The organism is Actinomycetospora callitridis (assembly GCF_028737265.1).
In the GTDB taxonomy this organism is placed as follows: domain Bacteria; phylum Actinomycetota; class Actinomycetes; order Mycobacteriales; family Pseudonocardiaceae; genus Actinomycetospora; species Actinomycetospora callitridis.
In genome coordinates, this window is record NZ_JAQZAK010000002.1 from 393,166 (window position 1) to 450,836 (window position 57,671).

The 57,671-nt window shown below is 71.6% G+C and carries 46 protein-coding genes and 1 pseudogene (1 of these 47 running past the window's edge); 23 read left to right on the forward strand and 24 right to left on the reverse strand.

The features are described from left to right. A protein-coding gene (locus tag PH191_RS07870; protein ID WP_274194065.1) for a substrate-binding domain-containing protein crosses the window boundary here: on the reverse strand, positions 1-436 show its 5' end (the start). The gene continues 632 nt to the left of window position 1, outside the view; only the first 436 of its 1,068 coding nucleotides appear in the window; it begins with the start codon at positions 434-436; its stop codon lies off the left edge, out of view. A gap of 105 nt (positions 437-541) precedes the next feature. On the opposite strand from PH191_RS07870, the gene PH191_RS07875 reads away from it, so the two are divergent. The 5 genes from PH191_RS07875 to PH191_RS07895 all read left to right on the forward strand — a co-directional run bounded on the left by PH191_RS07875 (position 542) and on the right by PH191_RS07895 (position 6,202). Continuing rightward, positions 542-961, forward strand: a complete 420-nt coding sequence (locus PH191_RS07875; protein WP_274194066.1) for a MarR family winged helix-turn-helix transcriptional regulator — start codon at positions 542-544, stop codon at positions 959-961. 252 nt (positions 962-1,213) lie between these two features. Further along, positions 1,214-2,932 carry a sensor histidine kinase gene (locus PH191_RS07880; RefSeq protein WP_274194067.1) on the forward strand — a complete coding sequence of 573 codons (1,719 nt, stop codon included), beginning with the start codon at positions 1,214-1,216 and terminating at the stop codon, positions 2,930-2,932. Beyond that, entirely contained in the window at positions 2,932-3,651 is a 720-nt protein-coding gene (locus PH191_RS07885; protein WP_274194068.1) for a LuxR C-terminal-related transcriptional regulator, read from the forward strand. Before PH191_RS07880 ends, PH191_RS07885 begins: the two co-directional genes overlap by 1 nt. Before the next feature lie 267 nt (positions 3,652-3,918). Continuing rightward, the gene (locus PH191_RS07890; protein WP_274194689.1) at positions 3,919-4,797 is read left to right on the forward strand and encodes a glycosyltransferase family 2 protein; all 879 of its coding nucleotides are present in this window, start codon (positions 3,919-3,921) and stop codon (positions 4,795-4,797) included. 10 nt (positions 4,798-4,807) lie between these two features. Then, the gene (locus PH191_RS07895) at positions 4,808-6,202 is read left to right on the forward strand and encodes a polysaccharide pyruvyl transferase family protein (RefSeq protein ID WP_274194069.1); all 1,395 of its coding nucleotides are present in this window, start codon (positions 4,808-4,810) and stop codon (positions 6,200-6,202) included. 51 nt (positions 6,203-6,253) lie between these two features. Here PH191_RS07895 and PH191_RS07900 read toward each other — a convergent pair whose 3' ends face one another. The 8 genes from PH191_RS07900 to PH191_RS07935 form a co-directional block, all read right to left on the reverse strand. Beyond that, complete coding sequence (locus PH191_RS07900; protein WP_274194070.1) at positions 6,254-7,612, reverse strand: glycosyl hydrolase family 28-related protein; 1,359 nt, start codon at positions 7,610-7,612, stop codon at positions 6,254-6,256. Then, positions 7,612-10,539, reverse strand: a complete 2,928-nt coding sequence (locus PH191_RS07905) for a Wzz/FepE/Etk N-terminal domain-containing protein (protein WP_274194071.1) — start codon at positions 10,537-10,539, stop codon at positions 7,612-7,614. The genes PH191_RS07900 and PH191_RS07905 overlap by 1 nt, the downstream gene beginning before the upstream one ends. Positions 10,540-10,579: 40 nt before the next feature. Next, positions 10,580-11,476 (reverse strand): CgeB family protein, encoded by an 897-nt coding sequence (locus PH191_RS07910; protein WP_274194072.1) that lies wholly within the window; start codon positions 11,474-11,476, stop codon positions 10,580-10,582. A gap of 104 nt (positions 11,477-11,580) precedes the next feature. Then, positions 11,581-12,843, reverse strand: a complete 1,263-nt coding sequence (locus PH191_RS07915) for a lipopolysaccharide biosynthesis protein (RefSeq protein ID WP_274194073.1) — start codon at positions 12,841-12,843, stop codon at positions 11,581-11,583. 7 nt (positions 12,844-12,850) lie between these two features. After that, positions 12,851-14,011 carry a glycosyltransferase family 4 protein gene (locus PH191_RS07920; RefSeq protein WP_274194074.1) on the reverse strand — a complete coding sequence of 387 codons (1,161 nt, stop codon included), beginning with the start codon at positions 14,009-14,011 and terminating at the stop codon, positions 12,851-12,853. Further along, positions 14,008-15,165 (reverse strand): glycosyltransferase family 4 protein, encoded by a 1,158-nt coding sequence (locus PH191_RS07925; protein WP_337994046.1) that lies wholly within the window; start codon positions 15,163-15,165, stop codon positions 14,008-14,010. The genes PH191_RS07920 and PH191_RS07925 overlap by 4 nt, the downstream gene beginning before the upstream one ends. Next, positions 15,162-16,319: a glycosyltransferase gene (locus PH191_RS07930; RefSeq protein WP_274194075.1), complete on the reverse strand. Its 1,158-nt coding sequence runs from the start codon at positions 16,317-16,319 to the stop codon at positions 15,162-15,164. Before PH191_RS07930 ends, PH191_RS07925 begins: the two co-directional genes overlap by 4 nt. Positions 16,320-16,555: 236 nt before the next feature. Beyond that, complete coding sequence (locus PH191_RS07935; RefSeq protein ID WP_274194076.1) at positions 16,556-18,181, reverse strand: exopolysaccharide biosynthesis polyprenyl glycosylphosphotransferase; 1,626 nt, start codon at positions 18,179-18,181, stop codon at positions 16,556-16,558. 393 nt (positions 18,182-18,574) lie between these two features. Between PH191_RS07935 and PH191_RS07940 the strand changes: the two genes are divergently transcribed. After that, positions 18,575-19,324, forward strand: a complete 750-nt coding sequence (locus PH191_RS07940) for a sulfite exporter TauE/SafE family protein (protein ID WP_274194077.1) — start codon at positions 18,575-18,577, stop codon at positions 19,322-19,324. 3 nt (positions 19,325-19,327) lie between these two features. Here PH191_RS07940 and PH191_RS07945 read toward each other — a convergent pair whose 3' ends face one another. Next, entirely contained in the window at positions 19,328-19,618 is a 291-nt protein-coding gene (locus tag PH191_RS07945; protein ID WP_274194078.1) for a hypothetical protein, read from the reverse strand. A 697-nt stretch (positions 19,619-20,315) separates the two neighbouring features. Between PH191_RS07945 and glmS the strand changes: the two genes are divergently transcribed. From glmS to PH191_RS07985, 8 genes are all read left to right on the forward strand, one after another. Continuing rightward, positions 20,316-22,136, forward strand: a complete 1,821-nt coding sequence (gene glmS / locus PH191_RS07950; protein WP_274194079.1) for a glutamine--fructose-6-phosphate transaminase (isomerizing) — start codon at positions 20,316-20,318, stop codon at positions 22,134-22,136. Then, on the forward strand, positions 22,133-23,137 hold the full coding sequence (locus tag PH191_RS07955; RefSeq protein WP_274194080.1) for a glycoside hydrolase family 18 protein: 1,005 nt from the start codon (positions 22,133-22,135) through the stop codon (positions 23,135-23,137). The genes glmS and PH191_RS07955 overlap by 4 nt, the downstream gene beginning before the upstream one ends. A gap of 30 nt (positions 23,138-23,167) precedes the next feature. Next, positions 23,168-24,382 carry a hypothetical protein gene (locus tag PH191_RS07960; RefSeq protein ID WP_274194081.1) on the forward strand — a complete coding sequence of 405 codons (1,215 nt, stop codon included), beginning with the start codon at positions 23,168-23,170 and terminating at the stop codon, positions 24,380-24,382. Further along, positions 24,379-26,640 carry a bifunctional polysaccharide deacetylase/glycosyltransferase family 2 protein gene (locus PH191_RS07965; protein WP_274194082.1) on the forward strand — a complete coding sequence of 754 codons (2,262 nt, stop codon included), beginning with the start codon at positions 24,379-24,381 and terminating at the stop codon, positions 26,638-26,640. Before PH191_RS07960 ends, PH191_RS07965 begins: the two co-directional genes overlap by 4 nt. Positions 26,641-26,644: 4 nt before the next feature. Further along, entirely contained in the window at positions 26,645-27,520 is an 876-nt protein-coding gene (locus PH191_RS07970; protein ID WP_274194083.1) for a chitosanase, read from the forward strand. Between the two features lie 79 nt (positions 27,521-27,599). Beyond that, positions 27,600-30,362 (forward strand): AAA family ATPase, encoded by a 2,763-nt coding sequence (locus tag PH191_RS07975; protein WP_274194084.1) that lies wholly within the window; start codon positions 27,600-27,602, stop codon positions 30,360-30,362. Positions 30,363-30,431: 69 nt separating this feature from the next. Further along, positions 30,432-30,836, forward strand: coding sequence for a VOC family protein (locus tag PH191_RS07980; RefSeq protein ID WP_274194085.1), 405 nt, complete (start codon positions 30,432-30,434; stop codon positions 30,834-30,836). A gap of 168 nt (positions 30,837-31,004) precedes the next feature. Then, on the forward strand, positions 31,005-31,613 hold the full coding sequence (locus PH191_RS07985; protein ID WP_274194086.1) for a hypothetical protein: 609 nt from the start codon (positions 31,005-31,007) through the stop codon (positions 31,611-31,613). Here PH191_RS07985 and PH191_RS07990 read toward each other — a convergent pair. Continuing rightward, positions 31,597-31,779: a hypothetical protein gene (locus tag PH191_RS07990; protein WP_274194087.1), complete on the reverse strand. Its 183-nt coding sequence runs from the start codon at positions 31,777-31,779 to the stop codon at positions 31,597-31,599. The two genes, PH191_RS07985 and PH191_RS07990, sit on opposite strands and share 17 nt — an antisense overlap. Positions 31,780-31,913: 134 nt before the next feature. Between PH191_RS07990 and PH191_RS07995 the strand changes: the two genes are divergently transcribed. Next, positions 31,914-32,741: a chitosanase gene (locus tag PH191_RS07995; protein WP_274194088.1), complete on the forward strand. Its 828-nt coding sequence runs from the start codon at positions 31,914-31,916 to the stop codon at positions 32,739-32,741. 130 nt (positions 32,742-32,871) lie between these two features. Beyond that, positions 32,872-34,098: an alpha/beta hydrolase family protein gene (locus tag PH191_RS08000; RefSeq protein WP_274194089.1), complete on the forward strand. Its 1,227-nt coding sequence runs from the start codon at positions 32,872-32,874 to the stop codon at positions 34,096-34,098. Here the strand turns inward: PH191_RS08000 and PH191_RS08005 are convergent. From PH191_RS08005 to PH191_RS08015, 3 genes are all read right to left on the reverse strand, one after another. Next, positions 34,040-34,999 carry an alpha/beta fold hydrolase gene (locus PH191_RS08005; protein WP_274194090.1) on the reverse strand — a complete coding sequence of 320 codons (960 nt, stop codon included), beginning with the start codon at positions 34,997-34,999 and terminating at the stop codon, positions 34,040-34,042. The genes PH191_RS08000 and PH191_RS08005 overlap by 59 nt on opposite strands. Before the next feature lie 231 nt (positions 35,000-35,230). Beyond that, the gene (locus tag PH191_RS08010; RefSeq protein WP_420791767.1) at positions 35,231-37,495 is read right to left on the reverse strand and encodes a bifunctional polysaccharide deacetylase/glycosyltransferase family 2 protein; all 2,265 of its coding nucleotides are present in this window, start codon (positions 37,493-37,495) and stop codon (positions 35,231-35,233) included. Positions 37,496-37,497: 2 nt separating this feature from the next. Beyond that, the gene (locus PH191_RS08015; RefSeq protein WP_274194091.1) at positions 37,498-38,259 is read right to left on the reverse strand and encodes a hypothetical protein; all 762 of its coding nucleotides are present in this window, start codon (positions 38,257-38,259) and stop codon (positions 37,498-37,500) included. Positions 38,260-38,538: 279 nt separating this feature from the next. Here PH191_RS08015 and PH191_RS08020 point away from each other — a divergent pair, with 279 nt between their 5' ends. Beyond that, positions 38,539-38,964: a hypothetical protein gene (locus PH191_RS08020; RefSeq protein ID WP_274194092.1), complete on the forward strand. Its 426-nt coding sequence runs from the start codon at positions 38,539-38,541 to the stop codon at positions 38,962-38,964. Here PH191_RS08020 and PH191_RS08025 read toward each other — a convergent pair. From PH191_RS08025 to PH191_RS08035, 3 genes are all read right to left on the reverse strand, one after another. Further along, the gene (locus PH191_RS08025) at positions 38,935-40,314 is read right to left on the reverse strand and encodes an HNH endonuclease signature motif containing protein (protein ID WP_274194093.1); all 1,380 of its coding nucleotides are present in this window, start codon (positions 40,312-40,314) and stop codon (positions 38,935-38,937) included. The two genes, PH191_RS08020 and PH191_RS08025, sit on opposite strands and share 30 nt — an antisense overlap. Before the next feature lie 97 nt (positions 40,315-40,411). Then, a complete protein-coding gene (hepT, locus tag PH191_RS08030; RefSeq protein WP_274194094.1) occupies positions 40,412-40,831 on the reverse strand; it encodes a type VII toxin-antitoxin system HepT family RNase toxin in 420 nt (139 codons plus the stop codon). After that, positions 40,821-41,207, reverse strand: coding sequence for a nucleotidyltransferase domain-containing protein (locus PH191_RS08035; protein WP_274194095.1), 387 nt, complete (start codon positions 41,205-41,207; stop codon positions 40,821-40,823). The genes hepT (PH191_RS08030) and PH191_RS08035 overlap by 11 nt, the downstream gene beginning before the upstream one ends. A 152-nt stretch (positions 41,208-41,359) precedes the next feature. Between PH191_RS08035 and PH191_RS08040 the strand changes: the two genes are divergently transcribed. From PH191_RS08040 to hepT (PH191_RS08050), 3 genes are read left to right on the forward strand one after another with little or no spacing between them, the layout of a single operon-like run. Next, complete coding sequence (locus tag PH191_RS08040) at positions 41,360-42,256, forward strand: SGNH/GDSL hydrolase family protein (RefSeq protein ID WP_274194096.1); 897 nt, start codon at positions 41,360-41,362, stop codon at positions 42,254-42,256. A 54-nt stretch (positions 42,257-42,310) separates the two neighbouring features. Next, the gene (gene mntA / locus PH191_RS08045) at positions 42,311-42,712 is read left to right on the forward strand and encodes a type VII toxin-antitoxin system MntA family adenylyltransferase antitoxin (protein ID WP_274194097.1); all 402 of its coding nucleotides are present in this window, start codon (positions 42,311-42,313) and stop codon (positions 42,710-42,712) included. Next, the gene (gene hepT, locus PH191_RS08050; RefSeq protein WP_274194098.1) at positions 42,709-43,131 is read left to right on the forward strand and encodes a type VII toxin-antitoxin system HepT family RNase toxin; all 423 of its coding nucleotides are present in this window, start codon (positions 42,709-42,711) and stop codon (positions 43,129-43,131) included. Before mntA ends, hepT (PH191_RS08050) begins: the two co-directional genes overlap by 4 nt. A gap of 260 nt (positions 43,132-43,391) precedes the next feature. On the opposite strand, the gene PH191_RS08055 is transcribed toward hepT (PH191_RS08050), so the two are convergent. From PH191_RS08055 to PH191_RS08085, 7 genes are all read right to left on the reverse strand, one after another. Then, the gene (locus PH191_RS08055) at positions 43,392-44,261 is read right to left on the reverse strand and encodes a hypothetical protein (RefSeq protein WP_274194099.1); all 870 of its coding nucleotides are present in this window, start codon (positions 44,259-44,261) and stop codon (positions 43,392-43,394) included. Beyond that, complete coding sequence (locus tag PH191_RS08060; protein ID WP_274194100.1) at positions 44,258-45,052, reverse strand: hypothetical protein; 795 nt, start codon at positions 45,050-45,052, stop codon at positions 44,258-44,260. Before PH191_RS08060 ends, PH191_RS08055 begins: the two co-directional genes overlap by 4 nt. Positions 45,053-45,220: 168 nt before the next feature. Further along, the gene (locus PH191_RS08065) at positions 45,221-46,552 is read right to left on the reverse strand and encodes an RNA polymerase sigma factor (protein WP_274194101.1); all 1,332 of its coding nucleotides are present in this window, start codon (positions 46,550-46,552) and stop codon (positions 45,221-45,223) included. 577 nt (positions 46,553-47,129) lie between these two features. Then, entirely contained in the window at positions 47,130-47,921 is a 792-nt protein-coding gene (locus PH191_RS08070) for a hypothetical protein (protein WP_274194102.1), read from the reverse strand. After that, positions 47,918-48,490: a hypothetical protein gene (locus PH191_RS08075; RefSeq protein WP_274194103.1), complete on the reverse strand. Its 573-nt coding sequence runs from the start codon at positions 48,488-48,490 to the stop codon at positions 47,918-47,920. The genes PH191_RS08070 and PH191_RS08075 overlap by 4 nt, the downstream gene beginning before the upstream one ends. Positions 48,491-48,521: 31 nt before the next feature. After that, entirely contained in the window at positions 48,522-50,072 is a 1,551-nt protein-coding gene (locus PH191_RS08080) for a hypothetical protein (protein WP_274194104.1), read from the reverse strand. A 391-nt stretch (positions 50,073-50,463) separates the two neighbouring features. After that, positions 50,464-51,384 (reverse strand): alpha/beta hydrolase family protein, encoded by a 921-nt coding sequence (locus PH191_RS08085; protein ID WP_274194105.1) that lies wholly within the window; start codon positions 51,382-51,384, stop codon positions 50,464-50,466. Positions 51,385-54,593: 3,209 nt separating this feature from the next. On the opposite strand from PH191_RS08085, the pseudogene PH191_RS30055 reads away from it, so the two are divergent. The 3 genes and pseudogenes from PH191_RS30055 to PH191_RS08095 form a co-directional block, all read left to right on the forward strand. Beyond that, a pseudogene (locus tag PH191_RS30055) lies at positions 54,594-54,848 on the forward strand (Wzz/FepE/Etk N-terminal domain-containing protein); the annotation flags it as partial. 87 nt (positions 54,849-54,935) lie between these two features. Then, positions 54,936-56,075 carry a tyrosine-protein kinase domain-containing protein gene (locus PH191_RS08090; RefSeq protein ID WP_274194106.1) on the forward strand — a complete coding sequence of 380 codons (1,140 nt, stop codon included), beginning with the start codon at positions 54,936-54,938 and terminating at the stop codon, positions 56,073-56,075. Positions 56,076-56,163: 88 nt separating this feature from the next. After that, positions 56,164-57,504 (forward strand): oligosaccharide flippase family protein, encoded by a 1,341-nt coding sequence (locus tag PH191_RS08095; protein WP_274194107.1) that lies wholly within the window; start codon positions 56,164-56,166, stop codon positions 57,502-57,504. Positions 57,505-57,671 lie beyond the last annotated feature (167 nt).

A 57,671-nucleotide genomic window follows, 5' to 3' on the forward strand; every position in this document is an offset into this window, starting at 1 on the left:
CGCCGACGACGAACCACCGCCGGGCGCCGAGCTCGTCGCGCATCCAGCGCAGCGCGGGTGCGATCTGCACGTCCGGGGTCTCGCCGCTGCAGAAGACCCCGCGCCGCGACTCCCCGCCCTCGTAGAGCGAGGGGTAGGCGTACGGCACCCGCCCCGCCAGCACGGGCACGAGGGCCTCGCGCACCGACGAGATGTGCCAGCCGCTGACCGCCGCGACGGCGCCGGCGTCGACGCGTCGCCGGACGTCGGCGGCCACCTGGTCCGGCCGGTCGCCGCCGTCCACGATCTCCGCGACCACCTCGCGGCCGAGGATGCCGCCGTGCGCGTTCACCTCGTCGACCGCGAGCTCGATGACCGCCTCGCAGGAGGGGGCGAACAGGCCCGCCGGACCCCGCAACGGGACGACCATCGCGACGCGCCACTCGTCGTGCGGCATCAGGCCCCCGGAGGTGGAGGGACGGCAGGACCGGCCAGAGCCCTTATGGTCACACCATCCGGGAATTTCTCAACAGCCCGCGATGACGCGGCGGAGGTGGGCCGGATGGCGCAGGAGGACGACTCGCTGACCGTGGCGCTCGTCCACGCCCTCGACGAGGTCACGCGCCGCGTCGAGGAGATCACCACCGGCGAGGGGCTCTCCCTCGACCAGTGGCTCGTGCTGCACCGCGTCGTCGTGGCGGGCGACCAGGCCATGCGCGACCTCGTGGCCGGGACGCGCCTCAACGACTCGACGCTCACCCGCGTCGTCGACCGGCTGGCGGCCCTGGGCCTGGTCTTCCGCGCGGCCGACCCGACCGACCGCCGGCGCGTGCGCGTCGCGATCAGCGCCCGCGGGCGGACGGTGCACGAGCGCCTCGCCCCGGCCGTCGAGGTCGCCGAACGCCGCCTGCTCGATGACCCGCAGGCGACCGCCCTGCTCGGCGTCGTGGCGCGCCTGTCGGGCGACCGGACGGGCGCCTGATCACCCGTCTCCAGGCGTCGAGTTCACGTCAGGTCGATGCCCGGCGCGAGCAGGAGCGACAAGGGCGAGGAGAAGTCGGTGATTACGCAGCCGTTCGACAGGATCACAACGAGTCCGCTGGTCAGACAATGGGCCGTTCCAGCGACACCCTTTCGAGGTCGCGCATTTTTTCGCTCATGACCCCGAATGGGTGTCCCGTTAGGCCATGCGGACGCTAACAACGGGTGACTTTCGGTTCATTCGATACTGCCGATGCGCATATCGAGTGCATCTGATCTCGTTTTTGATCACGCAGCGCTGCTAGCGTTCGGGCCCTTGGAGCCACGCTCGGAGTACTGGCTCGGCGATCGGGCCGTGTCTTCCAGAGCGTCGGGGGGGTTTGTGGTCACTGGCCCGGGCGGGAGTCACTCGGCCCGTCATCGCCGTTCGGGGGGAGAAGCGATGCAGAGACGCGTTGAGAGGTGGTGGGGCACCGCCGAGGACGCCACGGGCGGACCGACCCCGGCGGTCCTTCTCGGAGGCCCCCGGCTCCGGTCGCCTCGAGGTCTGGTCCTCGGCGCGGGCGCCGTGACCCTCCTGCTGGCGGGCTGGGTCCTGGAACGCGGGCTGCCTTCGGCCGGGGCGACCCTGGTGTTCGCCGTGCTCGCGGCGTGCTCCGGCGGCGCCGCCACGATGCTCGCGGTGTTCGCCGCGCGCCTCACCGCGGATCCCCACGTCGGATGGGTCAGCCTGGCCCTGGGGGCCTACGGGCTGCTCGCCGTCCCGACGTTCATCGTCGCGGCCCTGAATCCCACTCCGGCCGCCGCCGCGGCACGGGTGCTCGCCGACGGCGTCGTGGCGGGGCTGCTCGTGACCGCGGCCGTCACCGCCCCTCCTCCACTGACCCGCCCGCGGGTCCGCTTCGTGCTGGTCGGTAGCGCTCTGATGGTCCTCGGGGGCACCGCGGTGGCCGCGGCCCTTCCCTCCTTCGTCGCCTCGGTGGCCGGGTTCGTACCGGTGCCGTTGGGGTTCGGGCTGGTGTGGACCGGAGCCGGCGCCGCGATCGCGAACCGAGGAGCGCATCGGCAGGACCGGGGGCTCGCGGTTACCGGTATCGGCCTGGCCCTGCTCGGGGCGGCGCGCGTCGTGAACGCGGCGGCGTTCGACTGGCCGGTGGTCGACGTCGCCGCGGCCTCGACCGGTCTCCGGCTGGCGGCGATCGCACTCGTGCTGTACGGGGCCTTCCGTCTGGCGCGGCAGGCGCTCGGCTCGCTGGAGGACCAGCACGACTCGCTGGAGGAGGAACTCCGACTGGCGGAGACTCGGCTGGCCCGGGCCGCCGAGCGCGATCACGAGCTGCGCAACGGCTTGGCCGGCCTCGCCGGAGCGACGACCTTGCTCGGCGGCGGCTGCCCGGACCCCGTTCAGCTGAGCACGGTCGTGGCCTCGGAACTCGATCGGCTCGACGAGTTGCTGCAGACACCGGTCGGCCGCGAGGCCGAGGCCCTGACGAGCTCCTTCGCCGTGGCGCCGGTCCTCCACGGATTGATCACGCTTCGTTGCTCGGCCGGGATGGTCGTCGACCACGAGCTACAACTCGGACTACAGGCCCTCGGCTCGTCCGCGAGGCTCGCGCAGGTCCTCATCAACCTCTTCGAGAACGCGAACCGGCACGCGCCGGGGAGCCCGGTGCGGGTCACGGCGGAACGGCGGGAGGACCGCATCGTCATCCAGGTCCGCGATCGGGGACCTGGTCTCTGCCACGGGGCCGAGGACGCCGTGTTCGAGCCCGGTGTGCGCGACGGGGCGCGCGGAGGACTCGGGCTCGGTCTCTACGTCTGTCGTCAGCTGCTCGCTGCCGAGAACGGCACCATCACCGTGCTCCCGGCAGACCCGGACGCGCCGGGGTGCGTCGTCGTCGTCGAACTCCCGGCGGCACCGGATGCGTCGCCGCCTGCCCTCGACCCACCCCTTCTCCAGAACGTGTCGTGATGCATCAACTCGTCGAGGACGACCCCGCATCGAACCAGCCGTACCCCGTGCGGATCATCGACGATCACGAGCTGTTCAGCACCACCCTCACCATGGCGCTGCGCAACGAAGGCTTCGACGCGCGGACGCTCCCGGTCGACGACGTCGCCGACTTCGTGAGCCGGCCCGCCACCGCCCGGGCCGGGCTCGTCGTGTTGGACCTCGACCTCAATCGGGACGCCGACGGGCGTTACGTCCACGGTGCCGACCTGGTGGGAGGTCTGAGGGCGGCGCGATGGAAGGTCCTGGTGGTCAGCGGCAGTGCGGACGAGCCCGGGACCGCCTCCGCGATCGCCGCCGGCGCGATCGGCGCGCTCCCCAAGTCGCGCTCGTTCGCCGAGCTCCTCGGCACGGTGATCACGGCCGCGGGTGGGACGCCGGTGATGTCCGCGGCTGACCACCATCAGTGGCTCGAACGCCACCGTCACTATCAGGAGCAGGAGCGTGAGCTCTCCCGACGCCTGGCGCGGCTCAGTCACCGAGAGCGGGACGTGCTCGAGCTGCTCGCCGCAGGAATGCGTGCCGCGGCGATCGCCGAGCACTTCGTGGTGAGCATGCCGACGGTCCGCACCCAGATCCGGTCGCTCCTGACGAAGCTGGAGGTGAGCTCGCAGCTGGAAGCTGTTGCTCTGGTGCGCCAGCTGCCCGAACCTCCGGAGCGCTCGAAACGAGGCTCTTGAGCTGCCGGGCTCGTCGGCGACGAGGCCCGGCCGCTCTCATCAGCCTTGACGATGCGCGCGCACTTTCGACCGCGCGAATCTACGTGGCAAACGAGCACGTTGTTCGGTGCTCGTGTGGTGCTGCCAGATGACGAAAGCGGGGCGTCGCGTGTCGTTGCTCAAACTGCCGGCCGCGATCCGCCCGCCGGCCGGGCGCTCTACGACGGCGAGTTGCCGGCCCGCCCACTCCGCGCTGGCCTCCGATGGCCCTCGACGCCGGCGGTGCTGATGCCGACAGCACCCACGGTCTCCATCTGCGTGCCCGCGTACAACGGCGCCCGCACCCTCGACGCGACGCTTCGCTCCATCCTCGACAATGATCTGGATTTCGAACTGGTCGTTCTCGACAACGCCAGCGACGATGGCACCGGCGCCATCGCACGCGCGTTCGGCGACGACAGGATACGAGTCTTTCGCAACGACGCAGTGCTGCCGATCGGGCCGAACTGGAACAGGGTCGTGGAGCTGTCGACCGGGCAACTGGTCAAGATCGTTTGTGCTGACGACGTGCTGATGTCCGGATCGATCGCCGCGCAGCGCGACATCATGAGGGATCCGGCGGTCGCTCTCGTCTCGTCACGGTTCGACGTCATCGCCGAGGGCGGTGCGGTGAAGGAGACCGGACTGGGGCTCCCAGGGCTGATCGGACTGCACCCGCCGCGGGCGCTCGCGCGAACCGTCGTCCGACGTGGCCCCGCCGATTTCGGACCCACAGCAGCCTCGATGTTCCGTCGAGAACACTTCGACCGTGTGGGCGGGCTCCGCGGCGACCTCGTGTTCCCCATGGACGTCGACCTGTTCGCTCGGGTCGCGACGTTCGGCAGCTTCTTCGGCATGCCGGAGCGCACCGCGGCGTGGCGTGACTCGAGGTTCAATCTGTGCAGTCAGACCTCGAGTCTCAGCAAGCTGACGGACATGTTCCACTTTCATCACCGCATCGCACGGGAACACCCGGACCTCGTGTCTCGGGTCGACGTCCTCGCGGGTGACCTGCGCCTGGTCCGGGCCGGCCTCGGGCGGTTGTGGGTGCGGTCCCGCGCCCTCGTGGACCCTCGGCCTGACCCGACGTCCCATTCGTCTGGTCTCGCCCGCGAAGTGGCACTCTGAGAAGAAGGACATGAACGAACGACCGACCTCGGTTTCCCCGCCCGCCGGGCGCCCACTGCGCGTTCTCGTCGAGAACGGTGAGTACTGGCTCAACAACAAGGGCGACCTCGCGATGCTGGACGTCATGGTGCGTCGCATCGCCGAGTGGTGGCCCCACGCTCGGATCGGGGTCCTCACCTCCGCGCCGGCACTGTTGACGGCGTACGAGCCCACGGTCGAGCCCATCTTCTCTCAGCGGGGCGGCGATTGGCCGCGGCGGCGTCGCCGAACGAGCGTGACAGGACGATGGGGCCCAGCGGCGACCGGTCCGCTGCTCAACGGTGTGGATGCCGCGCGGGCGCTGCCGCGCAGGATCGCGATGCGGCTACGCCGCGAGCACCCGAGTGGTGACCGCGCGAGCGAGGCATCAGGCGTGGACCGGCGAAGCCTCAGTCGCGAGGGCGGGCGCTTGCCGAACGCGCTGGGTGACACCGACCTGGTGATCGCGATCGGGGGCGGCTACCTGACCGACGTCGACCGTGCCCAGACCGAGCGCACGCTCGACCTGCTCGAGTACGCGACCGAGCACCGGATCCCCACCGCGATGGTCGGGCACGGGATCGGGCCGTTGCGTGACGAGGAACTGCTGCGCCACGCCGAGCGGGTCTTGCCGAGAGTCGACCTGATCGCCCTGCGGGAAGGCGTGCGTGGACCTGAGCTGCTGCGCTCCCTCGGTGTTCCGGCCGACCGCGTGGTCGTCACCGGGGACGACGCGATCGAGCTCGCCTACTCGACCAGGAACGAACGCCGAGGGACCGCCATCGGCGCGTGCCTTCGGGTGGCCGAGTACTCGCCGGTGAGCGACACGACCCGAACGGCCATCGGCCGGGTCCTGCGCGACACCGCTGCTGAGCGCACCGCCGACCTGATCCCCCTGATCGTGTCCGAGCACGCGGCAGAGGACCGTCGCTCGACGTTGCCGTTGATCGATGACTCGCCCGCGGCGGCTCCGCCGCTGGGGAGGTTCGCGAGCCCGTGGGCTCTGGCTCGTCAGGTCGGCCGGTGCCGCATCGTGGTCAGCGGCGCATACCACGTCGCGGTGTTCGCCCTGGCACAAGGCATTCCGGTGGTGGGTCTGTCCAGCTCGCAGTACTACGACGACAAGTTCGAGGGGCTGGCGGCCATGTCCGGCACTGGCCTGGAGCTGGTCAGGTTGGACGGTGACGACGTCGAGGACCGCTTGCGGGGCTCGATCTCCCGGCTGTGGGAGCAGGCTCCCGATCTGCGGGCCACGTTGCTCGAGGCCGCGGCGTACCAGATCGACGCGAGCAGGGCGGCCTTCGAACAGGCCGCCACGATCATCGACGCTCGGCTCGACTCGGGGTCGGAGACGACGTCCGGACGGTCCCCCACACCTCCGAGGTGATCGCCCACAGACCACACTGACTGTCGACGCCGCGTCCCTTCGCCTCCGCGTTCACGCCGGTGGTCGTCCTCCTCCCAGCGGGGTGGTCTCCACGCGTCCCTCGGTCGAGACCGACAGCCGCCAGTACTGGCCCGCCGGGTCTTTGAGGATCACGCCACCGTCTGCCCGGTCGGAGAGCCAGGCGCCGCTCGGGAGGATCGCGGACAGCGGGGAGCCGTCGGGTGCCTGGGCCTGCAGCAGATCGGTTCCGGGCGACCACGCCCTGGTGACGAGGGGCGCGACGAAAGCGCCCCCGGAACGGATCCCTCGGCCGGTCACGTTCCACCCCGCCGGGAACGACCGTGGATCGAGGTCGTAGGCCGCCATGGAGATCAGATTCATGGCGGTGCCTTCCGGGCACCCGCCGGGATCGATCCGCAGCTCGGCCGGGGGCTGGGCCAGGTCCCGGCCGAACTGGACGTCGGCGAGGTAGGGCTGGCGACAGTAGATCAGGTCGACGCACACGCTGCGGGCGGCCACCTTGCAGTTGACCATGCCGAACTGCGCGGGGCCGCCGCGACCGAGGTCGCCGATCGAGACCGCGATGTCCGCGCCCTCGAACCAGACGTTCGTGAGCCACCAGTTGTTGGCGGCACCATCGACACGGATGTGCTGGTCGGTCGTCTTCGGGTCGACGTCGGAGACGAACTCCACGTTCGTCAGCGCGAGCCCGGCGTTGTGATCGTTGCCGGTACCGAGAACCCCTACATAGTTGTTGGTGAGTTTCGAGGAGGTGAGGTAGTTCTGGATGCAGGAGGTGACGATACCGATGCCGAAGTTGTTGATGTCGCAGTTGACGAAGGCGGTGCCACCGGTGTTCTCGTCGAGGATGACGCCACGTTGTTGCGAGAACTGTGGGTAGTTGTCGCTGAGGTGACCTCCGCGCAGCACGACCGAGTCGAACGAGCAGCGGAACGAACCTGACAGCGACACCGCCGAGGCAGTCGGACGGACCACGTAGACGCCGAGGCGGGTGAAGCTCACTCGTTGCTTGCCACGCAGGGCGATCAGCGTCCCGTCACCGGTGTGGACGATGGTGCTGACGTCGCCGCCGTCGCCCACGACCGTCGAGAAGTCGGGTAGCTCGGGCCACGCCGTGACGCGGTACTCCCCGACGGGGAGGTACAGGACGACAGGTCCGCCGCCGGCGGCCGCCGCTCGCCCGATTGCCTCGGTGTCGTCGGCGGTGCCGTCGCCGACGGCGCCGAAGTCCCGGACGTTACGAGCCGAACGGGCATCCACTGCCTGTCGCGCTGCGGTGTTCTCGACCCGGGTCTGGGGTGGCGTCGGCGAGCACGCAGCAAGTGGCAGTGCGGCAGCACCGAATGAGGCGGCCACCATCGCACGCCGGCTCAGACCTTCGTAAGACATCAGTTCGAGGACGTCGAGGAGACGGGGACGGGGCTCCGCGGCGAGCTCGACGCAGGAGCCGGGGACTGCTGGTCGGAGGGCTGCTGGTCGGAGGGCTGCTGGTCGGAGGGCTGCTGGTCGGAGGGCTGCTGGTCGGAGGGCTGCTGGTCGGAGGGCTGCTGGTCGGAGGGCTGCTGGTCGACTTGCTGCTGGTCGACTTGCTGCCCTGGTCGCCTGTCGCTCCACGCGCCCACGCGCCGCAGGAGCGCCGGGAGCGACTCCCCGCCCAGCGGGATGGCCTGTCGCGAGGGTGCGCTGACCGCGACCGCGCCGATCAGCGCCGAGCCGGGCCCGTCGAGGCTCGCCGCCGCCTCACGCACCTGCTCCCCCGTGGTCGAGCCCAGTTCGACCACGGCCAGAACGCCGTCGCAGCGCCCGGAGACGGTGAGAGCGGCGGGTTCGACCGCCGCCGGCGCGGTGGCGACGACGACATGGTCGAACCTCGTCCGCAAGCTGGTGAGGAGTTCAGCGAAACGCTCCGAGTCGAGCAGGTCGCCTGTCCGCTCGTCGACAGCGCCGAGCGGCACCACACCGACCCCGTCGACCGACGTCCGCACCAGCTCCTCCAGGGACAGTTCCGGTGTCCGCAGCCAGTCCGCCAAGCCAGGAGCCGAAGTCATCTCCAAGTGGGCGGAGATCCCGTCTCCGGAGGTGTCGGCGTCGACCAGCGCCACCTGACGGCCCGAGGCGACCAGGGCCCCGGAGAGTCGGACGGCGACGCTCGGGGTCGACTGCCCGGAGAAGCTGGTGACCAGCAAGGTTCGCGGGACGAGTCCACCGCCTGCGGACGTCAGCCGCGCGCGCAGGAGCGCCACTGCCTTCGTGGCCATCGGCTCGACGCTGGGGATGGACGCGAGAACGGGTACCGGCAGGAGCTCGGCGAGTCGCTCCGAGGTGCGCACCCGGCCGTCGAGACGATCCCGGACGAAGGCCGCGAGGCAGCCCAGCGCCAGACCTCCGAGCAGGCCGATCAGGAGCAACCGCGTGGTGTGCGGAGCAGTGGGTTGCGTGGGGGTACGAGCCGGCGCGACCACGGTGGCCTGAGCGGCCGGCGCGGCCCCTCTGACCGTCGTCTCCATCTCGCCGACGAGCCTCCGGAACTGTGCTGCCACGCCGTCGGCCAGCATCTGCGCGCGGTCGGGGGTGGCATCCGTGACGGAGATGTCCAGGAGTGTGGTGGCCGGCGGGAAGTCGACTGAGATCTTCCCCTCGAGCTCACCAGGTGACATGCGCAGCCCGAGATCGCGGATCACCGCCTCCGCCACGGTGGCACCGCCCGCGACCTGGGCATACGAGGGGATGCGCTGTTCCGCAGCCATTCCGCCTTCGTAGGCATCGCTCACCGACGTCCCGGTCGCCATCGACACATACAGGCGGGTCGTCGCCGTGTACTGAGTCGGGATGGTCGCGGCGTAGGCCGCCGAGGCAGTCAGACACACCAACGTCGTCGCCGCGACGATCAGCCATCGCCGGCGGAGGACGAGGAGAAATTTGGTCAGGGGCATCGCTAAGCCTTTCGCTCGGGTTCCGGCCCACGCGCCGATGTCCTGGCGTCGGGGAATGGCGCCCAGTGGATCCACCGGTCGCCTTCGAAACTCGCGGACCACCAGGTCCACCATCCAGACGACGACGACGAGCTGGAGGACCTTGCCGAGGAGCTCCATGCTCCCCAGGATTCCGCGCTCGAACAACACGGGTGAGGCGGTGATGGCCAGCCCGAGCACGATGAGCACGATGCTCCGTGCCTGCAGCGCCCGCACCGCGAACAGCAGCAGCCCGAACGTGAACAGCACACCCACGACCACACCGACATATCCACCGAGAACGTAGCCTTCGTTGATGTTGCCCTCGGCGAGTGAGACGGAGATCCTGCTCATGTCCACCGACGCCCCACTCACCTCCTCGGCCCAGCTGACCCCGGCCTGGAACTTCTCACTGCCGAGCAGTTGGGCGGGCACCAAGCTCTTCAGCCCGTGCAGGAGAACCTCCCCGGGCGAGAGCCACTCTCGCCCACCGAGGTAATAGCCGTCGGTCGCGGCCGCCAGCAGATCGAACCGACGCAGGATGGGCAGGAAGGGCTGGATCGCCGCGGGGTACGCCGAATCGGCGACCGTCGAGGCGTACGTCGTCGCAGCGGACTGCTTGAGTCCCTGGAGCCAGCCGAATGCGCCGAAACCGACGGCTGCGAGGGCGAGGACGATGGCCAGCCGCCGGCGATTCCACCCGGCGAGCCCGAAGCGCACCGCGACCGCCAGGGTGGCACTGATGATCGGGGTCTTCGATTCTGCCGCGGCGGTCCAGAGGAGTTCGACGCAGATCAATCCTCCGACCGCCAGGATCGCCTGCCTCCGATCGGCCGGGCGGAAGAAGATGATCAGTCCGACAGCTCCCAGGGCCGCGAGCGCCGCGACGAGGCTGAGGACGGGGCTCTGACTGCGGAGCTGACCTGCCGAGCCTGCGGAGCCGCTCAGGTAGGCCGCAGCTCGGCCCAGCAATCCGATGAGGTACACGGCCGTCAATGTCGCGACGAGATCAGAGTTGGTGCTGCGTACCACCGGAGCGCTTCTGCGGCTGCGACTCCACACTGCATACCCGAGTACGAGAACGGCGTTCAGCCACAGACCGAGCACGACGGGCTGCAATACCTCGGCTATTCCGCGATCGTAGCCGATGCTGGCCAGACGAGGGTCGGCCATGGGGTCCGCGAATCGGGGCCTGGGCTGCGCCCACAGCAGGACCAGGGGTCGCGCGAGGTACGAGAGGCTCCAGAACACCACCTGGGTGATGAAGAAGACGGGCGCGACACCACGGGCACGCAGCGCGGCCAGAGTCGTCGTGATCAGCGCCGCCGCGATCAGCGCCAAGGTGATCCCGGGAGCCCCGAGCATGTTTCCCTCCCTTCTCCGGATCGGCCTCCTCAGTCGGTTCCTAGGACAGTGCGGCGACGATTTCTCGAGCACGGTCCACGTATCGGTGGCGACCGCTCGTGATGCGTCCTCGCCCCGCTTCGGCGACCTTCTGGACCAGGTCTGGATGGTCGTCACACCAACGCAGGAGCTCGTACAGTTCGTCCTCGCCGGAGAACAGAAGACATTCCGTGCCGTCGTCGAGCAGGGCCGCGTGCTCGTCCGTCCGCTCGCCGACGAAGAGCCCGCCTGCGGCCGGTACCTCGAACGTCCGGCAGGTGTGTGTGTCCCGGTTGTCGGAGTTGAGGAGCACGAGATTCGCTGTCACCGACGCCACGGCGGACGAGAACGCCTCGCCGTAGGCCGCACCGGCCACCGTCGCTCGGGTCGTCCGGAGCTCCGGGATGCGCCGCCATCCCGGACCACGCACCAGCACTCTGTCGCCGTACTCGTGGCCCAGGGCAACGATCGTGGCGCGCCGATCGGCCCGGCAGGCCCCGATGAAGCCGACCAGGTATCCCGTCGTGTCCCTGCGGGCACGCGGATGGTGCCACGCCGGATCGTAGGCGCTGAGGACGAACTTCACCGCGCGCGCGCCCCGAGCGAGGAGTTCCGCCACATTGTGCTGCTTGGTCGTCACGACGAGGTCCCATTCGCGCTCGAACTCGAGATATCCGGGCGAGGTGTTGTACGGATTCGACGCGTCGTCGGGGCTGTAGTGCACGTGCAGCGTCGCCGGCGTAGCGAGGAGTCGCGACTGGTCGAGGTGAACGGTCTTGAACCCGAAGAGCAGGTCCGGACGGAACTCGGTCGCGAGGCGCTCGATCCGACGATGGATCTGCTCGACGTTCCACGGGGCGCGGCGCCCGGCGATCTTGGAATAGATCCACGAGTGCGACAGCCGCGCCGGGAGTGACACCGCCGTGGTGTCGACGACGACGACGTCGTGGCCCGCGCGACGGAAACCGTCGGCCAGTGACGTGGCGTTGCTGCCGATCCAGTCGTCACCCAGGAACAGAATCCTCATGGCACGACGACCTCCCCGTCAGCGACGACTCTGTCCGTCTCACCGTGACGCGCGTTCCGATCGCGCACATTCAGGAATCGCATCCGGATGATGAACCAGAGCGCGGTCGCGACTTCCGAGCACAGCGTTCCGTAAGCGAGTGCCCACACCGAGTGGGTGCGTACCGCGACGTAGAACCACGCAGCCGCCACGCACGTGCCGACGACCGCCCCGATCAGTACTCCGGTGGTGTCCTGGCGCACCGACAGCACCGCCGTCGTGGCGAACGACGTCAATGCCGCAGCGGGGAGGATGAACGCCTCCAGACGCAGCAGTGGGATGGCGTCTTCGAAGCCGTCACCGAAGATCAAGCGGATGAGGGTCGGCGCGCTCACCCACACGATGGCGGTGGCAACACAGGCGATTCCGACGCAGACCAGCATCGACAAGACGGCGCGCTTCCAGAACCGATCGACTCCGGCGACGCGCGCCATCCGCGGCAGCAATGCCAACCCGATGGCGTCGAGCTGTCCCTGGATCGCCCGCACGAGGCGGTCGCCGGCGGAGAACAGTCCGAGCGACGCGGCGTCGAGCACGGACGAGTAGATCGTCGCGGAGCCGATCCCGAAGCTGGTCACGAGCAGACGGGAGCTGAGGACGGGGACACCCATCCGGACCGTGGTCAGGACGTGGCGCGGACGTGCGGGCCGGCCGAATCTCTTGAGGGAGTCCCGCCAGGTCAGGCCGACGGTGACGATCGACGAGAGCAGCAGGCAGATGAGGGCGACGGCAGCATGTGGGTAGCGAGGGAGAACGACGATCAACAGAACCAGGTAGGCGATCCGGCCGACAGCCTGGTAGGCCATCGAGGCGCCGAAGCGGCCTTGGCCGATCAGGACCCAATCCTCCGACATGGACCAGGCCCCACCGGTGGACAGACCGAGCAGGATCATGGTCACCACGGGGCCCGCCCCGAGTACGAGACCGAGCAGTAGCGCGCCGACGATCGTTCCGAAGATGCTCGTGCGGATCGCGAGGTAGTTTCCCCGGATCTGGCGGACGTCCCCGCTCGGGACCGTCGCGGCGAGGAACTGGGTGATTCCCAGGTCGACCAGGACAGTTCCGATGAAGTAGGACGACATCCCGATCGCGACCAGGCCGAGTCCCTCGGGCCCCAGGAGCCGGGCGATCAACGGGACCGTGACGATCGTGACGACATACTGCCCGTACTTGCCGAAGCTGACGAAGCCGACGTCGCGCGCGGCGGCGACGAGACGCATCCCCTTCCTAGCTTCGGACATGCGCCGCCCGCCCACGGTGCGAGGTGGCTACGAGCACGTCGAGGAATCCGGCCACGTCGCGCGCGGAGTCGTTGATGTCGAAGTGCGTCGCACGCGCCGGTGCGGCGGCCGAGAGCCGACGGCGGAGGTCGGGGTCACCGATGAGCTCATCCAGGGCCGCGGTCAGCTGGGCCTGGTCGCCGGCATCGACGAGAAGGCCGTTGACCCCGGGCTCGATGATCTCGGTCGGGCCGCCGGGCTGCGAGGCGATCACCGCGCACCCGGCATTCATCCCCTCCACGACGACGGCGCCGAACGGCTCCGCGATCACCGAGCAGTGCACCAGGATGTCGGCCCGGCGCATGTAGTACGTGGGGTCGTCGACGTGCCCGGTGAAGGTGACCGGAAGGCCGAGGTCGTCGGCGAGGAGCTGGAGCTCGTTCTGAAACGGCTCTTCGCCGAAGAAGGTCCCGCCGACCAGGTAGACGTGCGCCGGGCGCACTGCCACCTGGGCGAGGGCGCGCAGGAACACATCCTGCCCCTTCCACCGGGTCAGGCGCCCCACGACCACGACCACCGTCTTCTCGGGGCTCCGCTGACTCGGCCGTGGACGTCCTCCGTCGATCTCGACGCCCGGGTAGGCGACGAGTGCGGGCTTCCGCCACCGGATCAGCGAGCTCAACGTGGATCGGCTGTTCGCGATGTAGGCATCGCTGACGGCCCATCCGAACACGCGGACGAGCGGGGCGAGCGCCCGCCCGAAGTACTCCGCAGAGATTCGATCGTGGACGTGCCAGACGAGCGGGATCCGGGCCACTCGGGCGGCCACGGCACCCACGATCAGGGCCTTGGTGCTCTCGGCGACCAGGACCGAGGCGGCTGATCGACGCGTGACCGAGCCGAGCGCCGAGCCCAGCCGCAGGAGCGCGAAGAATCCCTTGACCAGCCCAGCTGGACCACTGCCCGCGATGGTCATCGCGCGGCTGTCGAAGTCGTTCTGGATGATCGTGGTCTCGACGCCGCCGGCGCGCATCCGCTCCGCCACCGGTCCGTCCGCGGTGAACGCGACGGCAACCTCGAGACCCCGCAGCGCTGTGACGAGCCTGGCGACGTAGAGCTCGGCACCGGAAGGCGCGGCGGTGTGGCTCACGAAGAGCGCCTTGGTCATGCGAGCAGCTCCGCGTACATCTCGACGTGCCGCGCCGTCGTTGCCTGCCACGAAAACGTCTCGGCGTGCTCTCGACACCGCCACGGCCCGGGGATCCGTCCGTGGAGGCCGTCGACGAGGCGGTTCGCGAGCGCGTCGGGGTCGCCCGCGGGCACGACCAGCGAGGGGTCGAGCCCGCGCACGGAGTCGGGCAGCCCGCCGCAGTCGGTCACCACCGGCGCGCGACCCGCGGCCAGGGACTCCAGTGCGATCAGCCCGAATCCCTCCAACGCCAGCGACGGCACCACCGTCAGCGCGGTCTGCCGGTAGAGCTCGGCCAAGCGCGCATCGTCGACGCGGCCCTCGAAGGAGACGGATCCGCCGAGCCGTGACTCGGCCACCTGGGTACGCAGCGCTGCTTCCTCGCTCCCGGTGCCCACGATCACGAGTCGCGCATCCGGCTGCGAGGCGAGCACGCCGGGCCAGGAACGCAGCAGGACGTCCACCCCCATGCGGCGCTCGAGCCGCCGAACACAAAGGACCATGGTGGATGGCGACCGAGACCGCTCCGGCAGGCGGAACCGATCGAGGTCGACGCCCGGAGGGATCAGCCGGATCCGGCTCGGCGGGACTCGGTACCTGTCGACCAGCACGTCCCGGAAGCAGGTGGACAGCACCACGTACCGGTCGGCGCCGGAGTACCGGATCCGCTCGAGGCAGTATTTCGCGCGAGCGGCGGCTTCACCGGACCCCGCGATCCGGCTCTCTCCCGCCCACGGGCCATGGAAGTGCACCACCACCGGGTGTCGACCCCGTCGACCGACGACCGGACGCCCGTAGAGGCAGAAGTGGCGATCGACAACGGCCTGACGTGGCAGTGGCGGGTTCTCGACGAGCGAGGCCCGTACGCGGCGTCGTGTCGACCCGCCGACGGGTCCCCACGTCCGGCCTCCCGGCGCCGGCTCACCGAAGGCGACGGCGGACACGTCCACGTCCGGGCGGCTGCGCAATGCGGAGTACAGGTCGGTGAAGTAGCGGTTCAGCCCGCCCGGAGCTGCAGAGAACCACTCCGAGCCGGTCATGTGGACCCGCACGCGGGCGGCGCGGCCCGCGGAATCCTGGACACCTGATCGTGGGTCCGCGGCGAGCCGGACGCTGTCGGCGCCGTGACTCATGGCGCGACCGGCGAAGACGCGACGGCGCCGGACGAGATCGTCCGCACGCTGCCCACCTTCCTCCGGCGCCAGGCCGTGCCCAGCGTCGCGTCCAGGACCGAGGCGAACTCGGCGCGGAACCTGTCCACCGAGAATCGTCGAGCGCTCTCGCGGATCAGCCGTTCGTCCCAGGAGGTCGTCCAGGCCGCCCGAACGGCGCGGGCGAATGCCTCGGGCTCCTGCTCCTCGACGAGAACACCGTTCTCTCCTGGCCTCACGTAGTCGAGCGCGCCACCACGAGCGAGGGCGACGACCGGCACGCCCGCGGCGAGCGCCTCCACCGGAGCAATCCCGAAGTCCTCCTCTCCGGGGAAGACGAGCAGGCCGGCATGGGCGAGCGCGTCTCGAACCACGGACTCCGGCGCGTGACCGAGAAATCGCACGTGTGCGGGAGCCGCGCGCTCCAGGCGCGCCCGCTCCGGGCCGTCCCCGACGACCACCAGCGGGAGGCCTGTTCGACGGGCGACCTCGATGGCGAGATCAGGTCGCTTGTAGGCGACCAGGCGGCCCACCCACAAGAGGTGTGACCGGCTCTCGCGAGCGACCGAACTCCAGCGGTCGACGTCGACGGGCGGGTGCAGCACCTCGGCGTGGCGGCCGTACGCATCGGCGATCCGCCGAGCGACCGCGGTGGAATTTCCGAGGACGACGGTCGGGAACTGAGCCGCTCGCCGATCCCATCGCCGCATGGACGGCAAGATCACCCCGCGCACAGCACCGCGGACCGCGGGCGGCAATCGGGCGAGCTCGATCTCCGGGCACCACAACATCCGGGCCGGCGTGTGGTAGTACACGATCGACGGCCCCTCGAACCTCGCGGTCGCGAAGTGCGCCGCGAAGTGAGAGCTGACCAGGAGCGCGTCCGCCTCGATGCGTGTGGTCGCCCAGGCGCCGATCATCGGTGCCGCGTACCTCGCCCATCTCGTGCTGGCGGAGGGGAGTCGCGAGGGCCAGAGGGCGCGCACCGGCAGGTCCGGGAAGCGCTCGGCGACGAGCTCACGGTCCGCCACGGAGACCACCAGCTCTTGCGCCCCGGCCACGTCCCTGATCTCGGCCGCGACCCGCTCGGACCCGCCCCAGTTCGTCAGCCACTCATGGGCGACCGAGATGCGCATGACTTCCCTACGTGGCTTGAATGAGCAGGAATTTCAGCGTCCACGAGAGAACAGCATTCTTACCGCTCTCGTGACGCCAGAGCTCGTCGTCCAGGGCAGGTCAGATCATCTGTCCCGACCTCACATTGTGGACACCCGCCTGACGCCCGGCCTCATCATTATTGACGATTCGTCCGAGCGATTGCGTCGACAGCCGACCCGTGCTGCGCTGGGGGGCCCGGTCGCGTGTCCTGCCCTCACCGGCCGCGAGCGAAGATCATTTCCCCGATGGTTCGCAGCACCACCTTGAGGTCGAGCCAGAGAGACCAGTTCTCGATGTAGTAGTTGTCGAAGCGGGCCCGGTCCGCGATCGGTGTATCGCCGCGCAGTCCGCTGACCTGGGCCAGGCCGGTGAGACCGGCCGGCACCCGATGGCGGTGCTCGTAGCGGAAGTACTGCCGTGAGAACTGCTCGACGAAGTGCGGCCGCTCCGGGCGGGGTCCGACCAGCGTCATGTCGCCGCGAAGGACGTTCACGAGCTGGGGCAGCTCGTCCAGCGAGGTGCGACGAAGCACCCGTCCGACCCATCCGACCCGTGCGTCGGTGGCGATGTTCCACTGAGTTGCCGATTCACTCGACGTGGCGGGCCGCATCGACCGGAACTTCAGGCACTGGAACGTGCGGCCGCCGCGCCCGACGCGCTCTTGCCTGAACAGGACGCCCGGTCCGCCCTCCCACCGGACGGCTGCGGCGCAGGCGGCGAGCACAGGCGCCAGCAGCAGGAGGGCTGCTGCGCTGACGACGACGTCGACCACGCGCTTCAACGTCCAGTAGAGCCCGCGCATGGCCGGGCTGCGGACGCGCATCACCGGCACCGCCCCGACGTGGTCGGCGTCGCCGGTCTGGGTGTGGAACGGATGCAACCGTGGCACCACGAGAAGGTCCACGTCGGTGCAGTCAGGCAGACGTACGACCTCGAGCAGCTCGACCTCCGAGAAATCACCCTCGGTCACCAGAACGACGTCGGCGTCGTTCGCCGCGACCGCCAGGTCGAGGTCGTGGATCCTCCCGAGGTGAGGGATCACCGCCGCGGCAGGGCACGAGCTGCCGTCGTCGACGAAGCCGGCCACGGCGAGGCCATAGCGCGGATAGCGCTGGAGGAGCATCGCGATCTCGGTAGCGAGGGCGCCCCCACCGACGAGGATGGTCCGGTGAGCGACGAGCCGCCGTCGGCGCGCGGTCAAGATGGCCTGGGTCGTGACCACCCGACCCACTACCACCAATCCGAGGCTCCAGACCGAAGCCCCGAGGAATGGCGTGATCGGCTCGCCCGGATTCCAGAGGGCGAACGCGGTGGCCACCGCGGCGGCGGCGGTGAGCAGGCGGGCGAGGATCCGCGGCAGCTCGTCGAGAACGCTGACGTGCAGCTTCGCCCGGTAGCGCCCGCCACCGGTCAACATCATCAGACCCACGACCGCGAGAGCCACGAACGCCCGCCAGTGCTGCGGGACCCACAAAGCCGGTGTCAAGAGCATGGCGGCGTCCACGGGCAGCACGAGTAGCGCGGCATGCAGGCCGTTGATCGACCGAAGCCCCATGATCGGCCGAGCCGGCACCGGTGGCAGGCCCGGCTGGAAGACCGCACGATCGTCGGGTGCATGCAGGTCGAGCAGCACACCTTCCGTGTCGGGGCCCTCGGCCGCCGAGTCGGGCGCGCGCAACATCTCGATCCCCCGGAAGCTGGTGTGGGCGCGGACGAAGTTCACCGGCACATCAAGGTGATCGGCGATCTCCGGGCAGCGCCGTTCCTCGACCCGACAGCCGAGGACATCCCGCTCCCGGCCGGACGTCGCGAGCGGACCGAACGCCGCACCGGCGCCCACAGCTCGGGCACCCCCCTCTCGGGGACACCGTGCGCGCGTCGACGACGACCGCAGGACGTCACCCCGGCGGGCGGCGGCGACATGCGGGTGCAGCAACGCCGAGACGCTCCCCGCGGGCGGCGAAGCTGGCGGGCCAGGGCGTCGGCCAGCGCCCGGTGATCGCAGATGAGCCGAAGCCGAATCGGTGGCACCCGGCGGACAGTAGAACTCCGGTCACGGCGGGACTTCGCACAACTTGACGAAGTCTGCAGACGCCGGCGCGGGTGCCGTGCGCATTCAGCCTATGCCCAACACCCGAAGGGACGGGCAAACGGTTGTCAGCGTCGTTGCCTGACGCCTCGGCGCCGGCGTCCGGACCAGAGCCCACGGGTGCAGCCCCATTAGGGTCCGCGGGTGACCTGGTGGCACGGCCTGATCATCGCCGTCGCCGGCGTGTGGGCAGGGACGATCAACACGGTCGTCGGGTCCGGGACGCTGGTGACGTTCCCGGTGCTCGTCGCCCTGGGCTACCCGCCGGTGACGGCGACGACGTCGAACGCGATCGGCCTGGTGCCGGGCAGCATCACCGGGGCGTACGGCTACCGCAGCGAGATCGTCGGGGCTCGGCGGCAGCTGATCCTGTGGTCGGTGATGTCGGCGCTCGGGGCGATCGGCGGCACGGCCCTGCTGCTCTCGCTGCCCGAGGACGCGTTCGAGACGATCGTGCCGTTCCTCGTCGGGCTCGCGCTGGTGCTCGTCGTGCTCCAACCGCTGCTGACCCGGCGCCTCAGGGAGAAGCCCGCCGCCACCCGCCGCACCTGGCCGCTCTACCCGCTGATCTTCCTCGTCGGCGTCTACGGCGGGTACTTCACGGCGGCCCAGGGGATCCTGCTCGTCGGCGTCATGGGACTGATGCTCACCGAGCCGCTGCAGCGCCTGAACGGCTACAAGAACGTTCTCGCGGCCGTCGTGAACGTGGTTGCGGGTGCCGTCTACGCCGTCGTCGCCCCGGTCAGCTGGCCCGTCGTCGCGATCCTCGCCGTGAGCTCGACGATCGGCGGTGTGATCGGCGCGAGGATCGGCCGGCGCCTGTCCCCCACCGTCCTGCGCGCCGTGATCGTCGTCGTCGGGCTCGTGGCGATCGTGCGGCTGGTGCTCGAGTAGCCGCTACTCCGACGACCGGCGGCGCTCGGCCGCCTGGGCCTCGTCGTGGGCGCCGGAGCGGGGGACGGGGAGGTCGGCGGACTCCTCGGCCGACTCCTCCTCCGGGTCGCCGTCCTCCGACGGCACCGTCAACGGGTCCGGCTCCCGCCGGTGGCGTTCGGGGAGCACGTCGAGGACGGAGACGCCGTTCGCGCGGATGAGGCGGGCGAGGACGAGGGCGGCCGCCACGGACGCGAGCAGCCAGACGCCCAGTACGAGCAGCACCCACCCCAGCACCGACACGGCGGCCCCCACGCCTGTCCGGGAACGATGTGACGGCACCGTCCCCACCTGACCACCCGAGGTGACCGGTGGACCGAGAATAGGTGGGCGCGGGAGCCGTCAGGGTTGACCGCCGTCACGATATTACGACGAATGTCGTGCAGATCGACTTCTCGACCACCTCTGAGCGACGAGGGAGTGACGGCGAGTCATTCGGCATCGATCGTCGAGCGCCCTCGCTCCAGAATGCGCAGTCTCGTGACCGATCATCCGGACACCCCATGATTCACAATGTGTGGTCACGGCTTCGTCCGTGCGGCGGCGTTGGAGCCCTTTCACTAGGCCAGAAAGCTCAACTTCGGTCACTCGTGGTGGGCAACGTCCGGAAGACCCTGGTAGGAAGCGAGTGCCGGGACACCATCGGCACTGCTGCCATTCGGGGGGATCGCATGCGGGGGTTATTCGTCGATCAATCGGACTGACTTCCACGCGCCGCGGGGAGTCCACACCGTCCGAACACGACAACCGGCGTGGCACGATGCTGCGACGCCGTCACGAGAGACGCGATGATCGGGAAGACCTGCAGCCGGGACCACGCTGCGTCGTTCATCTCAGAGCGATCTTCCTGAGCGTCCCGAACAAACGCACCGGCACGTCCTGACAACGGGACGCCGTGCGTTTCCTCGGCGTGCGCGCTCGCGTCTCCATTCGATGATCTGCGGAGTCACACATGTGCGGAATCGTTGCTTTCCGCGGACTCGAGCCGGCGCTGCCCGCGCTGCTCGACGGTCTCGCGAAGATGGAGTACCGGGGGTACGACTCGGTCGGGATCGCGCTCAATCCCGGGGACGGACGACCTCTCGCCGTGCATCGCACGAGCGGGCGCATCCCGGCCCTGACGGCGCTGATCCCTCCTGGTGAGCGCAGCACCACCGGGGTCGGGCACACCCGCTGGGCCACCCACGGTGCTCCCACGGCGGTCAACGCCCACCCGCACGTCGACTGCTCGGGCTCGGTGGCGGTGGTGCACAACGGCACCCTGGACAACGTCTCGGAGCTGCAGGCCGAGCTGGTCGCGGCCGGTCACGTGCTCACCACCGAGGTGGACACCGAGGTGATCGCCCATCTCGTCGAGCAGTTCCTGCCGCATCCGCCCTTCCTCGCCGAGGGCGTCGCCGCCCCGTCCGCGGACGACGTGGTCCGGGCCGTCGAGCAGGCCACCGCTCGGCTGCGCGGCAGCTGGGCACTGGGCGTCACCGTCCGCGGGCTCGACGCGGTCGTCCTCACCCGCCACCGCAGCCCGCTGCTCGTCGGCGAGGCCGAGCGGTTCGCCATGGCGTCGTCGGACCTGCTGGGGTTCGCCGTCGGGACCCACACGGTGCGGGAGCTCGACGACGGCGACGTGGTCGTGCTCGGGGCGGAGCAGGCCTGGTACCACCGCGGGCAGGTCCTCGCCACGCCCCGGGCCGGCCGTCCGGCCGCTCCCGTCGAGCCCCTGGCCGACATGGGCGACGCGGAGGACTTCACCGCCAAGGAGATCGACGACCAGCCGGCGGCCGCCGCCCGCCTCGTCGACGCCCTCTCGGGGAGGCTCGCCGGCGGGCTCCTCCTCCGGGAGCTCGGGGTCCCGGCGCGGACCCGACTCCGCCTCGTGGCCTGCGGCAGCTCGTCGTACGCCGCGCACGTCACCGCCGCGGTGCTCGGATCGGTCGCACGCATCCCGGCCCACGTCGTCGTGGCCAGCGAGCCCCCGCCCGCCGTCGAGGACCCGGACGTCCTCACCGTCGCGTTCTCGCAGTCCGGCGAGACGGCGGACGTGCTGATGGCCCTCGAGCACTGGACCGACCCCGTGCTCGCCGTCACCAACAACCCGCGGTCCACGCTCGCGCGCCGGGCGGACTCGGTGCTGGATCTCGCCTGCGGTCCCGAGCGCGGGGTCGCGGCCACGAAGTCGTTCACCAATCAGGTCCTCGCCGGCGCGGCGCTGGCCGTGGCGCTGGGAGCAGCGCTCGGGCGGCTGTCGGCGGAGGACGTCACGGGGTTCGAGGCCCAGCTCCGGGCCGCACCGGAGCACATGGCCGCGACGCACCGGCTCGCGGCGCCGGCCGCCGAACAGCTGAGCCGCGACCTCGCCGGCGAGCCCGCCTTCATCTACGTCTCGCGGGGCACCGGGGTGCCCTACGCCCTCGAGGGCGCGCTCAAGCTCAAGGAGCTCGCGTACCGCTGGGTCGAGGCCCTGCCCGCGGGCGAGCTCAAGCACGGGCCCCTGGCGCTGATCCAGGAGGGGACCCCGGTGATCGTGGTGCAGGCCCGTCCGCACGATCGCCTGGCGGTCAACACGCGGGAGATGACCACCCGCGGCGCCCGCCTGGTCACCGTCGGCCCCGGCGAGGACGCCGATCTCCCGGTGAACGCCCCCGCGGTCGAACCGCCGTGGGGACCGCTCGAGTCCGTGGTCGCGCTCCAGCACTTCGCGCGCGGGCTCACCCGTCTCCTGGGCTACGACGTCGACCGGCCCCGGAACCTCGCCAAGTCGGTGACCGTCGAATGACGGCGGTCCTGAGCGGGAGACGCGGGCGGTGGTCCCTGCTCGTGGGCGGGGTGGTGCTGGCGGCCGCCCTCGTGGCCGCGGTCGTGACGTCGTCCGGTCCGACGGCCGCCGCGCCGTGGAGCCCGGCACCACGCCAGGTCGCCCCGTACGTGGACGTCACCGGGGCGCTCCCCGCCGACCCGGGGGCGCTCGTGGGTCCGAGCGGCCCGGGCGACGCCGTCCTCGCCTTCGTCCTCGCGGGCGACGGGGGCTGCACCCCCTCGTGGGGCGGCACGGTCCCGCTCGACGACCCGGCCGTCGCCGGGGTCGTCAACGGCCTGAGGGCCCGGGGCGGCGCCCTGACCCTCGCCTCGGGTGGGGCGCAGGGGCCCTATCTGGAGACTGCGTGCCCCGACGCCGGCGCGCTCGCGGCGGCGTACGCCGCGGCGCTCGACGCCGTCGGCACGAACCGCCTGGACGTCGACGTCGAGGGCGACATCCCGGAGGCCACCGTGGCCGCGGCCCTCGCGGACCTGCAGCGCACCCGGGGCACCGAGGTCACGCTCACGGTGCAGGTGGAGGACCAGGTCACCGGGATCACCCCCGAGGGCATGGCGATCGTCCGGGCCGCGCGGGAGGCCGGCCTGGAGCCCCGGGTCAACGTGATGCTCATGAACTTCACGCCGGAAGGGTCGTGGCTCTCGGCGATGACCGGGGCGCTCGACGTCGCGCTGGGCCAGGTCGGCGCCCTCGAGCCGGGGAGCGATCCGGCCGACGTCGCCGGGCGGTTCGGCGCCACCGTCATGATCGGCCGGAACGACATGGGCATGACCACGACGCTCGACGACGCCGCCGCGATCCGCGACCACGCCGAGAACCGGGGGCTCGGCTTCCTCGGCTTCTGGTCCGCGGCGCGGGACAACGGGGGCTGCCCCGGCGCGCCGGAGGCGCGCAGCGACTGCAGCGGGGTCGAGCAGGCGCCCCACGCGTACACCGAGACGCTCGGCGGTTTCCGGGCGTGATTTCCGATGTCAATCGATGGAGGAACGACCATGACTGAGTTGATCGACCGGATGACCGAGACGGACGCGCGCCCGGAGCTCACGGAGTCGCAGCACCCGCTGGTGCCCGCTGCCGCCGAGCCGCACCCGGTCTTCGTCGACCTCACCGGACGTCGGCGACGGGGCATGCGTGCGATCGGCTTCCTCGCGGCCACCGCGTGCACCGCCTACGTCGCCGCAGTCGGGATGACCTTGTCGGCGGAGCGGACCGGCGTCGGCTCGGACACCGTCCTGGAGATGATCACGGACGCCCCGGGCGACGTCTTCGAGCAGCTCCGCGACGGCGCCGCGTCGCTCCTCGACCTGTGGCCGGACGCGGTCCCGGCGTCCGGGCCCGTCCTGGTGGCGCTGCCGGCGACGCCCGTGATCCCGGCGGCGATCCCGGGCGGGACGGCGGCCCTGGCGATCCCGCCGGCGGCGTCGGTCACCGCTCCCGCCGCGTCGCTCATCGCGCCCGTCCCCGGGACGCTCGCCCCGCCCGCGGCCGCGGCCGTCGCAGAGCCCGGGGCGTCGCCCGCCGCGCCGGTGACGCCCCCGGCGGCCGGCGAGGTCGTCCCCGCCCCGACCGCTCCGGCGACCGGGAGCCCCACCCAGCCCGACCCCGGCCCCGCGGCGCCCACCGACCCGGTGGGCGAGACCCCGGTGTCCCCGACCGACCCCGACCCGATCACCCCCGTGCCCACCGACACGACGCCGACCGACCCGGGCGGCATCACCGACCCGGGCGGCATCACCGACCCGGGCGGCATCACCGACCCGGGCGGCATCACCGACCCGGGCGGCATCACCGACCCGGGCGGCATCACCGACCCGGGCGGCATCATCGACCCGACACCCACCGACACGACGGACCCGGGTGGCACGCCCGACCCCGACCCGGGCCCCACGGACTCGGGCCCCACGGAGCCCAGCGACTCGGGGAGCACAGGCGGGTCCGGCAGTGGCGGCTCGGACGGCAGCTCGACCACCGAGCCGTCGAGCGGCGGCGGCTCCGAGACCGGCAGCGGCTCCGAGGACACCAGCGGCTCCGAGGACACCAGCGGCTCCGACAACGGCAGCGGCACGGCCGAGCCCGAGGCCTCGACCGGCGGGGACACCTCCGGATCGAACGACAGCGGGTCGGGTGACAGCGGGTCGGACGACAGCGGGTCGAGCTCCGAGGAGCAGCCCGAGGACACGGTGAGCACGGGCAGCGGTTCGTCGTGACCCTCCGATTCCCGCGTCGTCCTCCGAGGCGGGGAGATCGGCGGCGCCTGCACCTGCCGCTCCCCCGTCTCGGCCTCTTCCTGGCGGTCCCGGCCCTCATCACGTTCATCTGCCTGCTGATGGTCAACGGCATGGTGAACGGGCAGATCGAGAACGACGCCCTCCCGCACGCGCACGAGGGTTCGAACACGTCGACACACGTCCCGGCGACGATCTCCGAGGGCGGGCCCGTGATGGACGCGTCCTCGCCCACCCCGCACAGCGTCCACATCCCGGCGAACACCGTCGTGCTGACGTTCGACGACGGCCCCGATCCCCGGTGGACACCGGCCGTCCTCGAGGTCCTGCGTCGGCACAACGTCCCGGCCACCTTCTTCGTGGTCGGCTCGGAGGCGGCCCGCTACCCGTGGCTTCTGCAGGACATCCGGGCGGCCGGGTCGGAGGTCGGCCTGCACACCTTCACCCATCCCGACCTGTCCACCTCGTCGCGGATGCGGGTCGACCGTGAGCTCACCGAGACGCAGCTCGTCGTCAACGGGGCGACCGGCGAGACGAGCTACCTGATCCGGCCGCCGTTCTCCTCGACGGCCGGCGCGGTCGACGACCTCGACCTCGCCTCGTTCCAGCTCACCGAGTCGATGGGCTACATGACGGTGCTGTCCGACGTGGACAGCCGGGACTGGCAACGGCCGGGGGTCGACGCCATCGTCCGGAACAGCACACCGGCTCCGGGCGTCGGCGGCGTGGTGCTCCTGCACGACGCGGGCGGTGACCGCAGCCAGACGGTGGCCGCTCTGGACCGGCTCATCCCCACGCTGCAGCAGCAGGGATTCCGGTTCACGACGCCGACGGCCGCGCTCGGCCTCCCGCCCAACAACCAGCCCGCACCCCTCGCGGACCGGGTGCTGGGACAGATCGTCCTCGCGGCGGTGGGCGCCGCCGGCACCGTGGTCCAGGTGCTCACCTGGGCGCTGGTCGTCGTCGGGGTGCTGATCCTGCTCCGGCTCGCCCTGATGCTCGTCATCGCCGTCCGGCACAAGCGCCGGCGTCATCGGGGCGGCTTCTCGTGGGGCGCGACCGTCACCGAGCCGGCCTCGGTGATCGTGCCCGCCTACAACGAGAGCGCGAACATCGCGGCGACGGTGCGGTCGCTCGTGGCCTCGACGCACCCCGTCGAGGTGATCGTCGTCGACGACGGGTCGACGGACGGGACCGCGGCCATCGTCGAGGCGCTCGGGCTCCCCGGGGTCCGCGTGCTGCGCCAGACCAACGGCGGCAAGGCCTCCGCGCTCAACAACGGGATCGCGCACGCCCGCCACGAGATCGTGGTGATGATCGACGGGGACACGATCTTCGCCCCCGACACCATCGCCCGCCTCGTCGAGCCGTTCGCGGACCCGACGGTCGGGGCGGTGGCCGGCAACGCGAAGGTCGCCTCCCACCGCGGGCTCCTCGGGCGCTGGCAGCACATCGAGTACGTCATGGGGTTCAACGTCGACCGCCGTGTCTTCGACCTCGGGCACTGCATGCCGACGATCCCGGGCGCGGTCGGGGCGTTCCGGCGCGAGATCCTGCTCGACGTCGGCGGGGTCAGCGAGGACACGCTGGCCGAGGACACCGACCTGACGATGGCGATCTGCCGTCGTGGATGGTGGGTCGTCTACCAGGAGCACGCCCGGGCCTGGACCGAGGCGCCGGCGAGCCTGGGCCAGCTGTGGCGCCAGCGCTACCGCTGGAGCTACGGGACGATGCAGTCGATGTGGAAGCACCGCCACGCGGTGGTCGAGGGGGGCGCCGCCGGCCGGTTCGGGCGGCGCGGGCTGGCCCACCTCGCGATCTTCCAGGTGATGCTCCCGCTGCTCTCGCCGCTGATCGACGTCTTCCTGATCTACGGACTGGTCTTCCTCGACCCGTGGACCACGCTCGCGCTCTGGGGCGCGGTGCTCGCCGTCCAGTTCGTCGCGGCGTTCATCGCCTTCCGTCTCGAGCGCGAGCCGATCGGGGTGCTGTGGGCGCTGCCGCTGCAGCAGATCGTCTACCGGCAGGTCATGTACGCGGTCCTCATCCGGTCGACGATCACCGCGCTCGCGGGCATCCGGCTGGGCTGGCAGAAGCTGCGCAGGCTCGGCGGGCTCGACACCCTCCTGGCGCGCAACGCCGCGGAGACCGAGCCGGTGGAGCAGGCGCCGGCCGCCCCCGGATCGGTCGTCGAGGACCCGCAGCCGTTGACCGACGGGGCGGTCCTGCAGCGACGATGAACCGATGAACCGGCGGAGCTTCCTGGTCCTCAGCGGACTGGTGGGCGGCGGACTGGTCGGCGGCGCGGTCCTCGCGGGGTGCCAGCAGCCCGGGGCGGCGGGGGGTGCACCGGCGGACGTCCCCGGCGTCACCGACCTCGCCGACCCGGGCCGCCTGCGCACCGCGGAGGCCGTCATCAGCTCCTTCGAGAACTCCTCCACGGAGCTGCCCTACGCGTCGGCCCAGGACATCGGCGACGGGCGGGGCATCACGGCGGGACGGGCGGGCTTCACCAGCGGCACCCACGACCTGCTGCTGGTCGTGCGCCGGTACGAGGAGTCGGCGGGCGGGGAACGCACCCCGCTGACCGGGTACCTGCCGGCCCTGACCGCCATCGACGCCGCCGTCACCGCCGGAGGCGACGGGGGCGACACGACGGGGCTCGAGGGGTTCCCCGACGCGTGGCGGCAGGCGTCGCAGACCGACCCGCGGCTCAACCGGGCCCAGGACGACGTCTACCGGCGGCTGTACTTCGACCCGGCCATGGCGCAGGCACGCAGGATCGGCATGACCTCCGCCCTGGGGCAGCTGGTCCTCCTGGACTCGGCGGTCCAGCACGGCACCGGGACCGACCCGGACGGCCTGGCCACGATGATCGACGAGACCACCGAGGCACACGGCGGCGCGGAGCAGCCGGACCGGTCCGGGTGGCTGGAGGAGTTCCTGGAGGTGCGCCGCGCGCACCTGCTCGATCCGGCCGACGCGGAGACCGCCGAGGTCTGGCGGAGTTCGGTCCCGCGGGTGGACACCCTCGAGACGCTGCTCGACGAGGAGCGGTTCGACCTGGCGACGCCCCTCGACTGGACGTTCGCCGGCCAGGCCTTCCACTTCGCCGGATAGTTGTTGCACCGAACGGCACTGCTGGATGGTCCGCCCTCGCGGGAGGATGGCTCCCCACGACGTTGGGGGGAGCGTGCGCGTGACCGACCGACCGTCACCCCAGGTCATCGGTCGCGCGCGCGAGCGGGCGCAGCTCGCCGCCGCGGCCGACCCGCGGCGCACCGACGGCACGGTCACGGTCCTCGCCGGCGAACCGGGCAGCGGGAAGTCCACCCTGCTCGACGAGGTCGTCGGGACGTCGTCGCGCCGGGTGCTGCGCACGGCGGGGGTCGAGAGCGAGGCGGTGCTCCCGTTCGTCGCGGTCGCCGACCTGCTGATGCCGCTCCTCAAGCACGTCGAGGGCCTCCCGGAGGTCCAGCGTGAGGCGCTCGAGATCGCCCTCGCGCTGCGCGCCGGCACCGTCGGCAGTCCGCTCGCCGTGTGCGCGGCCGCCCTGGGCACCTTCGCCTCGGCCGCCGACGCCGAGCCGCTGCTGCTCGTCGTCGACGACTTCCCGTGGATCGACGCGCCCTCCCAGCAGGTGCTGATGTTCGTGGCCCGGCGTCTCGGGCCGGAGCGGATCGCGCTGCTCCTGTCGGTGCGGTCCGAGGTGCCCGTCGACCCCGGGGTCTGGCGGCTGCCGACGATCGAGCTCGGCCCCCTCTCCGCCGAGGAGAGCCGCGCGCTGGTGGAGGCGCTGCCCGTGCGGGCGTCGCCCCGCGTGGTGGAGACGATCGTGGAGCGGTGCGCCGGCAATCCGCTCGCCGTCGTCGAGATCGCCCGCGCCGCCGGCCCCGACCTCCTGGTCCCCGACGACGCCGCGGCGCCCGCCCTGCCCCCCGGCTCGGCGCTCGAGCGCACGTGGTCGGCGGCGATCGACGCCCTGCCGGAGGCGAGCCGGACCGCGCTCGCGGTACTCGCGCACAGCCGGACCCCGTGCCGCGTGCAGCTCGAGCCGGTCTTCCGCGACCTGGGCATCGGGGGCGAGGACCTGGCGCCCGCCGAGCGCCGCCGGCTCGCCCTGCGCGACGGCGAGGAGGTGTGCCTGCGCCACGGCCTGCTCCGGCCCCTGATCGCCGCGCGGACGTCGCAGGCCCTGCGCCGCCGGGTGCTGGACGGTCTCGCCCGGCACGCCCCGCCGGACCTCGCCGTCTGGTATCTCGCCGAGGCGGGCGAGCCGCCGGACGACGAGCTCGCGGAGCGTCTCGTGGACGCCGCGCACACGGCCCGGCAGCGCGCCGGGCTGCTCGCCGCCGCCCGGACCTGGGCGCGCGCCGCGGACTTCACCGCCGACCCGGTGCTGCGCGCCGAGCGCCTGCTCGCCGCCGCCACCGACGCGTCGATGTCGGGGGGCGGGGCGGAGGCGGTCCGCTGGTGCGAGCGGGCGCTGGCCGAGCGCGACGACGTCCTCTTCGCCGCCGACGTCGAGGTCGTCCGCACCCGGACCTTGAGCTGGCTGGACCCGGCGCGTGCGGTGGACCAGGCCCTCCGGACGGCGGACGCGGTCCTGCCCCACGACCCGCAGCGCGCCGCCCGGCTCTACGGCGAGACGGTGATGCCCCTGACGATGATGGCGCGCCTGCGCGAGACCGAGACCGTGGCCGATCAGGCGCGTGCCCTCGACGTCGGGGACATCGTGACCCTCGCCGACCTGTGCCACACCTACGTCCTGGTCGGGCGGCGGGACGAGGCGCACCCCCTGCTCGACGAGCTGCTCCGGCGCGTCGACGGGGCCGACCTCCTGTGGGACGCCCCCGCCCTCGCCACCGGCGCGCAGTCCGCCGTGTACCTCGAACGGTTCGACGAGGGCCGGCGTCTCGTCGAGCCCGTGGCGACGGCGGCCCGCCAGGCCGGGGCGCCGTTGGTCCTCTCGTACTCCCTCGCGGTGCGGGCCGAGGTCGACTGGTGGGCGGGTCGGTGGCCGAGCGCCTACGCGGACGTCTCGGAGTGCGTCGCGTGGGCCGACGAGCTGGGTCAGGCGGGCAGCAAGGCCTTCGGCCTGTCCCTCCAGGCGCGGATCGAGGCTGTCCGCGGCGACACCGAGTCCTGCCGGGCGCACGCCGACGAGGCGATGCGGCTCGCGGTGCCGCTCGGTGTCGAGAGCCTCCTCGGCTACGCGACCGGAGCCCTGGGCGCCGGTGCCCTCGCCGCGGGCGACGTCGCCGCCGCGACGGCGCACCTCGAGCGGGCGCGCCGCCAGTTCGACGAGCACGGCGCACGGTGCCTCCCTGCGGTCCCCTTCGCCGGCGACCTCGTCGACGCGACGGCCCGCGCCGGCGACCGGACGAGGGCCGAGGCCGCGGTGGCGTGGGTCGCCGCGAACGCCGAGCGCACCGGGTCGGCGTACGCGGAGGCGATCGCGGCGCGCGGTCGCGGGCTGCTCGCCGACGACCCCGACGCCGCGGAGCGCTGGTTCGCCATGGCCCACCGGGCGCACGAGCGGTTCTCGGCCCCGTACGAGAAGGCCCGGACGACCCTCGCGCACGCCGAGGTGCGCCGCCGGTGGCGACGTCCGGGCGCGGCGCGCCCGCTGCTGCTCGAGGCCGAGGCGGCGTTCGCCGGGCTGGGCGCGCACCCGTGGACGGAGCGGACCCGCCACGAGCTCGCGGCCACGGGGCACCGGACGTCCGTCGAGGCCGCCGACGACACGGTCTCCCTCGAGGTCCTGACCCCGCAGGAGTTCCAGATCGCCCGCGGCGTCGCCGAGGGGCTCAGCAACGTCGAGGTGTCCGCTGCCCTGTTCGTCTCCCGGAAGACGGTGGAGGCGCACCTGACCAGGGTCTATCGCAAGCTCGGCGTCCGCTCACGCACCGAGCTGGCGGCGGAGTTCACCCGTCGTCGCGACACCGAGGGACCTCCCTAGTACCGCGCTCAACCATCACTCGACAGGATCAACTCCGAACACGGGGAGTACACGGAGGAGGGGGTGGTGATGAACGCGTCGACGAGCGAACGGCCGGCGTTCACGGGTTTCCACCACTACGCCCCCCTCGTCCGCGACCTCGACGCCAGCGCGGCGTGGTACGAGCGCGTGCTCGGGCTGACGCACGCCGGGACGCGGTGCCCGGAGGACGAGGAGATCGACGGCGTCCTTCTGTGCGATCCCGACTCCGGGGTCGCGATCCGGCTGCAGCGCGCCGGCCAGGGGCAGCCGCCGTCGCACACCGCCTTCTCGGTGGCGTCGCGGTCGCAGCTCGACGCCTGGGCGGGCTGGCTCGACGGGCTCGGGGTGATCCACGGCGGCGTCGTCGACGTCGGTGATCCTGCGCCCTACGCCTACCTCGTGTTCCACGATCCGGACGACGTCCCGCTGGTGCTGGTGCACGTGGCGGGGTGACGTCCAGCAGGGCCGCGGAGCGCGGTGTGCACGTCGTCGGGGGACGTGTGGGGGGCTCGACGTCGGGGGGCGTCGTGGCACCGGGCTCCGTGTTCCCGGCTCCGGCGGCGAGGGGGGCGCCGCCGGAGCCGGGCGCGGCACCGCGCGCGCCGACGGGTAGCCGCGGGCATGACCGACTCGCTCACCCGGGACCTCGGCCCCGCGCTGCACCGCGTCGCCCGCGACGGCGTGGCCCACGAGTCCGACGTGATCCCCGAGGGGTTGCGCCGCGACGTCCTCGCCGAGCTCGACGCCGAGCATTACGTCGCGCTGCCGTCGGTGGAAGGACCGCACCGCGTGCGCCAGCAGGGCGAGCACCTCGTCCTGACCGGCGACGAGATCACCGCCCGTCCCGCCGTGGACGCCCTGCGCCGAGCCGTCGTCGCGGCGACCGCTCCGCACGTGCCCGAGTGGCAGCCCGACGAGGTGACCATCCAGCGCTACGCGCCCGGGAGCTCGGGCATCTCGACGCACCTCGACGGGCGACGCCACCGCCACCTCGTCGCGATCCTCACGCTCGAGGGGTCGGCGACGCTGCGCCACTGCACCGACCGCGAGGGCACCACCGCGCAGGCGTTCGACGCGGACGCCGGCAGCCTCGTCCTGCTCCGCGGCCCCGGGCTGGCCGGGGTCGAGGACGGGCGGCCGCTGCACGCCGTCGACGGCCCACGCGAGCGGCGCCGGACGTCGCTGACGCTGCGCGCGACCGCGCCGCGGGACGTCACATCCCGAGGCTGAGGTGCAGATCGACGCCCAGCAGCACCAGCGGCCACAGGAACAGTGCGAGGAGGAAGGACAGCAGCGACGACAGATCGGTGATTCCGTAGCCGTTCGACAGCGCGACCACCAGACCGATGATCAGATAGATGACGGTGCCCAACGAGACGCTTCGGTTCCGGCGCATCGCTCTCTCCTGTCCTCGGTGTGGGGCACAGCCAACACCGGTAGCGCTCCGTGTCGACGCAGGGTGTCCCCGTCTCCGAGCGTGTCGACCACCTGTGGGTGGTCCGCTCCCTCGGATGGCCTACCGTCGCGCCGGTGAACCGACGCGGCTTCCTGGTCCTCGCCGGGCTCGCCGGGTGGGCCGTCACCAGCGGGTGCGGGGCGCCGGACGCCGCCGCCGGCCACCCCGAGCGCCTCCCGGGTCTCGCCGACCCGGACCGCCGACGTGTTGCCGAGGCGGTCATCAGCACGTTCGAGAACTCGACGATCGAGCTGCCCTACGCCGCCGCGCACCGCCTCGACGACGGTCGCGGCATCACCGCAGGCCGGGCCGGGTTCACCAGCGGCACCCACGACCTCCTGCTCGTGGTGCAGCGCTACGCCGCGACGGCCGGCAACAACACCCCCGTGAGCCGCTACCTCCCGGCGCTGCGGGCCATCGACGAGCAGGTGGCCGACGGTGGCGACGGGTCCAGCACCAAGGGCCTGGACGGGTTCGAGGACGCCTGGAGCACGACCTCGCGCACCGACCCGAGGCTCAACGCCGCGCAGGACGCCGTCTACGACGAGCTGTACTTCCGGCCCGCCATGGACCGGGCCCGGGGAGCCGGTCAGACCTCCGCGCTGGGCCAGCTCGTCGTCCTCGACACCGCCGTGCAGCACGGCATCGGCGGCCGGGACGGCCTCCAGGCGCTGATCACCGAGACCGGGGAGCAGGCCGATCCGATGGCGTGGCTGGGGCGCTTCCTCGAGATCCGCCGGGCCCATCTCCTCGACCCGGCCGACGAGGAGACGGCCGAGGTCTGGAAGGAGTCGGTCCCCCGGGTGACCACGCTCGAGACGCTGCTGGCTCAGCAGCGCTTCGATCTGGACACCCCACTGGAGTGGACGTTCGCCGGGGACCGCTTCAGCCTCCCCGCCTGACGGACGTCACCGCCGAGGACCGGGGCCACCCGGGCACCGCCCTCGATCGTGGTGACCGGTCGACACCGGGCTGGCCGAGGGACGCCGTCCCCGCCACGATGGCTCGATCCGAGCGCGTGGAGGTGGACGGGTGGCCCGGGGTCGGTCGAACACGGTGTTCTCGGCGGGGTTCTTCGCCGACGAGGGGTGGGACTTCGCCGTCCGGCTCGCGCTGGGCCAGTGCGCCGCCGGCGGCGCCGACGCGGGCGAGGTGCTCGCGACCGTTGCGCGGATCCACGGCGGGAAGACCTGGACCCCGGAGTGGTCCGCCCGCGCCGAGCAGCTCCGGGGCACCGCCGAGCAGCGGGCCCGGCAAGGCGACGAGCGCGGCGCCGCGGCGGCGTTCCTCCGGGCGGCCGGCTACGGGGCCCTCGCCCTCGACGGTCTGACCGGCGAGGAGGACTCCGAGCAGCTCACCGCCGCCTTCCGCGCCCACCGCGCGAGCTGGGAGCGCTTCGTCGACTGCTCGGCAGGACGGCACGAGCGTGTCGAGGTGCCCTACGAGGACACCACGCTGCCCGGCTGGCTGCTGCGCCCCGACACCTCGGGCACGCCGCGTCCGACGCTGGTGATGACCAACGGCAGCGACGGCGCGATCACCTCGCTGTGGGGCAGCGGGGCCGCGGCCGCCCTGGAGCGGGGATGGAACGCGTTCGTCTACGACGGGCCGGGCCAGCAGTCCCTGCTGTTCGAGCGCGGAGTCGGGTTCCGCCACGACTGGGAGGCCGTCCTCACCCCGGTGGTCGACGCGCTCGTCGCCCGCGACGACGTGGACGCCGACCGGCTGACCGCCTACGGCATCAGCCAGGCCGGCTACTGGCTACCGCGGGCCCTCGCCTTCGAGCACCGCTTCGTCGCCGCCGTCGCCGACCCCGGGGTGGTCGACGTGTCGACCGCGTGGACCGAGCGCCTGCCGGCGAGCATGGTCACGATGCTCGAGCAGGGCGACCGGGAGAAGTTCAACCGGAACATGCGGCTGCCGCTGCTCATCCCCTCGATTGCGCGCACCCTCCGCTTCCGCGCCCGCCCCTTCCAGCGCGACGACTGGTTCGACACCTTCACCGAGGCCCGCCGCTACCGACTGACCCCGGAGCTGGCCGACGCGATCCGCACGCCTCTGATGGTCACCGACCCGGAGGACGAGCAGTTCTGGCCCGGCCAGGCCCAGCAGCTGGCCGACCTCGTGCCGGGCTCGCACCACGTGCGGTTCCTGGCGGCCGAGGGCGCCAACATGCACTGCCAGCCGATGGCCCGCCTGCTCACCCACGAGCGGATGTTCGCCTGGCTCGACGAGCAGCTCGCGACGTCCGGGTCCTGACGCGGGCGAGGGCGTGGCGCCGGCGCGCCCACCACGCGCGGGCGGCCGCGCGCAGGCGCCGGAACGGACCGTCGGGCGGCTCGGCCGGCTCGCTCGGGGTCGGGGCGGGAACGACCCGGTCGAGGAAGTCGACCAGCGCGCCGGTGAAGGCCTCCGGTGCGTCCAGGTTGCTCAGGTGCGAGGCCGACGGGATCACGACGAGCTCGACGCGGGGGTCGCGACGGGCCCAGCGCCGCGCGCCCACGGCGATGTCGCCGACGCGGTCGCCGTCGCCGTGGACGAGCAGCGTCGGCACCGGCAGCCGGTAGCCCGGCTCGGCGCGCAGGGCGTCCGAGACCAGCGACGACAGCACGCCGACGGCTGCGGACTGGGGCATCGCCGCCGTGGCCTCCCGGACGTACCGGCGCGCGTCGCGGTCCCGGGCGGTGGCGCGGACGGCGGCGTGCAGGAAGAGCCGGCGCGGGTACCAGGCCAGCGAGCGAAGGGCGGCGAGCGACGCCATCTTCTCGGTGGGGAGACGGACCACGCTGTTGCACGTCGCGTCGGCCACCACCAGGGCGTCGACCCGCTCGGGGTCGCGGCGCACGACCTCCTGCGCGATGTTGCCGCCCAGGCTCAGACCGACCAGCGCCACTGGCTCCGGTGCCAGCGCGTCGAGCAGCGCCAGCACGTCGTCGACGGCGTCGTGGAAGCGGAAGGCCCCCGAGGCCGTCGACGCTCCGTGGTGGCGCAGGTCCACCGTGACCACGCGGTAGCGGTCGCGCAGGACACGGACCTGCGGTCGCCACGCGTGATGGTCGAGGGCCGCGCCGTGCAGCAGGAGCACCGTCGCCGCGTGCCGTGGCCCCTCGACCCAGTACGACACCGTCGCGTCCGGCCGATCCAGGGTTCGAGCCGTCATGAGCCGTCCTCCGTCGACGCCCCTGCGGGGGTCGGGTGCGGGCTGGACCGCCGGGGCCGAGCCGTCCTGTGGCGGTCATCGACACCGTCACCCGCGACCCTGTCCCGGTCAAGCCGCCCGCATCCTGCGACCGTCGCTCCTGCGCCGGAGGCACCCTCTGCCCCGTGCTGCGGCGCTGGTCACGGGCCCGCGCCGCCGGCGGAGGTCACGGGGGTGGCGCCGACCACGCGATCACCGCCGGCTGAGCACCACGAGCTGCTCGCGCGGGATCTCCGTCGTCCCCGGCTCCGGCGCGGCCGGCAGCAGGTCCTCCAGCCCGCCGACGCGGCGCAGCTTCTGCCACCCCAGCCGGATGCCGCCGACCGCCGTGACCATCGACCGGATCACCACCGCGTACATCAGCTGCCGGTAGACGATCTGCTGCAGCGGCAGGAGCCAGAGCACGCGCAGCGGCTCACGCTCGAGCCAGAAGGCGATCACGGCGGCGACGAGCTGGATCGCCTGCACCGACGACCATGCGATCAACGTCGTCACCGGGTCGAGGAACAGCAGGCCGTAGATCAGGAAGATGTCGACCAGCGGCGCGAGCAGCGGCAGCAGCACCTGGAACACCGCGAGGTGCCCCAGGCCGGCCCGGCCGAAGCGGCCGGACGCGCCGGTCTCGAGCACCGCGCGACGGTGCTTCCACATCGACTGCATCGTCCCGTAGCTCCAGCGGTAGCGCTGGCGCCACAGCTCGCCCAGGGTCGCGGGCGCCTCGGTCCAGGCCCGCGCGTGCTCCTCGAACACCACGCGCCGGCCGCTGCGGCAGATGGCCATGGTGAGGTCGGTGTCCTCGGCGAGCGTGTCGTCGCTGACCCCTCCGACCTCCAGCAGCACCGAGCGCCGGAACGCGCCGACGGCCCCGGGGATGGTCGGCATGCAGCGCAGGACGTCGTAGACGCGGCGGTCGACGTTGAAGCCCATGACGTACTCGATGTGCTGCCAGCGCGAGATCAGGCCCCGACGGTTCGCCACCTTGGCGTTGCCCGCGACCGCGCCGACCGACGGGTCCGCGAACGGCGCCACGAGGCGCCCGACCGTCGCCGGCTCGAAGACCGTGTCGCCGTCGATCATGACGATGAGCTGGTGACGGGCGTGCGCGATGCCGGCGTTGAGCGCGGCGGGCTTCCCGCCGTTGGCCTGCCGGATGACGCGCACGTTCGGCAGCCGCATCGTCCGGGCCAGCGCCTCGACGATCTCGGCCGTCCCGTCGGTGCTGCCGTCGTCGACGACCAGCACCTCGACGGGGTGCTCGCTCGCCACCAGCGAGCGAACGGTCGCCGCGATGTTCTCCTTCTCGTTGTACGCCGGGACGATCACCGAGACCGGTTCCGTCACGCGAGGCCCCCACGAGAAGCCGGGACGATGCCGCTGCCGGTGGTGCCGGACGGCGACGACGAGCATGAGCACCAGCCGGAGCACGACGAGCACGCCGACGACGAGCAGCAGCCAGGTCAGCGCGTCGACGACGACGCCGGCCACGGCGACCAGCCCGATCAGCGTCGCGCCCAGCAGGTGGTGGACCGTCGACACCGGACGGTTGTCGGCGGGCAGACCCACTGCGGTCTCCGGGGTGGTGAAGCGGTAGCCCTGCGCCTGCAGCTGCGGGATGAGCCGGTCGAGGGCGGCGACGGTCTGGGACCGGTCGCCGCCGGCGTCGTGGAGCAGGACGACGCCGCCCGCGCCGTTCGCGGGGATCGAGTTGGCGACGATCGCGTCGACGCCGGGGCGCTGCCAGTCCTCGCTGTCGGTGTCGGAGAGCACGGTGACGTAGCCGTCGGCGCCGGCCGTCCGGAAGGAGCGCAGGGCGTCGTTGTCCACCGCGTCGGCGGTCGACGAGTAGGGCGGGCGCAGCAGGTAGCTCGACTCACCCAGGGCTCCGGCCAGCACGAGCTGTGTCTCGGTGAGCTCGCGGTCGATGCGCACGTCCGACGCCGCGGAGAGGTCGGGGTGGGTGAAGGTGTGCAGCCCGACCTCCGAGCCGGCGTCGCGGATGTCGCGGAGCAGCTGCGGGTGCTGGGCGGCCATCGAGCCGACGACGAAGAACGTCGCGGGGACCTGATGGCGGCGTAGCACCTCGAGGACCTGCGGGGTCCACACCGGGTCGGGCCCGTCGTCGAACGTCAGCGAGATCGTCTTCGCCGGCATGCGCGCGCTCACCGGGGTGGCGCCGCGAGCGTCGACGATCGGTCCGCCGTCGGTGATCGCCGCCGGGACCTCGTCGTGGGCCTCCTCGGCCGGCACCGCGCCGGTGGCGTCGACGCCGACCTGCGAGCGGGCGAGCCCGTGGACCAGCAGCAAGCAGCTGAACATCAGCAACGCGACCACGATGAACAGCACCCCGGGCCGGGGCGCGAGGCGCGTCCATCCCCGGCCGGCGGCCACCGCGCGGTGCGGGTGGCGCGCCGGAGCGGCGGTGTGGCCGCGGCGTGCCGAGGAGCGGTGGCTGGCCACGGTCAGACTCCGATCGAGGTCGTGAGGGGGCCGATGTCCAGCACGGCGGGCGTGCCGGAGCCGGCGTCGGTCGGGGTCGTCGTGTCGGTGGTGGTGTCGGTGGTCGTGCCGCTGCCCGCGGCCGTTCCCCCGTTGCCAGTGCTCCCCGACGTCCCGGTGCCCGTCGTCGGGCCCGCGCCGCCCGACGAAGAGCTCCCGCCCGAGCCATCGGTGGTCGATGACGGGTCGGGCGTGGACTGCGGGGTCCCCGGCACGCTGCCGCCGTGCGGGGTCGTGGGTCGCGGGGAGGTCGCGTGCGCGGCTCCGCCACCGGCCGACGCGGGTCCGCGGACGACCCGGAGCGGAACCAGCGGTGCCGTCGCGCGGTGGATCGGCGCCGTGACGTGCGGAGCGGCGGCGTGCCGCCCGCCGGCGGTCGACGCGTGCCGTGACGTGCTCTTCTGCGACGCGTGAGTGGTGACCGCGGCGTCGGTGACGCCGTGGCGTCCGGTCGCGCTTGCCGGGACGACGACGTCCGCGGGGACGTCGTCGAACTCCTCGCCTCCCTCGTCGTCGATCGACGGCGACGGCGCCAGGGCGACGCCGGACGCGTCGATCACGCTGGCGTGCGTGCTGAGCGTGATGCCGAAGGCCGCGAGGTAGGCGGTGCAGGCCGAGGCGCCGAGGTAGCCGAGCACCGTGACACCGCGACGCCGGCGCCCGCTCGCGTCGACGAAGACCGGCGACCGCTCCGCGGTCTCTCGTCCTGACTCCACACCGTTCATGGCTGACCCCCCGTGTCACCGACCGACCGCCGGCGGGGCTTCCTCGTGAAGCCCGATCAACGACTCATCGTCACCGCGGCCACCGATTGATACGTCTCGGCGGGTCACACGAAGGAGTGAACTAGTCCGAATGGGTTCACAAGTGACGGTCGCTCGTGACGCTCCGACCGCGCTCCGAGGAGGAACCCCGTGACCGTCGCGATGCCTCCGCGCGCCCGTAACGTCCAATTCCGCGGCGTCGATGGTCGAGCAGACACCACCTGACCTGGGGGGGACCCGATGCCGACGACGGCCGACCTGCTCACGACCCGGCTCGACGACGCCATCGCACGCCGCCGCCACCTGGACGGTCAGCTCGTCGCACTCCGGGACTTCGAGCGTCGCCTCACCGAGCGCGTCCACGCCGCCCGCGCCGCAGGCGGTCAGACCGAGCAGGTACGGGAGCTGCTCGCCCGTCTCCTGGGGGTCCGGTCCCGCCTCGAGGAAGCCACGGTCGCGCAGGCGAAGGCCGCGGCCGAGGAGAGCCGGCTCCGAGACGACGTCCGCGACGCCGACGCACGACTCGGCCGGGCGCAGCGCGAGATCGACGAGCGACGGGAGTTCGAGCTCGCCTGCCTCCGGGCTCCGATGCTCGCTCGCTCGCCGGCGACGTCACTCAGCGCGAGCAGGTGGCGCTCACGCCACACACCCATCGGGGACGTCTGAGCTCTGGGGTGGGACGCGGGGTCGCCCGCCGGGTCGGGGTTGTCGCTCGGGATCGAGGAACTCGGGCGGGGTGAACCACGGCCGACCGTCGACGATCTGCACGGACCAGTGACCGTGGTGGATCAGTTGGTGGTGGAAGCGACAGAGCAGGCACATGTTGTCCAGCGCGGTGTCGCCGCCGTCGAACCAATGATCGACGTGATGCGCCTGGCAGCGACGGGGCCGTCGCGAGCACCCGGGGAACGCACAGCCTCCATCGCGGACGTTGAGAGCCCGACGGATGGCATCGGGCGCGGTGCGCTGCCCCCGGCCGACATCGAGGGGCTCGGACCTCGACCCGAGGACCATCGGCACGATCTCCGCGTCGCAGGCCCAGCGGCGCAGGGTGCCCGGATGGACTCGGGCGCCCGAATCGAGCAGGCCGTAGCGACCGTGGTCGGCCAGGGCCCGAGACAGCCACGAGTGGTCCATCGTGATCGTGAGCAGCGCGCGACCGGGGCGGTCGGTCCGCCGCGAAGCCTGGTCACCCGCATCGGAGCGTCGCGGCGCCGGGGTGCACGCGTCCTGCGCTCCTGTCCCGTCCTCGGCTTCGGTGGCGGAGTCGCGCCGTGCGTCGGCGGCGACACCGTGGGGGCCACGGGCGTCCTCGACGAGATCCTTGAGCCCGTCGGCGCGGCGGCGCTTGAGTTCGCGCTGGTCGTCCGGCCCGGAGGGCGCGGACAGATCGTCGATCACCTCGAGGAAGGCCTCCCCGTCGACCGGGTCGGACATCCGGCCGCGATAGAGGATCGTGCCGTTCTTGCGTCGCACGATCAGCAGCTCGTCGTCGCGGCCCGCGTCCTCCTCGGGCGGCTCCTCGCCGTCGGGGTCGAGGTGGGCCAGCAACCGATCCGCGACCGCCTGCAGTCCCCTCGGGCCGCACACGGTCGCCTCCTGCGCCAGCGTCTGCTCCGCCGCCTCCCATTCGGCGACGGGCAGGCTCTCCACCCGGTCCAGCCGGGCCATGGTCTTGCGGATGATCGAGATGTGGGCCTCGCCGATCTCGCCCGCGGCCGACACCGCGGACGTGCACGGCAACCGCGCCGGCAGATCCTCCCCCGTGATCGACGTGCGTGGACAGAGGTCTGCCGCCTCCGCCACCAGCCGCTTCGCCACGAACGGCGCGAGCTGCCACATCTCCTGCAGCAGCCGTGCCGTCGTGCGATCTCCCGACCGCTCCGCCACCCCCAGCGCCTCGAGCTCGGCGACCTGTTCGAGGCGGGCGAACGCCTCCCGCCGACGGGCGATCTCGCCGAGGCGGGCGCGCTCGAGCGCCTCCCGCTCGACCACCCCCAGCTCCCGTTCGCTCATGTGTTCGATTCTAGAACCGACCCCCGACAGCGAGGAGTCAGCAGCGCCCTCGCCGGGCGACACGGGACCTCGGACGGGGTCATCATCCGGACGCGGGTCAGGTCGGCGTCGGCATCCAGTCGGTGACGGCGGAGACGAACCGGTCGAGGTCCGAGAGGTCCTCGAGGCGGCGGACCACGATGGTGTCGTCGACGGTCACGTACTCGTGCACGAGAACGTTGCGGAAGCCGACGACCCGGGCGAGCTGCTCGCTCAGCCCATCGGTCAGGACCCCGTGCCGGGCCAGCTGCCGCAACGCGTCGGCGTTGTCCGCCGGCGGGCCCCAGCCCTCCGAGGAGCACAGGTGCTGCGCCACGTCCACGCACGCCTCGATCGCCGTCACGAAGGTGTACTTGACCCCCGGCAGCCACATCGGGTCACGTCGTCGGGCCGACTCCGCGGATGCCTCCGCGCGCAGGCGGGACACGTCGTCGCGGACCGCGCGCAGCAGGCGCAGGACGCGGACCTCATCGACCACGGCGGACGCTCTCGGCGAACTCGCGGTGGCTGCGCTCGATGCGGGGCCGCTCGTCCGCGTAGATCTTGCGGGTCGTCGCCACCCACCGCACGCGTGCGGGCGGATCGTCGTCGAAGAGCAGGAGCCCGTGCTGGGCGACCCGGCCCCGCAGCTCGAGCGGCGCGGAGTCGAGCACCAGCAGGTCCACGCCGGGTGGGAGCAGGACGTCGAAGGACGCCGGGGCGTCCACGCCCCACCAGGCGGCGACGTCGACGTCGGAGTCCACACGCGCCGTCCCCCGCGCGCGGCTGCCGTGCAGCAGGGCGAACCGCGCCCCGGCCTCCCGGAGGAGCCGCACGATCTCGTCGCGCTCCGCGAGCGGAAGGTCGGACGTCACGGTGCGAGTGTGGCACGAGCGGACCGCCGTGACCTGCGGCTCTCCAAAGCTCCGGCGTGACCCGCGCCGAGGCGCGTCGTTGTGCGGAGGCGGCCCTCCGGCGGCGCGACCCGCGCCGCGCCGACGGGGGTCGGGCCCTAGGAGGACGCACCGTGGCACCGATCGGACTCCTGCGGCGCGGGCTCGTGACGGTGATCGCCGCGGTCGGGTTGGCGGCCCTGGGCGTGCCGGCCGCACTCGGCGAGGATGAGGGCCACGTCGGGTCGGGCGCCGTCGAGTACGTCAACATGGGCGACAGCTACAGCGCAGCCAGCGGTGTCCTGCCGCCCGCGCCCGGCGCGTCGCCCCAATGCCTGCAATCGGCCCGCAACTGGGGCCACGTGCTCGCCGACCGGTGGGAGTACGACCTCACCGACGTCTCCTGCGGCGCCGCCGAGACCCGCCACTACACCGAGGCGCAGTTCCCCGGCGTCCCGCCGCAGGTCGAGGCCCTCTCGGAGGCGACCGACGTCGTCACGATGACCATCGGCGGCAACGACAGCGGCGTGTTCATCGGCACCATCCAGGCATGCGCGACCGCCGCGGCGGCCACCGCCGGCACCGGCAACCCCTGCGAGGAGCAGAACGGCGACCGGTTCACCGACACCATCGAGAACGTCACCTACCCCGACCTGGTCGAGGCGCTCGAGACCGTCAAGGCCGCCGCCCCGAACGCCCGGGTCGCGATCGCCGGCTACCTGCAAATCCTCCCCGCCGAGCGGGGCTGCTATCCGGTCATGCCGGTGGCCTCCGGCGACGTCGGCTACATCAACGACATCCAGGCCACCCTCAACGACGCCGTCCGCCGCGCCGCCGAGGCCACCGACGTCACCTACGTCGACGTCACCGAGGCCTCCCAAGGCCACGACGCGTGCCGGCCGATCGGCACCCGCTGGGTCGAACCCGCCGTCGGCGGCACCAACGCCGTGGTCGTGCACCCCAACGCCCTCGGCGAGCAGGCCATGGCCGAGCGGGCCGCTGCCGAGCTCGGCACTGCGGCGCGCGGCTGACGCCGGCTCCGCGACGCCCGGGGATCCTGGGTGGGAAGCGGTACCGTGCGGCACATGGAGCCCGCTGAGCTCTCCGCGGCCCTCGCCGACGACCCGGCCATCGCCGGGGTCGGTGTCCTGGCGCTCCACGGCTCCCGCGCCCGCGGCGACGCCGCGCCCACCGCCGACTGGGACCTCGCCTACCTCGCCGACGACCGCGAGGGCGCGCCCTCGCCGGACCCGGTCGCCCTCGCGGTCGCGCTGACCAGGGTCCTCGGGACCGACGACGTCGACCTCGTCGACCTCGCCACTGCCAGCGCGCTGTTGCGGTTCCGTGCCGCCCGGGACGGGGTGCTGTTGCTCGAGGCACGTCCGGAGGCGTTCCTCGATTTCCGCCTCGAGGCGGTGCGGTTCTGGTGCGACGCGGGTCCGGTCATCCGCGCCGCGCAGGCCGACGTCCTGGCCTCCCTCGGATGAGCCGTGCCGTCGACGGCGAGCTCCTCGCCGAACGCACCGCGACCGTCCTCGCGCACCTCGACCGGGTCGCGGCACATCTCCCGTCCGACCCGGCGGACCTGCGGCCGATGTCCTCCCCCACCGACACCGTCGTCCTGCATCTCTGGCAGGCGATCCAGGTCGTGATCGACCTGGCCACGGCGACCTGCGTCCGTCTCGGTCTCGGGAGCCCACCGACCTACGGCGACGCCTTCCGGCGTCTGGCCGAGGCCGGTCTGCTCGACCCGCAGCTCGGCGCGAGGCTGGCTCGCGCGGCCGCGTTCCGGAACCTCCTTGTGCACGCCTACGGGCGCCTCGACCTGCAGCGTGTGCACGCCATCGCTCAGTCCGGACCCAACGACCTGCGCGCCTTCCTCGCCGCCCTCCGCGACCAGACGTGAGGGGTGCTTCCACAGCTGCCCCAGCGGGCCCAGCTGTGTCCTCACGCCCGTCCCCTGCGCTCATCGCTACCCGGGGACGGGCCCGCAGCCCATGGCCACGAGCAACGCGTCCACCGCTCCGGCGTCGTCCTGCTGCGCGTAGGAGGCCACCGACACGCTCCGGGAGTCGTCCCCCACGGCGCACATACCGGCCAGGGCACTCGCCCCCGCTACCGCTTCGGCGTGGCCGTGACGGTCACCCAGGAAGCTGACTGACGGCGTCAGTAGCCGAACGGTGAGCACCCTTCCTCGAAGTCGCGCCTCCCGCGCTCGTCCGGCGGGCCACTTCCCTGGTTCTGGTCGTAGGCGGCCAGCCAGCACTGCTCGCGGGTGCTCGGCAGGGTCGGCCCGTAGTTGTAGTTGCAGCGCAGCTCGGCGTTCGACATCGGGTCGTCCGTGTCGTACGACCGTTCCTGAGCAGCGCGCTCGGCGAGGCAGCCGTAGGGATCGGCACTCGAGGCGCCGGAGGTCCCCGAGGCTCCCGACGAGCCGCTGCCCCTCATGCATCCGAGACGCTCGGCGGCGCTGTCCGGGACCACGACGCCGTCGTCCTCGCTCCCGTCGGTGCAGATGGGTCCCGTACCCATCGCGAGGAACCGCACCGGCGGTCCGAGCGCGTAGATGGTGCGCACGCCGTCGGGCGTCGACGACGACCGGAGCGACACCACGGCGAACCCGCCGGCGCACGTAACGGCACTGGTCGGTCGGGCGCCGGCGCCGTAACCGCTCTCAGCGCTACGGAACACCTCGACGAGCTGCTGCGTGCTCGGGCAGGAGGAACCGCCGGCGGTCGATGTGGTCGGCGCTGCGGGAGACGGAGTGGCGATCGGGACGGGGCCGGGAGGGGCGACGGCTCCCGGGGACCCGGCGGTCGACACCGGCTGCGCCTGTGGCAGGAGGAACAGCCCGATGAGCGCACCGGTGCCGACCGCGAGGACGGCGAGTAGCAGGGCAACCGCCGCGAGGCGGACCCGTCGTCGGTCCAAGGTGAAGCCACGCCGCGACGTCGGGGCCGGGCGGCCCGACGGGTCCGCCGAGGTCCTCGGCAGCGGGATGCGCTCGGTGATCGCGTCATGGACGGTGTCGGTCACGCCGCCTCGTTCCGCGCCTTGAGGATGGCGTAGGCCTCGTCGACGGTGCCGACCTGGATCACCACGCCCGTCTGGTCGGTGAGCAGGGCGAAATAGTCGTACGGCGGCTGCTCGTGGTGCATGACGTCGCGGTCGATCTGTGCGTGCGCGAACTGCCGGACGACCGGGGCCCGCTCTCGATCCGCGCGCCCGGCAACCCAGAGGCCTCCGCGCGTGACGGCGTAGACCGGCTCCCACAGATCACCGCGTCGGCCGTCGTAGGCGCCCATGAAGCTGATGTGGTCGGCCGCACCGAGGATCGCGGCGCTCTGCGTGTCGAGGCGGGCGACCAGGGCGTCGGCGACGTCGGTGCGTCTCGCGAGCGCCTCGGGGTTCCACAGCTTCTTCTGACTCTCGCCGGAGGGATTGAAGCGGTTCCCGCCGAAGTGCGGCTCGAGGCGGTCGGCGAGCTCGAGAGCGTTGGTCCGGGCGACCTCCACCGTCTCGGTCAGGTCCTCGCGGGTCGCGCGGTCGTGCCAGAGCCGCACGATGATGTCGAGGTCGTACGTCTGCCCCTCCCGATAGAGGTAGAGACCGCCGACGAGGTACCGGCCGGCGTTCACCGCGACGTACTGGAACAGCTCCGGGCGCGGCGCGAGCTCCCGGAGGACGACCGCCCGCACCGACACCGCGACTCGGCCGCCCGCCGACTCCTCGGTGTCGACGAAGACACTCGTCGTCCCGGCCGGGACGACGATGACGCCCTCCGGATTCCGGTAGACGTCCTCGAAGCGTCCGTACAGGGTGGCCAAGCATTTCTCCAACGCCCGCGAGGCGGGCGAATCGGGCGGCCCGTGTCCCCCCGACGCCGTCTGGATGTCCACACCGCATCCGCCGCAGAATCGGTCGCCGTCGTGCAACTGCGCACCGCACCGTGCACACGCCATCGTCGTCCCCTCGTCGTGGTGGTCTCAGCTCGGTCAGTTCGCCGGTCCACCAGGTGCCGGAGTCGGAGCAGTCGGGGTCATCTCGGTCGGCAACGGTTCCGCCGGAGACTGCGGTAGGTCCGGCTCGACGAGCTCAGGAACCGGCGGCTTGGCCGGCATCCTCTTCTCTGGGCCCATCGGACCCAGAGGAATCGGTGACGCGGAACCCCCGGGTTCCACGGGCGCGACGCCGGGACGGCCCCCCGAGCCGGGCTCGCTCGGTGCGCCACGGGGAGGCGTCGTGGTCGGCGCGGGTTCCGTCGTGGCGCCCGGCCGGGACGACGTGCGCGGCGAGAGAGGAGGAGCCGGCGAGGCGGCGCTGCTGGTGCTCGGGGCGACCACGCTCGGCGCCGCGACCGTGGACGTCCCCACCACACCGGCACCCAGGAGGGCTGCGCCCACGATCGCGGGGATCGCGATGATGGCGCCGACCACCGGGGCGAGAACGGTGGCCGAGGGCGCACCGCCGGACACACCGGCCGGCCACCAGCTGCCCTGGCCGGCTCCCGCGACCGCGCTGGGATCGCCGCCTGCCTGCTGGAGCAGGGGCGGTGCATCGCGGGCGACGGCGTCGCTCAGCCAGCCCGGAGCGGGCACCACCACGGGCGCCGAAGCCAGCAGCGCTCGCGGAGACACCAGCCGGTCCCTGGCCTCCCGACACGCGAGGCAGTGCTCGATGTGGCGGTTGACCCGCTTGCGGAGGAGGACGGTCATGGTGCCGTTCCAGCCGCTCAGGAGCTCGGCGAGCTCGGCGCACCGCTCGGGCTGGTGGCGCGCGACGAGCAGCGCTCCGAGACAGCGTTGGACGGTGTCGCGGAGCCTCGAGACCAGGGTGTTCGCGTTGGTGGCGCTCAGCCCCAGCGCGTCCGCGAGCTCCGGGCCGTCGAGCCCGTGCCGATAGTGCAGTTCGAGCACGGCGCGGTCCCGGTCGCTGAGGCCTCCGGCCGCGTCGGCGACCAGCGCCGCCAGCTCGCCGCGAGCAGCCAGCACCTCGGGACCGTCCTCGTCGGAGGCCCGTTCGGGCAGGACCTCGGCGGGCTGCTCACGTCGACGGCTCCGCAGACGGGCGAGCGCCTCGTGGCGGGCGATCGCATAGAGCCAGGGCCGCAGCTTGTCGTGCTCGCGCAGCTGAGGCAGGCGGGTCGCCGCGGTACAGAACACGTCCTGCACGCAGTCTGCCGCCGCGTCGGGGTCCCGCAGCATGCCCAGGCAGAAGCTGTGGAGGGAGTCGCCGTACCGGCGGTAGATCGCCGCGAACGCCGTGGGGTTGTGCGGCGCGGCCGCGGCGAGCGAGGCGTCGCTGACACGCAGCGGGCCGGTGAACACGTCCGCGGCACGTCGTGGACGTGGGAGGCGTACCCGCAGGGGAATCGGCGAGCGCTCCGATGCCCGCCCGACCGCGATCGGCTCGGTCTGCAGGTCCGGAACGTCGTCCAAGGCGGACGGGAGCGCCGCGTGGGTCCCGTGGACGCGGGCGCTCTCCAGGGTCATCCGGCCCTCACAGCGTCCCGACCCACGACGACCAGTGCACTCATCCCGCACCCCGCTCTCTCGTGCGGGTGGCCGGCATGGAGCACCGAGCCGCCCGCTGACCCCCCGGTCGGGCGTTGATCTGCGCATCGCCACGACGCCGCGCAACGTTTCCGATCACCGGTCAGCGGTCGGTGCTCCGCGCCCAACGGCATCGCTCGATCCAGCGGAGATCTTCTCGAGAAAAGTGTGCGAGTCGTCGGGGGTCGCTGCTCCTACCCGTGTCACCGCCGCCGAGAACGGTCGCGGGCGAGATGCGAGGAGAGCCCGATGTCCCTGCGTTGCCACTTCCGATCCGCTTCCAGGCCCGAGAACGACGAACCCGGCCGCGATTCATCCTCGCCGGCGGCGACGAGGTGCACCGGCCGTGTGGTCATGAGGGCACGGGGCCGCAGCCCATGGCCACGAGCAAGTCGTCCACCGCGCCGGCGTCGTCCCGCTGCGCGTAGGAGGCCACCGACACGCTCCAGTAGTCGTCGCCCACGACGCACGTGGCGGCAAGCGCACTCCCCCTGCTGCCACTTTCCGTGGCCATGAGGGTCACGCCGCTGCGTGTCAGGGTCACCGGGTACGTCGAGGGGCTGGACGGGGTCGTCCCGTCCCGACGGAAGGCCAGCCTCAGGTTCGGGTCGGCGTCGACGGCGGCTTGCGGAGCACGGACGAGCACCACGAGGTGCCCGCCGACCTGTGCCGCGGCGTCCAGGGTCGCGCCGGCGGTGGCGTACGTGCACGCCTGCCCGCCGGTCATCGGGGTCTCCACGAGCGAGGCCACGTCACCCAGCTGGATCGGACCGACGACACCCTCGAAACCCGGCAACGTACTGCCGGCGGGCGCGTCGCACGGCTGGACGGCCATCAGCGCGGCGGGCGAGGCGAGCAGGACGGCGCCCAGCGCGAGGACCGCGACCGTCGCCACGGCGACCGCGACCAGGGCGATCGGGCGGCCACGCCCGCCCGACGGCCGCTGCGGTGGGGGTGCCTGGTCGCCGTGCGGGGGCCTGGTCGGCGGCGGCCCGGGCGGGCCGCCGGGAGGTAGAGGTGCCCGCGGACCGCGTGCGGTCGGCGGCGCCACGCGCGGTATCGGCATCGTGACCGGCTCGGCCGACGGGCCGTGCCGCGGCGCACGCGGTGCGGGCGGCATGCGCGGCGGCCGGAGCTCGGTCACGGGGTTCCTCCTGGCCGTTGGCCGTGCGGTGGGGTCCCCGGCCTGCGCCGGGTCGCGGCACGCGCGGGGAGGCCGATGGCGGCGGCCGCGCCGACGATCATGAGGTTGCGTCCGAACTCCTGATCGCCGAGCGCGGCGTCGCAGGTCGGGGAGTCCTCGACGACGGACCAGCGTCCGTAGGACGAGACCGTGCACGAGTCGGCCACGGACGCGTTCGACGAGTACGTGCCCAGGCCGACGAAGAACACGACGACCGCGACCGCGATCCCCGCCCACATCAGCGGCGGGATCGTCCGGGCCCACGCCGGCATGACGAACTGTGGCGGCGCTCCCGGTCCGTACGGCACCGGACCGGGAGCGTGCATGCCGGGAGCCATCGGGCGCGGCACCGGCATCGGGGGCACGAGCCGCTGTCGCGGGATGGCGACGGTGTCGGGCTCGGCCTGCTGTGTCGACGCCCCGCGGGCGGCCCCGCACCCGCCGCAGAAGCGGTCACCGGGCATGCCGAGTGCGCCGCAGCGCGGGCAGGCCGCCGACGCCGCCGGCCCCGCCGTCAGGTCCCCGAGCATCGGACTCCCCTCGTCACGTTCCGGGTCGGACTCACGCCACTGCCGCCTGACCGGGCCCCGCGATGGCGAGCCGGGCGTGCGGGTCGAGCCGGGCGAGCTCGGCGGCGACGGTCTGGAGATAGAGCCGGTACATCCAGAAACCCTGCACGTGGGCCGGTCCGGCCGGGATGAACCCGTACCAGCTGCGGCTCTGCAGGTACCGGTCCATGCCGCCGACGCGCAGGCTCGTGCGCCCGCCCCGGCTCTCGACGCGGGCGCGGAAGTGGCAGTGCCCGCCGATGTGCAGGCCGACCACCCCGGGCTCGCCGCCGGCGATCTCGACCTCGTCGCCGAAGACGACGAACCAGTTGCCGCGCACCGCCGTCGTCCGTCGGACGGCGTCGAGCACGACGTCGGGCGGTAGCGCGGTGTCGGCGTGCAGCGCGAGGCGCGAGCGGGCGCCGGCCGTCGCTGGGATGAGGAAGGAGGAGGCCGGGTGCGGGGGTGGTGGGCCGCCATGCCCGACCCAGCCCGGCCGCGAGCTCGTCGCGCCGTGCCGGTGGTTCACGACGGCACCCCAGACCGCCCCGCCGACCAGCGCGAGGGGCAGCACGACGATCCACGTCAGGGCCGAGCCACGGCTCGACAGCCCGTCGTGGCCGCCCCAGGCGATCCCGCACGCCAGCACGCCGCCCGCCACCAGCCCGACGCGCCAGAACCACGGGAGGGTCGGGGTGAAGGCCGCCGCGAAGGCCAGGAGCCCCACGATGACGATCATGACGGTCGCGCCCGTGCCCGCCCCGCCGCCGGAGTACGACGAGGACGTCGACGTCCCCGAGACCGCGAGCAGCAGGCCCACCGTCACCGCCAGCGCGAGACCACCGCAGAGCACCCACAACCGCGGGACGCGTGCGATCGTCACCCGGGCTCGCTCCCAGGCCGTGAGCGCGCCGGGACCCAGGCTCGCCGCGGCGGACCGGTTCGTCAGTGCGGCGACCGTGGCCGCCAGGTGCAGCACGGCCACCGCGCCGAGGCCCAGCCCCTCGAGCCCGGGCAGGGAGACGGCGACGAGCGTGAGCAGCCATGTCCCGACGAGGACCCACACCGCGGCGGGCTGGCCGGCGCGCAGCCCCACCCCGCATCCGACGGCGGCGCCACCGAGCAGCAGGAACAGCACAGCGCTGCCGACGTAGGTCGGCGAGGCCTGCCCCGCGACGGCCCCGTAGGAGAACCCGACGAGCGCGGCGACGAACGCCGCCGCCGCGAGCCTCAGCGCGAGGGTCGCCGCAGCACCTCCCGGCGACGGCATGCGCGGGTTGCCCGGCGCGCTAACCACCACGGCGGCGAGCGCCACCGCGAGCATCGCCCCGAACGCGCCGGGCCCGTCCACCGACGTGCCGAGCGCCGCGGTGAGGACGACCGCGGCCAGGGCGACGGCCCCTCCGGCCGCGACCGCGCGGTGTTGCGCGAGCGCGAGGACGACACCGCCCGCCCCGGCCGCCAGCAGCAACCTCGGCAGGACGACCACCACGAACGCCGCGGCCTCCGCGTCGCCCCCCGTCGCCCCGGACAGCGACAGGACGGCCTCGACCAGCAGCACCACCGCGAGGAGTGCCGCGAGGCCCAGCGCTGCCCAGTGCCACGCGACCGCGCCGGGCTGGGGAAGGGTGAGCGGCGCCGGGCCGGGTCCGTGCGCCTGAGGGCCGGGCCACGGGGGTCGCGGACCGGGTCCCGAAGGCACAGCCCGAGGCGGCGGGATCCGGAGGGAGATTGTGTCCGGATCGTCGTTCCCACGGGGACGGACCCCGGCGTGGCGACGACCGGTCGTGTCGAGGTCTCGTGTCGTGGGCTCGGCGAACACCTGCTCGACGGCCGTCGACAACGCGGAACGCTCGAGCCCGCAGCCACGGCAGAAGCGGTCGGCCGCCTGCGAGGGCGCGGCGCAGCGCGCGCACGCCGTCAGCATCGTGTGCCCCCGGGCGTCGCCGTGACCGTCACGGCCCATCGCAGATGTCCTCGTAGCCGTCCCCGGGGCGGAGACCAGTTTCGCCTTCGGTTGGGAAGTACCAGCCGACGCTGCGGTAGGCGGGGCGCCCGTGGCATTGGCCGAGATCCGAGGCGACGATGATCGCCGAACGCTGCACCCCGTCGGACGACGCCCCGCCCGGTGGGACCCAGCTGGCCGTCCCCCGGCCGGTGGCCCGAGAACCGCCCCAGGTCTCCCAGGTCACCCCGGTGATCATGCCGGTGCCGCTACCGCCGGCGTAGACCTCGTTCGGCCGGACACCGCCGAAACCGGACTGGTTTGGTGCCCAGACAGCGCCGAGCGTCGGCGTCACCCCACCCGGCATAGCACTCTCGGACAGCCGGGTCCCTGTTCCCGAGCCCGTTCCCGTCCGCAGCGCTGTGTGGGACGCGTAGTCACCGGTGTGCGACAGGCGCTTGGCGTAGCAGTCGTCCGGCCCGAAGCCGGCGCTCTGGCACCAGGCGTTGGCGGCGTCGGCGCTCGAGAACGGCCGGTTGGCCAGCGTGATCCAGAAGTCGCTGCTGCGGAAGCTCGTGAAGTCGCCCGACCACACCAGGATCGCGTCGGGCTGCTGCCCGCGGAGGCGCTGGTGGTCGGTGAGGATGGTGGCCGCGTCGTAGGTCTGCCCGTCCACGACGAGGCCCTGCTTCTTCGCCGAGAGCTGCGGCGCCCACGAGCCGACGAGCGCCTCGGCGGCTCCAGCGTCGGCACCCCGCTGCGTCTCCAGAGCTTGCGCGGGGTCCGCGGGCAGGGCCGGCGAGGCCGGTACCGCGGTGGACGCGGGTGGCGCGCCGCCGGCCGTGGACGTCCCGGCTCCGGCCGCCCACGGCATACCCACGACGAGGAAGGCGCCGAGGACGACGGCGACGAGCGCGAGCACACAAGCCACGACGATCAGACCGCGGTTGGAACGGCCCTGCTCGGGCGCCGGCGGCGGCCCGACCGGCGGGAATGGCGCGGCCCACGGAGGGCCGGGCGGCGCCGGCGGCGGGCTGTGAGGTCCGGGCGGTCCGGCCCACCACTGCGTCGGCACGGCCGCCTGCGGCCCGCTCCGGCGCGGTGCCGGCGGCCCTGGTGGGGCCTGGTTGCCGCAGTGCGGACAGAAGCGAGCACCGGGTCGCCAGGGCGCGGCGCAGCCGCGACAGGTGGCGTCAGCCGCGTCGATGGTGGTCATGCCCCGCCCCCCGGATCGATCGACGGCAACTGAGCCGTCGACAACGGGTCGCTGGAGGATGCGGAGTCGTTACAGATCGCCGCACCTCGCCCTGACGGTCACGTCAGGAGTCATCTCAAGATCGAGAGGACCGCGCGCGTCGGCCCTACGGACCCACCGGCGGAGGGACGGGACGGCCGCTGCCCGTCCCGTCCCCTCCGACCAGCGCCTACGAGCCCGGCCGCTCCATACCCGAATCGCTCTCTGACCGCGACGAAGGCGACCAGGCGTCACGGTCGCCGAGCTGCGCGGGCTCGCACAGCCCGCCGACGGATCGCTCGAGGGCGCAGTGGACGGCGCCGTCGCAGCGCGCGGTGCGGCGGCGACCGCGATCGAGGGGTACGGTGCGTTGTTGCTCGCCTGCGGGTAGGCCACCAGCTACGCCGTCCCGACGTCGAAGCACTGAGTTCCGGTGGCCCGTGCGTCGATCTGGACGGTCACGTTGCAGGTCACCGACCTTCGGCCCGGGCGCTCGCCGCAACGAACCCGACCGACCGGCGGTCACCCGCCACGGCCCCGCCGCCGCTGCTGACGATCCGCAAGTCGAGCCCAGGGGCAGGCCTGTGGCCGCCGTGGGGCGTCGGCCGGTACCAAGTTGGAGACGGTCACGGTGGCCGGCACCGTCTTCCCGGCCCACGCCGATGCAGTGCGGAGATCGTGACCCCGAGATCGGCCCGCTCCGGCGCCGTGCCGGTCAGCGTCCAGGTCGCCGGAGCCGCAGTACCGCTCCAAGCGGTGACCGTGACCCAACCGGATGCGGGACGTGCGGTCAGGGCAGAGCTGATCGAGCGGCCCTGCGCGTCGGAGGTGACAATGGCCGTGGTCGCGCAGCCGGAGAACGACACGGTCCACTGACCGTGAACGTCACCGGGCCACCACGCAGCCGTTGCGCCGGCGCTCAGCGCGCCGACAGCTGCCACGCTCGAGGCGAGGGTCCTACCCGCCCCATCGACGAGGTCGTCACGACACATCGCAACTCAGGCAACACGCACTCGTGGGCGCGTGGGAGCCACCCGATGAGCGCAAAGAGGAGCCGTCGCCCTCTCGCGGCCAGCGACTCCTCCGTACTCGGCGACGGCCCTTGATGCTCACCTTGAAGCGCTTTCAGCCCCACTAGTAGGTTCTACGCTAGCCCCACGTGCATATCCGTCCACCCCAACGTCAGGTTGACCGAGTCGACCTGAGAGGCCCACCGCAAGGGCTCCGAACACCAAGGCCGGCGAGGCAAGCGAGAGTTGCCACAGGTCAAGTTCCCCCGTAGCCCGGGCGACATGTAGGAATGCGAGCGCGCCCGGCGCAGCGAGCAGCCAGGCGCACAGCCACGCCGTAGCAACCTCCCGAGGGCGCCACCACCATAGTGCCCCTGCCACTATCGCGAGCGCGAGCACTGCGAGGACTACAAGGCCCGGGGTAATGCGCGTGCTGTCGGTGACCTTCGACGCCACGTGGAGCGGCGAGAATCCCGCCCAGTCTGCAAGAGCAAACGGCAGAATTAGCGCGGCGGTTGTAAGCGCAGAGACGCCTGCGACGACCATGCCCCGCGCTGCTGACGCCTCCCGCCACACCAGCGCGGTAATCGGCACGAGCAGGACGATGATGTGGGGGCGGCTACACAACGTGATCCCGAGCAGCATGGAGCATGCAACCAACGCCCACCAGCCCCACCGACGCGCCGCGGCCACCACCAAGCACGCTGCTCCAGCGACATAAACCCCGTTCACAAAAAGGTCGTCACCGACGAGGAACTCCTGAACCGTCACAGCCGAACCGAGCACCACCGCGCACCAAAGCAGAACGGGGACGACCCGGAGTCGCCTCGCCCCATGGGCCAGGACGAGAAGCAGGCCTGGAACCCAAACCAAATTCTGATAGGCCGCATTTCCGATCGCCCAGAATGGGGCCGCTATCAACAACGCACCAGGCAGGGGAGTTATCTCGGTGCCCATATAGGTTCTCGCCGTGTACGGGTAGGCACCGTCCGCCAAGCGCGTCAGGGCGACATTGAGGGCGTCTGCCCGATCCGCACCGTACCCGAGCGATGAGAGATGAGTCGGGTCGTAGGAGATTAGAAAGGCAACCGACAACGCCGCAGACACTACCGCGAATGTCACCCAACAGATCCGCGACTCTGCGCTCGCCCAGCGCTGCGCGAGCCACGGCAGCACACCTACTACCAGGATCGCCATCACGGCCACGTAGCCAAGCGCGATTGGAAAAGACGCATTCCTCGCGACGGTGCCCACCGACACCATCGCGATCAGCCCAGCAACACCTGCGAGCGCCCCCCTAGATGCCATGCACGAGGAGTCGCTTGTTACACGTCAGCTGTTACAGCAAGTGTCGGGAGGAACTCGTCCCGCTCGCGCCATCGCCGTAGGGTTGCAAGCCGGCCGCGGTCCATACTGACGTACAACGTCGCTTGAAGGTGATCGTGCGCAACCTCCATTGCCGCAGGCGATCCCTAGCTGGCGTGCCGCGCCGCCGTCCTACGTCGCTGGCGCCATCGTTGGGAGGGTCGCAACGTCGCGACCTGGCGGTTGACAGCCAGCTAGTGGTGCGGCCGCTTCGGGAAATCCCCCCCACCCCCCCCGCCGGGGGGCAGCACCCTGTGGATCGGTCTAATCGTGGGTTCGTCGCCGCCCGAGGCGCAGCTGATCACGCCAAGAGTTCCAAGCATGAACTCGACGCATCACAGAGAATAGGCGTCTCCAAAATTTGGTATCACTCCACAACACAATTGGTAATAGTAACGTGAAAGCAGCAATGGCCCGATACCGGGAGTCGATGACGAATTCTCTAAGTCTGGCCCACCCCCTCGACCTACCAGATCTCGAAGGGGTTAAGATTGCCCAAATGACTTCGCGACTTGGGGGGCAACCATCGTGATGTTGAGCCAATATATCGGGGCTCTACGGAAGTTCTGGACCTCTGTCGTGGCCTGCATCATTCTGGGGCTCGCCATAGGCGGAACCTTAGCTCTCGTTGTTCCGCCAAAATATACATCATCGGTTGGCCTCTACATCTCCTCACAAGCGCCCGCTGACACGGCGTCATCCGCCTACCAAGGAAGTCTTCTCTCTGCACAACGAACCGCTTCCTACTCGGAACTTCTTACTTCAACCCGTGTTACGAGCCAAGTAATACGCGATCTTCAGCTTCCATACTCGTCGGGCGAGCTCGCGAGCAGTATCGCGGTTGAGACGGCTCCCAATACGGTCATCATTCAGGTGAGCGTCACCGACGAGCAACCGGACCGCGCGGCAACAATCGCTAATACACTGGCGCAAGCTTTCAGCAATCTTATCGCACAACTAGAACAACCTCTGGATCCGACGCGTCCGCCGCTCGTCGCGGCAAGAATGATCGAACCAGCCTCACCTCCTACCCAACCGACATCCCCTAGCCTTCTCCTCAATCTCGCACTCGGAGGCGTACTCGGACTCGCCCTCGGAGCGACAATCGCTATCGTGCGCGATACGCTCGACACGTCGATCGATGGAATCGAATCACTGAAGCAGAATACATCAGCACCCGCGCTGGGGATCGTTCCAGAGGTTCCTGCCGAGTCGAAGACGAGCGGGCAGCAGAACATCCTCCTAAGGACATCCTCTAACGATCCGGCGGCCGAGGCTCTGCGAAAGATTCGAACGAACTTCGACTTTCTCGACATAGATCGCCAGCAGAAGGTTGTAGCGATTACAAGTTCTGTTGCTGGCGAGGGCAAATCTACGATCGCCTGCGGTCTCGCGAGTGCTCTCGCCGCCACCGGACGCCGAACCGTTATCGTCGACGCGGACCTACGTAGGCCCGCGATCGCCGAGTATCTTGGTCTCGTCGGCGATGTTGGGCTGACCAGTGTCATGGCCGGCCGAGTCCCGCTCTCGCGAACCATCCAGCGCTGGCCGTCGGGGGCGGTATCCATTGTTCCGAGTGGACCGATACCCCCCAATCCGAACGAGCTACTCGCATCGCAGCAGATGCAAGACGTCGTGAGCGAGCTTCGCAGGAATTACGATGTCATCCTCATCGATACGCCGCCTCTCGTAGCCGTGGCGGACGCCGCACAGGTCGCTACAATCGCCGACGGCGCAATCTTGGTGTGTGCGTACAAGAGTACATCTGTCGTCGACGTAGTGGCGGCGACTGAGGCGCTGCGCTCCGTCCAGGCGAGGCTATTGGGATGTGTGCTCAACATGGGCCCGGAGCAAACAAGCGCCTATTACGGATCATATAACGGCGGTGGCGGGCGGGCCGATAGGGCTCTGGGCGACACCGATGCCGAAGCGACCATCGACGAACGACAGCAACATCGCATGCCTGAGGCCGGTCTCAACCGTCCGTCTCCAAGCCGAAGGTCAAGCAGCTAGAGAGCTGATTCGGGCGTGATGACTTCTGAATGGCTAGGCACAGTTGACACCTGACCTCCGAACGGCAGCCTTCGGAAACTCTCGATGGTTGATCCTCCGAATGATGATCGGCATGGCCATAAGCGGGGTCGGACTACTCGCAATTACTCGAATCCTCGGCCCCAGTGTCTACGGTGTCTACGGTACGGCCTTCGCTACCTGGTTCCTGGTTCAAAACCTAGCTGAGCTAAATCTCGACGTCTGGCTGGTTCGCCGGCCTACAGGTCAAGACATCGAAGCTTCGGGAACGGCCCAAACGATACTACTTTGCACTTCAGCTGTCGGTGCCTTGGCACTGTATCTCGCCGCACCACTTGCGAGTTCGATTACAAGCCTGCCCGAGGTGGAGGGCGCTCTGAGGATGATGTGCCCGGCCCTTCTGCTTGCTGGGTTAGGCCAAGTCCCGCTGTCGGTTCTGGAGCGTGGGTTCAACTTCAGGGCGGTTGGAGTCGTCGAGCTCATTGGTCAGGCTGCGTTCAATGTTGCTGCCGTGCTTCTCGCGCTCAACGACTGGGGCCTGGTATCGCTCACGATCGCGCTCAATATCCAGCAGTTCGTACTCCTCGTCGGCTTCGTATCAGCCTACGGCGGCATACCGCGACTTAGCTTCGACCGGACCCTCGCGAGTAACGCCATCCGATTCGGCCTCGCGGCGACTGGCAGCTCCATCGTCGAGAACGGTCGAGTACTTGTAATTCAGCTCGTGGTGGCACGATTCGGCGGTGCCACCGGCGCAGGCGTGTACTCCCTATGCATGCGAATTATCGAGCAAACGGCTTTCCTTCGTCAGATCATTTACCGCCTAGCGACGCCGATCTTCGGCCGACTGCGTGACGAGCGGTCGCGGCTCCAGCGCACCGTTGCCGACAGTCTGCATGTACAAGCTATGGCCGCTGGACTGCCCCCGATGGTGATTTGCTGGGTCGCCCCCATCCTCGTACCTGTTGTTTTCGGTCCCGAGTGGAGCGCGGCGGCCGACCTCCTTCCGCTCCTCCTTCCCACCTTTCTTCTTCTATGCACGTTCCAGCTCTATCAGCACGGACTCCTTGCACTTGATCGGTCGTTTACGGTCTTGATCTCGAATTTGGGATACCTTATAGCCCTGACGATTTCTCTTTGGTTTCTCGTGGCCGCCTTTGGGACTCCGGGGGTCGCGATCTCAGAGGCTATCGCGTCACTTGCCCTCCCAGGGCTCGCGCTGGCCCTCCGCAGCACGCTTCTTCTTCGCCCAGCTGCATCGCTAATAGCAATCGTCGTCGGGATTACGGTAGCTGGACTGGCTGCAATTACAACCTGGTGGGCAGTGCTCGCCCTTCTACCGCCACTTGCTTTTCCCAAGAACCGGCGTCTCATCCTTGATTCGACAAGCTCCCTTATTTCGGTTCGCTAAAGCACAGTCGGCACGCTTTCCGTCGCCCGAGGAGTCGAGCCCTCCAGCTCGAACGACGCTCCGCGCTCCTCTGCCGTGGGCCTCACCCGCGCTCCTGCCACTCGAGCCCAATCCTGCACGCGTAGTGCACGGCTCATGGAACCCAAGGTGGCATCACGGTTTGGACA

What these genes read in the sequence shown, in the direction of transcription:
- PH191_RS07875 (WP_274194066.1), top strand. Translation starts at nt 542, where the DNA reads ATGGCGCAGGAGGACGACTCGCTGACCGTGGCGCTCGTCCACGCCCTC.
- PH191_RS07880 (WP_274194067.1), top strand. Translation starts at nt 1,214, where the DNA reads ATGCGCATATCGAGTGCATCTGATCTCGTTTTTGATCACGCAGCGCTG.
- PH191_RS07885 (WP_274194068.1), top strand. Translation starts at nt 2,932, where the DNA reads ATGCATCAACTCGTCGAGGACGACCCCGCATCGAACCAGCCGTACCCC.
- PH191_RS07890 (WP_274194689.1), top strand. Translation starts at nt 3,919, where the DNA reads ATGCCGACAGCACCCACGGTCTCCATCTGCGTGCCCGCGTACAACGGC.
- PH191_RS07895 (WP_274194069.1), top strand. Translation starts at nt 4,808, where the DNA reads ATGAACGAACGACCGACCTCGGTTTCCCCGCCCGCCGGGCGCCCACTG.
- PH191_RS07900 (WP_274194070.1), bottom strand. Translation starts at nt 7,612, where the DNA reads ATGTCTTACGAAGGTCTGAGCCGGCGTGCGATGGTGGCCGCCTCATTC.
- PH191_RS07905 (WP_274194071.1), bottom strand. Translation starts at nt 10,539, where the DNA reads ATGCTCGGGGCTCCCGGGATCACCTTGGCGCTGATCGCGGCGGCGCTG.
- PH191_RS07915 (WP_274194073.1), bottom strand. Translation starts at nt 12,843, where the DNA reads ATGCGTCTCGTCGCCGCCGCGCGCGACGTCGGCTTCGTCAGCTTCGGC.
- PH191_RS07920 (WP_274194074.1), bottom strand. Translation starts at nt 14,011, where the DNA reads ATGACCAAGGCGCTCTTCGTGAGCCACACCGCCGCGCCTTCCGGTGCC.
- PH191_RS07925 (WP_337994046.1), bottom strand. Translation starts at nt 15,165, where the DNA reads ATGAGTCACGGCGCCGACAGCGTCCGGCTCGCCGCGGACCCACGATCA.
- PH191_RS07930 (WP_274194075.1), bottom strand. Translation starts at nt 16,319, where the DNA reads ATGCGCATCTCGGTCGCCCATGAGTGGCTGACGAACTGGGGCGGGTCC.
- glmS (WP_274194079.1), top strand. Translation starts at nt 20,316, where the DNA reads ATGTGCGGAATCGTTGCTTTCCGCGGACTCGAGCCGGCGCTGCCCGCG.
- PH191_RS07955 (WP_274194080.1), top strand. Translation starts at nt 22,133, where the DNA reads ATGACGGCGGTCCTGAGCGGGAGACGCGGGCGGTGGTCCCTGCTCGTG.
- PH191_RS07960 (WP_274194081.1), top strand. Translation starts at nt 23,168, where the DNA reads ATGACTGAGTTGATCGACCGGATGACCGAGACGGACGCGCGCCCGGAG.
- PH191_RS07970 (WP_274194083.1), top strand. Translation starts at nt 26,645, where the DNA reads ATGAACCGGCGGAGCTTCCTGGTCCTCAGCGGACTGGTGGGCGGCGGA.
- PH191_RS07980 (WP_274194085.1), top strand. Translation starts at nt 30,432, where the DNA reads ATGAACGCGTCGACGAGCGAACGGCCGGCGTTCACGGGTTTCCACCAC.
- PH191_RS07985 (WP_274194086.1), top strand. Translation starts at nt 31,005, where the DNA reads ATGACCGACTCGCTCACCCGGGACCTCGGCCCCGCGCTGCACCGCGTC.
- PH191_RS07990 (WP_274194087.1), bottom strand. Translation starts at nt 31,779, where the DNA reads ATGCGCCGGAACCGAAGCGTCTCGTTGGGCACCGTCATCTATCTGATC.
- PH191_RS08005 (WP_274194090.1), bottom strand. Translation starts at nt 34,999, where the DNA reads ATGACGGCTCGAACCCTGGATCGGCCGGACGCGACGGTGTCGTACTGG.
- PH191_RS08015 (WP_274194091.1), bottom strand. Translation starts at nt 38,259, where the DNA reads ATGAACGGTGTGGAGTCAGGACGAGAGACCGCGGAGCGGTCGCCGGTC.
- PH191_RS08020 (WP_274194092.1), top strand. Translation starts at nt 38,539, where the DNA reads ATGCCGACGACGGCCGACCTGCTCACGACCCGGCTCGACGACGCCATC.
- PH191_RS08025 (WP_274194093.1), bottom strand. Translation starts at nt 40,314, where the DNA reads ATGAGCGAACGGGAGCTGGGGGTGGTCGAGCGGGAGGCGCTCGAGCGC.
- mntA (WP_274194097.1), top strand. Translation starts at nt 42,311, where the DNA reads ATGGAGCCCGCTGAGCTCTCCGCGGCCCTCGCCGACGACCCGGCCATC.
- hepT (WP_274194098.1), top strand. Translation starts at nt 42,709, where the DNA reads ATGAGCCGTGCCGTCGACGGCGAGCTCCTCGCCGAACGCACCGCGACC.
- PH191_RS08075 (WP_274194103.1), bottom strand. Translation starts at nt 48,490, where the DNA reads ATGCTCGGGGACCTGACGGCGGGGCCGGCGGCGTCGGCGGCCTGCCCG.